General features: G+C 64.7%; 50 protein-coding genes (1 of these 50 only partly in view). 32 read left to right on the forward strand and 18 right to left on the reverse strand.

Going from position 1 to position 56,088, the window contains the following annotated elements; all coding sequences use genetic code 11:
• Nucleotides 1–257: 257 nt before the first annotated feature.
• The 16 genes from kdpF (at nucleotide 258) to cysW (ending at nucleotide 16,907) form a co-directional block, all read left to right on the forward strand.
• The gene (gene kdpF, locus ACODS1_RS18205) at nucleotides 258–347 is read left to right on the forward strand and encodes a K(+)-transporting ATPase subunit F (RefSeq protein WP_017676012.1); all 90 of its coding nucleotides are present in this window, start codon (nucleotides 258–260) and stop codon (nucleotides 345–347) included.
• 10 nt (nucleotides 348–357) lie between these two features.
• Nucleotides 358–2,046, forward strand: a complete 1,689-nt coding sequence (kdpA, locus tag ACODS1_RS18210) for a potassium-transporting ATPase subunit KdpA (RefSeq protein WP_489086772.1) — start codon at nucleotides 358–360, stop codon at nucleotides 2,044–2,046.
• Nucleotides 2,047–2,059: 13 nt separating this feature from the next.
• Nucleotides 2,060–4,117: a potassium-transporting ATPase subunit KdpB gene (kdpB, locus tag ACODS1_RS18215; RefSeq protein ID WP_489086773.1), complete on the forward strand. Its 2,058-nt coding sequence runs from the start codon at nucleotides 2,060–2,062 to the stop codon at nucleotides 4,115–4,117.
• A 156-nt stretch (nucleotides 4,118–4,273) separates the two neighbouring features.
• On the forward strand, nucleotides 4,274–4,831 hold the full coding sequence (gene kdpC, locus ACODS1_RS18220; protein WP_489086774.1) for a potassium-transporting ATPase subunit KdpC: 558 nt from the start codon (nucleotides 4,274–4,276) through the stop codon (nucleotides 4,829–4,831).
• A 10-nt stretch (nucleotides 4,832–4,841) separates the two neighbouring features.
• Entirely contained in the window at nucleotides 4,842–7,493 is a 2,652-nt protein-coding gene (locus ACODS1_RS18225; RefSeq protein WP_489086775.1) for a DUF4118 domain-containing protein, read from the forward strand.
• Nucleotides 7,493–8,188 carry a response regulator gene (locus ACODS1_RS18230; RefSeq protein ID WP_489086776.1) on the forward strand — a complete coding sequence of 232 codons (696 nt, stop codon included), beginning with the start codon at nucleotides 7,493–7,495 and terminating at the stop codon, nucleotides 8,186–8,188. The genes ACODS1_RS18225 and ACODS1_RS18230 overlap by 1 nt, the downstream gene beginning before the upstream one ends.
• 98 nt (nucleotides 8,189–8,286) lie before the next feature.
• Nucleotides 8,287–8,925, forward strand: coding sequence for a peroxiredoxin (locus ACODS1_RS18235; protein WP_489086777.1), 639 nt, complete (start codon nucleotides 8,287–8,289; stop codon nucleotides 8,923–8,925).
• Nucleotides 8,926–8,934: 9 nt separating this feature from the next.
• Complete coding sequence (gene ssuE, locus ACODS1_RS18240) at nucleotides 8,935–9,528, forward strand: NADPH-dependent FMN reductase (protein ID WP_489086778.1); 594 nt, start codon at nucleotides 8,935–8,937, stop codon at nucleotides 9,526–9,528.
• 84 nt (nucleotides 9,529–9,612) lie between these two features.
• The gene (locus tag ACODS1_RS18245; protein ID WP_489086779.1) at nucleotides 9,613–10,578 is read left to right on the forward strand and encodes a sulfonate ABC transporter substrate-binding protein; all 966 of its coding nucleotides are present in this window, start codon (nucleotides 9,613–9,615) and stop codon (nucleotides 10,576–10,578) included.
• 58 nt (nucleotides 10,579–10,636) lie between these two features.
• Nucleotides 10,637–11,785: an FMNH2-dependent alkanesulfonate monooxygenase gene (gene ssuD / locus ACODS1_RS18250; protein WP_489086780.1), complete on the forward strand. Its 1,149-nt coding sequence runs from the start codon at nucleotides 10,637–10,639 to the stop codon at nucleotides 11,783–11,785.
• Nucleotides 11,786–12,019: 234 nt separating this feature from the next.
• Nucleotides 12,020–12,814 (forward strand): aliphatic sulfonate ABC transporter permease SsuC, encoded by a 795-nt coding sequence (gene ssuC / locus ACODS1_RS18255; protein ID WP_489086781.1) that lies wholly within the window; start codon nucleotides 12,020–12,022, stop codon nucleotides 12,812–12,814.
• A complete protein-coding gene (gene ssuB, locus ACODS1_RS18260; protein ID WP_489086782.1) occupies nucleotides 12,811–13,626 on the forward strand; it encodes an aliphatic sulfonates ABC transporter ATP-binding protein in 816 nt (271 codons plus the stop codon). Before ssuC ends, ssuB begins: the two co-directional genes overlap by 4 nt.
• Before the next feature lie 90 nt (nucleotides 13,627–13,716).
• Complete coding sequence (locus ACODS1_RS18265) at nucleotides 13,717–13,932, forward strand: TOBE domain-containing protein (RefSeq protein WP_003242436.1); 216 nt, start codon at nucleotides 13,717–13,719, stop codon at nucleotides 13,930–13,932.
• A 179-nt stretch (nucleotides 13,933–14,111) separates the two neighbouring features.
• Nucleotides 14,112–15,128, forward strand: coding sequence for a thiosulfate ABC transporter substrate-binding protein CysP (gene cysP, locus ACODS1_RS18270; protein ID WP_489086783.1), 1,017 nt, complete (start codon nucleotides 14,112–14,114; stop codon nucleotides 15,126–15,128).
• Nucleotides 15,129–15,243: 115 nt separating this feature from the next.
• Nucleotides 15,244–16,083, forward strand: a complete 840-nt coding sequence (cysT, locus tag ACODS1_RS18275; protein WP_489086784.1) for a sulfate ABC transporter permease subunit CysT — start codon at nucleotides 15,244–15,246, stop codon at nucleotides 16,081–16,083.
• Complete coding sequence (gene cysW, locus ACODS1_RS18280; RefSeq protein WP_489086785.1) at nucleotides 16,080–16,907, forward strand: sulfate ABC transporter permease subunit CysW; 828 nt, start codon at nucleotides 16,080–16,082, stop codon at nucleotides 16,905–16,907. Before cysT ends, cysW begins: the two co-directional genes overlap by 4 nt.
• Before the next feature lie 7 nt (nucleotides 16,908–16,914).
• Here the strand turns inward: cysW and ACODS1_RS18285 are convergent, their stop codons facing one another.
• Nucleotides 16,915–19,203: a putative bifunctional diguanylate cyclase/phosphodiesterase gene (locus tag ACODS1_RS18285; protein WP_489086786.1), complete on the reverse strand. Its 2,289-nt coding sequence runs from the start codon at nucleotides 19,201–19,203 to the stop codon at nucleotides 16,915–16,917.
• Between the two features lie 171 nt (nucleotides 19,204–19,374).
• Between ACODS1_RS18285 and desA the strand changes: the two genes are divergently transcribed.
• The 3 genes from desA (at nucleotide 19,375) to ACODS1_RS18300 (ending at nucleotide 23,390) form a co-directional block, all read left to right on the forward strand.
• Nucleotides 19,375–20,565, forward strand: coding sequence for a delta-9 fatty acid desaturase DesA (gene desA, locus ACODS1_RS18290; protein WP_322979468.1), 1,191 nt, complete (start codon nucleotides 19,375–19,377; stop codon nucleotides 20,563–20,565).
• Between the two features lie 106 nt (nucleotides 20,566–20,671).
• Nucleotides 20,672–21,643: a GGDEF domain-containing protein gene (locus ACODS1_RS18295; protein WP_322979617.1), complete on the forward strand. Its 972-nt coding sequence runs from the start codon at nucleotides 20,672–20,674 to the stop codon at nucleotides 21,641–21,643.
• Between the two features lie 421 nt (nucleotides 21,644–22,064).
• Complete coding sequence (locus tag ACODS1_RS18300) at nucleotides 22,065–23,390, forward strand: OprD family porin (RefSeq protein ID WP_489086787.1); 1,326 nt, start codon at nucleotides 22,065–22,067, stop codon at nucleotides 23,388–23,390.
• 77 nt (nucleotides 23,391–23,467) lie between these two features.
• Here the strand turns inward: ACODS1_RS18300 and ACODS1_RS18305 are convergent, their stop codons facing one another.
• Nucleotides 23,468–23,803 (reverse strand): DUF2388 domain-containing protein, encoded by a 336-nt coding sequence (locus ACODS1_RS18305; RefSeq protein ID WP_489086788.1) that lies wholly within the window; start codon nucleotides 23,801–23,803, stop codon nucleotides 23,468–23,470.
• Nucleotides 23,804–23,895: 92 nt separating this feature from the next.
• Nucleotides 23,896–24,138 carry an NfeD family protein gene (locus ACODS1_RS18310; RefSeq protein WP_489086789.1) on the reverse strand — a complete coding sequence of 81 codons (243 nt, stop codon included), beginning with the start codon at nucleotides 24,136–24,138 and terminating at the stop codon, nucleotides 23,896–23,898.
• A gap of 166 nt (nucleotides 24,139–24,304) precedes the next feature.
• Here ACODS1_RS18310 and ACODS1_RS18315 point away from each other — a divergent pair, with 166 nt between their 5' ends.
• Nucleotides 24,305–24,976, forward strand: a complete 672-nt coding sequence (locus ACODS1_RS18315) for a murein L,D-transpeptidase catalytic domain family protein (protein ID WP_489086790.1) — start codon at nucleotides 24,305–24,307, stop codon at nucleotides 24,974–24,976.
• Here ACODS1_RS18315 and tfpB read toward each other — a convergent pair.
• Both tfpB and ACODS1_RS18325 read right to left on the reverse strand, forming a co-directional pair.
• Entirely contained in the window at nucleotides 24,951–26,735 is a 1,785-nt protein-coding gene (gene tfpB, locus ACODS1_RS18320) for a type IV pilus assembly ATPase TfpB (RefSeq protein ID WP_489086791.1), read from the reverse strand. The genes ACODS1_RS18315 and tfpB overlap by 26 nt on opposite strands.
• 96 nt (nucleotides 26,736–26,831) lie before the next feature.
• On the reverse strand, nucleotides 26,832–27,158 hold the full coding sequence (locus ACODS1_RS18325; protein WP_489086792.1) for a hypothetical protein: 327 nt from the start codon (nucleotides 27,156–27,158) through the stop codon (nucleotides 26,832–26,834).
• Between the two features lie 127 nt (nucleotides 27,159–27,285).
• On the opposite strand from ACODS1_RS18325, the gene ACODS1_RS18330 reads away from it, so the two are divergent.
• Entirely contained in the window at nucleotides 27,286–27,753 is a 468-nt protein-coding gene (locus ACODS1_RS18330) for an Lrp/AsnC family transcriptional regulator (RefSeq protein WP_489086793.1), read from the forward strand.
• Here the strand turns inward: ACODS1_RS18330 and ACODS1_RS18335 are convergent.
• Nucleotides 27,750–28,430, reverse strand: a complete 681-nt coding sequence (locus tag ACODS1_RS18335; RefSeq protein ID WP_489086794.1) for a DUF502 domain-containing protein — start codon at nucleotides 28,428–28,430, stop codon at nucleotides 27,750–27,752. The genes ACODS1_RS18330 and ACODS1_RS18335 overlap by 4 nt on opposite strands.
• 79 nt (nucleotides 28,431–28,509) lie before the next feature.
• Nucleotides 28,510–29,865 carry a CYTH domain-containing protein gene (locus ACODS1_RS18340; RefSeq protein WP_489086795.1) on the reverse strand — a complete coding sequence of 452 codons (1,356 nt, stop codon included), beginning with the start codon at nucleotides 29,863–29,865 and terminating at the stop codon, nucleotides 28,510–28,512.
• Between the two features lie 113 nt (nucleotides 29,866–29,978).
• On the opposite strand from ACODS1_RS18340, the gene ACODS1_RS18345 reads away from it, so the two are divergent.
• From ACODS1_RS18345 to argA, 4 genes are all read left to right on the forward strand, one after another.
• Nucleotides 29,979–30,656 (forward strand): TIGR00153 family protein, encoded by a 678-nt coding sequence (locus tag ACODS1_RS18345; protein WP_322979458.1) that lies wholly within the window; start codon nucleotides 29,979–29,981, stop codon nucleotides 30,654–30,656.
• A 39-nt stretch (nucleotides 30,657–30,695) separates the two neighbouring features.
• Nucleotides 30,696–31,967, forward strand: coding sequence for an inorganic phosphate transporter (locus tag ACODS1_RS18350; RefSeq protein ID WP_489086796.1), 1,272 nt, complete (start codon nucleotides 30,696–30,698; stop codon nucleotides 31,965–31,967).
• A gap of 69 nt (nucleotides 31,968–32,036) precedes the next feature.
• Complete coding sequence (gene argE / locus ACODS1_RS18355; protein WP_489086797.1) at nucleotides 32,037–33,203, forward strand: acetylornithine deacetylase; 1,167 nt, start codon at nucleotides 32,037–32,039, stop codon at nucleotides 33,201–33,203.
• A 79-nt stretch (nucleotides 33,204–33,282) separates the two neighbouring features.
• Nucleotides 33,283–34,581, forward strand: coding sequence for an amino-acid N-acetyltransferase (argA, locus tag ACODS1_RS18360; RefSeq protein ID WP_489086798.1), 1,299 nt, complete (start codon nucleotides 33,283–33,285; stop codon nucleotides 34,579–34,581).
• 151 nt (nucleotides 34,582–34,732) lie between these two features.
• On the opposite strand, the gene rmf is transcribed toward argA, so the two are convergent.
• The 4 genes from rmf to ACODS1_RS18380 form a co-directional block, all read right to left on the reverse strand.
• Complete coding sequence (gene rmf / locus ACODS1_RS18365) at nucleotides 34,733–34,933, reverse strand: ribosome modulation factor (protein ID WP_322979454.1); 201 nt, start codon at nucleotides 34,931–34,933, stop codon at nucleotides 34,733–34,735.
• A gap of 108 nt (nucleotides 34,934–35,041) precedes the next feature.
• Nucleotides 35,042–36,622, reverse strand: coding sequence for a glutamate--cysteine ligase (gene gshA, locus ACODS1_RS18370; RefSeq protein WP_489086799.1), 1,581 nt, complete (start codon nucleotides 36,620–36,622; stop codon nucleotides 35,042–35,044).
• Nucleotides 36,623–36,724: 102 nt separating this feature from the next.
• Entirely contained in the window at nucleotides 36,725–37,111 is a 387-nt protein-coding gene (locus ACODS1_RS18375) for a PaaI family thioesterase (protein WP_017678389.1), read from the reverse strand.
• Entirely contained in the window at nucleotides 37,108–39,435 is a 2,328-nt protein-coding gene (locus tag ACODS1_RS18380) for a Tex family protein (RefSeq protein WP_489086800.1), read from the reverse strand. Before ACODS1_RS18380 ends, ACODS1_RS18375 begins: the two co-directional genes overlap by 4 nt.
• A gap of 202 nt (nucleotides 39,436–39,637) precedes the next feature.
• Here ACODS1_RS18380 and ompR point away from each other — a divergent pair, with 202 nt between their 5' ends.
• From ompR to ACODS1_RS18395, 3 genes are all read left to right on the forward strand, one after another.
• Nucleotides 39,638–40,375: an osmolarity response regulator transcription factor OmpR gene (gene ompR, locus ACODS1_RS18385; protein ID WP_322979450.1), complete on the forward strand. Its 738-nt coding sequence runs from the start codon at nucleotides 39,638–39,640 to the stop codon at nucleotides 40,373–40,375.
• A gap of 37 nt (nucleotides 40,376–40,412) precedes the next feature.
• Nucleotides 40,413–41,729, forward strand: a complete 1,317-nt coding sequence (locus ACODS1_RS18390; protein ID WP_489086801.1) for an ATP-binding protein — start codon at nucleotides 40,413–40,415, stop codon at nucleotides 41,727–41,729.
• A 100-nt stretch (nucleotides 41,730–41,829) separates the two neighbouring features.
• Entirely contained in the window at nucleotides 41,830–45,594 is a 3,765-nt protein-coding gene (locus tag ACODS1_RS18395) for a bifunctional diguanylate cyclase/phosphodiesterase (protein WP_489086802.1), read from the forward strand.
• 6 nt (nucleotides 45,595–45,600) lie between these two features.
• Here ACODS1_RS18395 and ACODS1_RS18400 read toward each other — a convergent pair whose 3' ends face one another.
• The 3 genes from ACODS1_RS18400 to rimB are packed head-to-tail and all read right to left on the reverse strand — an operon-like array spanning nucleotide 45,601 to nucleotide 47,866.
• Nucleotides 45,601–46,497 carry a S66 peptidase family protein gene (locus ACODS1_RS18400; RefSeq protein ID WP_489086803.1) on the reverse strand — a complete coding sequence of 299 codons (897 nt, stop codon included), beginning with the start codon at nucleotides 46,495–46,497 and terminating at the stop codon, nucleotides 45,601–45,603.
• Nucleotides 46,494–47,399 carry a 30S ribosomal protein S6--L-glutamate ligase gene (rimK, locus tag ACODS1_RS18405; RefSeq protein ID WP_489086804.1) on the reverse strand — a complete coding sequence of 302 codons (906 nt, stop codon included), beginning with the start codon at nucleotides 47,397–47,399 and terminating at the stop codon, nucleotides 46,494–46,496. The genes ACODS1_RS18400 and rimK overlap by 4 nt, the downstream gene beginning before the upstream one ends.
• The gene (gene rimB / locus ACODS1_RS18410; protein ID WP_489086805.1) at nucleotides 47,396–47,866 is read right to left on the reverse strand and encodes a retropepsin-like aspartic endopeptidase RimB; all 471 of its coding nucleotides are present in this window, start codon (nucleotides 47,864–47,866) and stop codon (nucleotides 47,396–47,398) included. The genes rimK and rimB overlap by 4 nt, the downstream gene beginning before the upstream one ends.
• Before the next feature lie 103 nt (nucleotides 47,867–47,969).
• On the opposite strand from rimB, the gene ACODS1_RS18415 reads away from it, so the two are divergent.
• Nucleotides 47,970–48,398 carry an RNA-binding S4 domain-containing protein gene (locus ACODS1_RS18415; protein ID WP_489086806.1) on the forward strand — a complete coding sequence of 143 codons (429 nt, stop codon included), beginning with the start codon at nucleotides 47,970–47,972 and terminating at the stop codon, nucleotides 48,396–48,398.
• A 38-nt stretch (nucleotides 48,399–48,436) separates the two neighbouring features.
• On the opposite strand, the gene ACODS1_RS18420 is transcribed toward ACODS1_RS18415, so the two are convergent.
• Nucleotides 48,437–49,231, reverse strand: a complete 795-nt coding sequence (locus ACODS1_RS18420) for a phosphatase PAP2 family protein (RefSeq protein WP_489086807.1) — start codon at nucleotides 49,229–49,231, stop codon at nucleotides 48,437–48,439.
• A 216-nt stretch (nucleotides 49,232–49,447) separates the two neighbouring features.
• Here ACODS1_RS18420 and hslO point away from each other — a divergent pair, with 216 nt between their 5' ends.
• From hslO to ACODS1_RS18435, 3 genes are all read left to right on the forward strand, one after another.
• A complete protein-coding gene (gene hslO, locus ACODS1_RS18425) occupies nucleotides 49,448–50,335 on the forward strand; it encodes an Hsp33 family molecular chaperone HslO (RefSeq protein ID WP_322979443.1) in 888 nt (295 codons plus the stop codon).
• Between the two features lie 169 nt (nucleotides 50,336–50,504).
• A complete protein-coding gene (locus tag ACODS1_RS18430) occupies nucleotides 50,505–52,046 on the forward strand; it encodes a phosphoenolpyruvate carboxykinase (protein ID WP_322979442.1) in 1,542 nt (513 codons plus the stop codon).
• 228 nt (nucleotides 52,047–52,274) lie between these two features.
• On the forward strand, nucleotides 52,275–54,197 hold the full coding sequence (locus ACODS1_RS18435; protein ID WP_489086808.1) for a RecQ family ATP-dependent DNA helicase: 1,923 nt from the start codon (nucleotides 52,275–52,277) through the stop codon (nucleotides 54,195–54,197).
• A 55-nt stretch (nucleotides 54,198–54,252) separates the two neighbouring features.
• On the opposite strand, the gene ACODS1_RS18440 is transcribed toward ACODS1_RS18435, so the two are convergent.
• The 3 genes in view from ACODS1_RS18440 to ACODS1_RS18450 are tightly spaced (each overlapping or abutting the next) and all read right to left on the reverse strand, a layout consistent with a single transcriptional unit that may run on beyond the window.
• A complete protein-coding gene (locus ACODS1_RS18440) occupies nucleotides 54,253–54,849 on the reverse strand; it encodes an ABC-type transport auxiliary lipoprotein family protein (RefSeq protein ID WP_489086809.1) in 597 nt (198 codons plus the stop codon).
• A complete protein-coding gene (locus tag ACODS1_RS18445) occupies nucleotides 54,846–55,763 on the reverse strand; it encodes an MlaD family protein (protein ID WP_489086810.1) in 918 nt (305 codons plus the stop codon). The genes ACODS1_RS18440 and ACODS1_RS18445 overlap by 4 nt, the downstream gene beginning before the upstream one ends.
• Nucleotides 55,764–56,088, reverse strand: partial view of an ABC transporter ATP-binding protein gene (locus ACODS1_RS18450; RefSeq protein ID WP_489086811.1) — the end only. It continues 461 nt past the right edge of the window; 325 of the gene's 786 nt are visible here — the last part of the coding sequence; its start codon lies off the right edge, out of view — the gene reads right to left on this strand; its stop codon occupies nucleotides 55,764–55,766.

Genomic DNA, 56,088 nt, shown 5'->3' on the forward strand with positions numbered 1-56,088 from the left:
GCGAAAGTTCGACCCCGAACTCCATGTCGCTTGCGTCAAATAACAGTATCTACGGGTGCACGCTGCCGGGGCTTTTGTGGGAGGGGCTTTAGCCGCGACGCATGAATAAGTCGCCGCTGAAGCGCCTCCCACAGGGCTGATCCTGCTGCATCCATACGATTTCTTTACGCCCTGGCAGTGGGGCGCCAATCGAATTTTTACGGCCAGCCTTTCGACAATGCTCGCGAGCGGATTCCCCGCATCGTGGAGCTTTGCACATGAACGCAATCGATGGTGTGTCGCTGATCCTGGTGGTCGGCCTCTTCGCCTATCTGCTGGTGGCGCTGCTCACCGCAGGGCGTGGTTGAGGAGACGGCCATGCATGACTACGACTGGCTGCTGCTGGCGGCCTTTTCTCTGCTGGTGCTGGCACCGGCACCTTTTCTCGGGCGCTACTTCTACCGCGTGATGGAGGGCCAGCGCACCTGGCTTAGCCCGGTGCTGCTGCCGGTGGAGCGCCTGTGCTATCGCGTGGCCAGTGTCGACCCGGAGCGTGAGCAAAGCTGGCGCGGCTATGCCCTGGCGCTGTTGGCCTTCACCCTGGTCTGCCTGCTGGCGCTGATGAGCATTCTGCTGCTGCAGGGCGGCTTGCCGCTCAACCCGCAGCAGGTGGCGGGGATGAGCCTGCCGCTGGCGTTCAACACGGCGGTGAGCTTCGTCACCAACACCAACTGGCAGGCCTACAGCGGTGAGGCGCAGCTCAGTTATTTCAGCCAGATGCTCGGCCTCGGCGTGCAGAATTTCGTCAGCCCGGCGGTGGGCCTGGCGGTGCTGGTGGTGCTGTGCCGGGGTTTGGCGCGGCAGTCCAGCGACCGCCTGGGCAACTTCTGGGTGGATATCACCCGCGCCGTGCTCTACGGCCTGTTGCCGCTGTGCCTGGTGCTGGCCGTGCTGCTGGTATGGCAGGGCGTGCCGCAGAACTTCAGCGACTACGTCTCGGCCACCACTCTGCAGGGCAGCGAGCAGACCCTGCCGATGGGGCCGGCGGCCAGCCAGATCGCTATCAAGCAACTGGGTACCAATGGCGGCGGCTTTTTCGGCGTTAACTCGGCGCACCCGTTCGAGAACCCCACGGCGCTGAGCAACCTGCTGGAGCTGGTGTCGATCCTGCTGATCCCGGCGGCGCTGGTGTTCAGCTTCGGCCATTACGTGCGTGACCTGCGCCAGAGCCGGGCGATCCTGGCCAGCATGCTGGTGCTGTTCATCATCGGCCTGGGTGTGTGCGCCTGGGCGGAGCTGCAACCGAACCCGGTGCTGGCGGGGTTGCCCATCGAGCAGGTCGGCTCGCTGGAGGGCAAGGAGGCGCGCTTCGGCAGCTTCGGCTCGGCGCTCTGGGCGACTACCACCACGGCGGCGTCCAATGGTTCGGTCAACGCCATGCACGACAGCTTCAGCGCCCTCGGCGGGCTGGTGCCGCTGGTCAACATGCTGCTCGGCGAGATCGTCTTCGGCGGCGTCGGCGCGGGCCTCTACGGCATGCTGCTGTTCGTGCTGATCGCGGTGTTCCTAGCCGGCCTGATGATCGGCCGCACCCCGGCCTACCTGGGCAAGAAGCTGGAGGCGCGCGAGGTGCGCCTGATGGTCGCCACGCTGCTGGTGATGCCGGTCGGCGTGCTGATATTCGGCGCCCTGGCGGTGAGTTTCGCCGGGCCGGCAGCCTCCATCGGCAACCCCGGCCCGCACGGCTTCAGCCAGGCGCTGTATGCCTACGGCTCGGCCACCGGCAACAACGGCTCGGCTTTCGCCGGCTTCACCGCCGACACCCCCTACCACAACCTGATGCTCGGCCTGGCCATGCTGCTCGGACGCTTCGGCTACATCCTGCCGGTGCTGGCGATTGCCGGCAGCCTGGCGGCCAAGCGCGCTGCGCCGCAGGGGCAGAACAGCTTCCCCACCCATGGGCCGCTGTTCGTCGTGCTGCTGACCCTGACCATCCTCCTGGTGGGTGGCCTGACCTTCATGCCGGCGCTGGCCCTGGGCCCGCTGGCCGAACACCTGGCGTTCTGAAGGAGAAACCGTGATGAATGCCCCCGTAACGGCGCAACGTAGCGCCCAATCGTCCAGCAGCCAGCCGCAGACCGGCCTCGGCGCGCTGTGGCGCCCGGCCCTCAAGCAGGCCTTCGTCAAGCTCGACCCGCGCCAGCTGGTGCGTTCGCCGGTGATGCTGGTGGTGGAGCTGACGGCGCTGGTAACCAGCGTGCTGTGCTTTGTCCCCAACTCTGCAGTAAGCACTGCCTTAGGCGTGCAGATCGCCCTGTGGCTGTGGTTCACCGTGCTCTTCGCCAACTTCGCCGAAGCCTTGGCCGAGGGCCGTGGCAAGGCCCGCGCCGACAGCCTGAAGTCCGGCAGTCAGGGCCTGATGGCGCGCAAGCAGGTCGGCGCGCAGTTCCAGTCCGTGCCGGCCAGCAGCCTGCGCAAGGGCGATGTGGTACGAGTCGAGGCAGGTGAGCTGATCCCCGGCGACGGCGAGGTGATCGAAGGGGTGGCGGCGGTCAACGAGGCGGCGATTACCGGCGAGTCCGCGCCAGTGATCCGCGAGTCCGGCGGCGACCGCTCGGCGGTCACCGGCAACACCCGGCTGGTGTCGGACTGGCTGCTGGTGAGGATTAGCGCCAACCCCGGCGAGTCCACCCTCGACCGCATGATCGCCCTGGTCGAAGGCGCGCGCCGGCAGAAGACGCCCAACGAAGTGGCGCTGGATATCCTGCTGATCGGCCTGACCCTGATCTTCCTGCTGGTGGTGGCCACGCTGCAGCCGTTCGCCCGCTTCGCCGGTGGCGACCTGCCGCTGATCTACCTGGCGGCGCTGCTGGTGACGCTGATCCCCACCACCATCGGCGGCCTGCTCTCGGCCATCGGCATCGCCGGCATGGATCGCCTGGTGCGCCTCAACGTCATCGCCAAGTCCGGCCGTGCCGTGGAGGCGGCGGGTGACGTGCACACCCTGCTGCTGGACAAGACCGGCACCATCACCTTCGGCAACCGTCGCTGCAGCGCCATGGTCAAGGCGCCGGGCGTGTCCACGCCGGAGCTGGCCGAGGCGGCGCTGCTGGCCTCGCAGGGCGACGACACGCCGGAGGGCAAGTCCATCGTCGAATACCTGGCGGCGTTGCACCCGATGGAGGTGCCCGATCGCAGCGGCATGACGCTGATCGCCTTCAGCGCCGAGACACGCCTGTCCGGTGCCGATGTGAACGGCGTGGCCTATCGCAAGGGCGCGGTGGACGCCGTGCTGGCCTATCTCGGCCTGGGCCGTGACGAACTGCCGGCGCCGCTGGCGCGCGAGGTGGAGACGATCGCCCAGAGTGGCGGTACGCCGCTGCTGGTGGCCGGCAATGGACGCTTGCTCGGCGCCATCCACCTCAAGGACGTGGTCAAGCCGGGCATCCGCGAGCGCTTCGCCGAGCTGCGCGCCATGGGCATCCGCACCGTCATGGTGACCGGCGATAACCCGCTGACCGCCGCCGCCATCGCCGCCGAGGCGGGTGTGGACGACGTGATCGCCGAGGCCACGCCGGAGAAGAAGCTGTCGCGCATTCGCGCCGAGCAGGCCGAAGGCAAGCTGGTGGCGATGTGTGGCGACGGTGCCAATGATGCCCCGGCGCTGGCCCAGGCCGACGTCGGCCTGGCCATGAACGACGGCACCCAGGCCGCGCGCGAGGCCGCCAACCTGGTGGATCTGGACAGCGACCCGACCAAGCTGATCGACGTGGTGCAGGTGGGCAAGGAGTTGCTGGTGACGCGCGGCGCGCTGACCACCTTCTCGGTGGCCAACGACGTGGCCAAGTATTTCGCCATCCTCCCGGCGCTGTTCGCTGGCATCTACCCGCAGCTTGGCACGCTCAACCTGATGCAGTTGCACAGCCCGCAGAGCGCGATCCTCTCGGCCATCGTGTTCAACGCGCTGATCATCGTCGCGCTGATTCCGCTGGCGCTGCGCGGCGTGCGCGTTCAGGCGCTGGACGCCGGCCAACTGTTGCGGCGCAACCTGCTGATCTACGGCCTCGGCGGGCTGGTGGCGCCCTTCGTCGGCATCAAGCTGCTCGACCTGCTGCTGGTGGGGTTGGGCTGGGTGTAGTTCACGCACGGTCTGCTCCCTCTCCCATTCATGGGAGAGGGCTGGGGAGAGGGTAGGGCAGGCCACTCGGTATTACCGGATAGACCCTCTCCCCCGGCCCCTCTCCCGCAAGCGGGAGAGGGGAGACAAGCAAAGAATCGATATCGGAGACTCATCATGCTCAACTCAATTCGCCCCGCCATCGCCACCCTGGCGCTGATGACGTTGCTCACCGGCGTGGCTTACCCGCTGGCCGTCACCGGCGTGGCCCAGGTGGCCTTCCCTGATCAGGCCGCCGGCAGCCTGGTGCGTGACGACGCGGGCCAGGTGCGCGGCAGCCGCCTGATCGCCCAGGCTTTCGACGGCGATCAGTGGTTCCAGCCGCGCCCCTCGGCAGGCAGCTACGCCACCGTGGCCAGCGCCGCCAGCAATCTGGCGCCGAGCAATCCCAAACTGCGCGAGCGCATCGAGCAGGCCAGCGCTGGTCTAGCTGGCCAGGCGCCGGTGCCGATGCAACTGGTCACTACCTCGGGCAGCGGCCTCGACCCGCACCTCTCGCCTGAGGCCGCTGCCTGGCAGATCCCGCGCATCGCCCAGGCCCGTGGCCTGAACGAGGCCGAGTTGCTGCGCCTGGTCGAGGCGCATACCGAGCGCCCGTTGTTCGGCCCAGCGGTGGTCAATGTGCTGGCTCTGAACCTGGCGCTGGCCGACAATCCCTCCACTTCTTCCCAGTGACGAGTGCTCGATGAACGACAGCCTGCGCGCCGAAGCGTTGCTCGCCGACCTGCCCCGCGAAGGGCGTGGCCGGCTCAAGGTGTTTCTCGGCGCTGCACCGGGCGTGGGCAAGACCTACGCCATGCTCCAGGCGGCCCATGCGCAATTGCGCCAGGGCGTGGCGCTGCGCGCCGGGGTGGTGGAAAGCCATGGTCGCAGCGAGACCGAGGCGCTGCTGGTGGGGCTGCCGCAGCAACCGCCACTGCGCCTGCCGTACCGTGGTCTGGAACTGAGCGAGATGGATCTCGACGGCCTGCTCGCCGACCCGCCGAAGCTGGCGCTGGTGGACGAGCTGGCGCACAGCAACGCCCCCGGCAGCCGCCACGCCAAGCGCTGGCAGGACGTGCAGGAACTGCTCGCCGCCGGTATCGACGTCTACACCACGGTCAACGTCCAGCACCTGGAAAGCCTCAACGACCGCGTCCGCGATATCACCGGCGTGCAGGTGCGCGAAACCGTGCCCGATTGGGTGCTGCAGGAGGCCGACGAGATCCAGCTGGTCGACCTGCCGCCGCGCGAGCTGCTCGAACGCCTGCGCGACGGCAAGGTGTACATGCCCGAGCAGGCTCGCGCGGCCATCGACGCCTTCTTCTCGCCGACCAACCTGACTGCGCTGCGCGAACTGGCCATGCAGACTGCCGCCGCGCGGGTCGATGCCGACCTCGACCAGCGCTACCGCCAGCTCGGCCAGGCCGCGCCCAGCCTGCTCGGACGCCTGCTGGTGGGGGTGGACGGCGACGGCGAGGCCGAGCGCCTGGTGCGTCACGCCTGCGCGGTGGCCGAGCGGCGTCATTTGCCCTGGTCGGTGGTGCATGTGGACAGCCGCGCAGCCATGGACGAAGAGCAACGGGCGCGGCTACAAGCGGCGCAGCGCCTGGCCGAGCGCCTCGGTGGCGAAGTGGTGACGCTGCACGGCGACTCGGTGGCGCGCACGCTGCTCGACCACGCCCGCGAGCGCCGCGCCAGCCTGATCCTGGTCGGCAGCAGCACGCGCCGCCTGCGTCGGCGCTGGTTCGGGCGCGGCCTCGGCGAGCGCCTTCTGGCCGCCGGTGCCAGGCTGGAGGTGAGCGTGCTGGATGCGGCGGGTGATCAGCCGCGGGCTGGCCGGCGCACGCGCATTGCCCCGCGCTGGCGTGACTACCTGCTGGCTACCCTGGCTGCCGCCTGCGCCACGCTGATCTCCCTCGGCCTGGCGCAGGTGCTGGAGCTGCCGAACATCTCCCTGGTGTTCCTCGCCGCCGTGTTGCTGGTGGCGGTGCGCAGCAGCCTGGGCCCGGCGCTGGCCTGTTCGGGGTTGTCGTTCCTGGCCTACAACTTCCTGTTCATTCCCCCGACCCTGACCCTGCGCATTCAGCGTCAGGAAGACGTACTGACCCTGCTGTTCTTCCTGCTCATGGCCGGGCTGACCGGCAACCTGGCCAGCCGTCAGCGCCGCCAGGTGCAGGCGCTGCGTCAGGCGCAGGGCGAGACCACGGCGCTGCTGGAGCTGTCACGCAGGCTTACCGTCGCCGCCGACCGCCAGGCCGTGCTGGCGGTGGCCGAGCAGCAGCTGGGTAGCCGGGTCGATATGCAACTGACCCTGCTGTCGCGTGATGCAGATGGTCAGTGGCAGCACGAGGGCGGTCTGCACGCCGAATTGCTCGATGTCGAGCGCGCCGCCGCCGACTGGGCCTGGCAGCATGAGCAGTCCGCCGGGCGCGGTACCGATACGCTGCCCAACAGTCGCTGGTGGTGGTGGCCGCTGTGCGGGGAGGAGGGCGCGTTGCTGCTGATCGGCTTGCAGCATGTCGACGGCGCGCCATTGGCCGACGAGCGCCGGCGCCTGGTCGCCGCACTGGGCCAGCCGCTGGCGCAGGCCCTGGCCCGCGCGCAACTGGCCGAGGAGCTGGAGGCGGCGCGCCTGCACGGGCAGACCGAGGAGCTGCGCAGCGCGCTGCTGGCCTCGGTGTCGCACGATCTGCGCACGCCGCTGACCGCCATGCGCGGCGCCATCGACAGCTTGCTGGCGCTGGGTGAGGCGATTCCCGCAGCGGATCGCACCGAGCTGCTGGAGGGCACCCGCGACGAGGCCGAACGCCTCGACCGCTATATCCAGAACCTGCTCGACATGACCCGCCTCGGCCACGGCGGGCTCAAGCTGGCGCGCGACTGGGTAGCGCCCAGCGACATCGTCGCCAGCGCCCTGCAACGACTGCGCGCGGTGCTCGCGCCGCTGCAGGTTGAGTGTTTGCTGCCGCCGGAGCCACCGCTGCTGCGGGTGCATGCGGCGCTGATCGAGCAGGCGCTGGTCAATGTGCTGGAAAACGCCGCGCGCTTCTCGCCGCCAGCCGGGCGCCTGCGGGTGGCGCTGGAATACGACGAACAGGAACTGCGCTTCGTCGTCGCCGATCAGGGCCCTGGCATTCCCGAGGCGGAACGGGCGAAGATCTTCGACATGTTCTATACCGCAGCGCGCGGGGATCGCGGCGGCCAGGGCACCGGCCTGGGCCTGGCGATCTGCCAGGGCATGGTCGGCGCCCACGGCGGCCGCGTCACGGTTGGCGAGGGCCTCGATGGCCGTGGCGCCAGCCTGACCCTGCACCTGCCGCTGACCACGCAACCGCAAGCCGCCGAGGAAGACTGATGAGCCAGGGGCCGAGCATTCTGCTGATCGACGACGAAGCGCAGATCCGCAAGTTCCTGCGCATCGCCCTCAGCGCCCAGGGCTACCGGGTGCTGGAGGCGGCGAACGGCGAAGACGGCCTGGCTCAGGCGGCGTTGCACAACCCCGATCTCGTCGTGCTCGACCTCGGCCTGCCCGACCTCGACGGCCAGCAGGTGCTGCGCGGCCTGCGCGAGTGGAGCCAGGTGCCGGTGCTGGTGCTCTCGGTGCGTGCCAGCGAGGGCGAGAAGGTGCTGGCGTTGGATGGCGGCGCCAATGACTACGTGACCAAGCCCTTCGGCATTCAGGAGTTCCTCGCCCGGGTGCGCGTGCTGCTGCGTCAGGGCCAGGGTCGCGAGGCGCTGCCTGCGAGCATCGCCTGTGGCGCGCTGAGCATCGACCTGGCCTACCGCCGGGTCAGCCTCGATGGCGCCGAAATCGCCCTGACCCCCAAGGAATACGCCGTGCTGGCGCTACTCGCCCAGCATCTCGGGCGGGTGGTCACCCAGCAACAGTTGCTGCGTGATATCTGGGGGCCGAGCCATGTCGGCGATAGCCATTACCTGCGCGTAGTGGTTGGCCACCTGCGGCAGAAACTCGGCGACGACCCGGCTGCGCCGCGCTATCTGATCACCGAGGCGGGTGTCGGTTATCGCCTGCGTGCGGAATCCAGTTAGTTATTTTGGTTATAAATAAATCATTATTTATTCTTTTTGTTTCGTTTCGTTCCTGAGCATAGTGAGCACCACGCAAGCCACTGCCAAGGAGCACGATCATGACCATCCGCCTGGGCGACATCGCCCCTGACTTCGAACAGGATTCCAGCGAAGGCCGCATTCGTTTCCACGAGTGGCTGGGCGACAGCTGGGGCATCCTCTTCTCTCACCCGGCTGACTTCACGCCGGTGTGCACCACCGAACTGGGCTTCACTGCCAAGCTCAAGGATGAATTCGCCAAGCGCGGCGTCAAGGCCATCGCCCTGTCTGTCGACCCGGTGGATTCGCACATCAAGTGGATCGACGACATCAACGAGACGCAGAACACCTCGGTCAATTTCCCGATCATCGCCGATGCCGACCGCAAGGTGTCCGACCTCTACGATCTGATCCACCCGAACGCCAACGATACCCTGACCGTGCGTTCGCTGTTCGTCATCGACCCGAACAAGAAGGTGCGCCTGACCATCACCTATCCGGCCAGTACCGGGCGCAACTTCAACGAAATCCTGCGCGTCATCGACTCGCTGCAATTGACCGACAACTACAAGGTGGCCACGCCGGCCAACTGGCAGGACGGTGAAGAGGTGGTGATCGTGCCGTCGCTCAAGGACGAAGCCGAAATCGCCCAGCGCTTCCCGAAAGGTTATCGCGCGGTCAAACCCTATCTGCGTCTGACTCCGCAACCGAATAAATAAGGAACCAGCATGCACGTCGTGTTGCTCTCCGGCAGCCCCGCAGCGCGTTCGCGCACCGAGCTGCTGCTGGATTACGTACGCCAACGCCTGGAGGCGCAGCAGGTGGAGGTGAGCCTGCTGCGGGTTCGGGATTTCCCCGCCGAGGATCTGCTGCATGCGCGCTTCGACAGCCCGGCTGTCCAGCAACTGCAGGCGGTGGTGGCCAGCGCTGATGGCCTGGTGGTGGGTACGCCGGTTTACAAGGCGTCGTTCACCGGCGCGCTGAAGGTGCTGCTGGATCTGCTGCCCGAGCGCGCTCTGGCGCACAAGGTGGTACTGCCCCTGGCCAGTGGCGGCAGCCCGGCGCATCTGCTGGCGGTGGACTACGCGCTCAAGCCGGTGCTGGCCGCGCTGAAGGCGCAGGAGATGCTCTCCGGTGTGTTCGCCGTGGACAAACAGATTGCCTACCCGGAAGGGGACAGGCCTGCGAAGATCGACGACGAGTTGCGCGAACGCCTCGACGAGGCACTGGAACAACTGGGCGCAGCCCTGGCGCGACGGCCGAAGCCGATCGATCCGAACGTACTGAACGACCGGCTGGTAAACGCCCGCTGGAGTATTTGATTCACCCCGTAATACCCCGCCTTACTCGCCCGCCAACGGGCAAGCAGGTAGCCAACCAAGACATCACCGCAAAGGGAGAGCGCCATGCGCACCATTACTTTGCGTCGAAGCCTGGTCGCCCTGTTTGCCGCGGCCATTTCCTTCGGCGCCATCACACACGCACAAGCCGAGACACTGCGTATCGGCTATCAGAAGTACGGCACCCTGGTGCTGCTCAAGGCCAAGGGCACCCTGGAAAAGCGCCTGGCCGAGCAGGGCGTTGAGGTCAAGTGGACGGAGTTCCCCGGCGGCCCGCAACTGCTCGAAGGCCTCAACGTCGGCTCCGTGGACTTCGGCGTTACCGGGGAAACCCCGCCGGTATTCGCTCAGGCGGCTGGCGCCGACCTGCTCTACGTCGCCCATGAGCCGCCGGCTCCGACGGGCGAGGCGATCCTCGTGCCGAAAGATTCGTCGATCAAATCGGTAGCCGAGCTCAAGGGCAAGAAAGTCGCCCTGAACAAGGGTTCCAACGTGCATTACCTGTTGGTGCGTGCGCTGGAAGACGCCGGCCTCAAATACGGCGACATCACTCCGGTTTACCTGCCGCCGGCCGATGCTCGCGCCGCCTTCGAGCGTGGCAGCGTCGATGCCTGGGTGATCTGGGACCCGTTCCAGTCCGCCGCCGAGAAGCAACTGCAAGCGCGCACCCTGCGTGACGGAAGCGGTCTGGTCGACAACCACCAGTTCTACCTGGCGACCCGCACCTATGCCGAGAAGAACCCGCAGGTGATCGGCACGCTGGTCGAGGAAATTCGCGGCGTTGGCGAGTGGGTCAAGGGCAACCTCGACGAAGCCACCCGCCAGGTCGCGCCGCTGATCGGCCTGTCCCCGGAGATCACTCGCCAGGCCGTGGAACGTCAGGGTTACGGCGCGCAGTTCATCACCCCGGAGGTGGTCGAGGCGCAGCAGAAGATCGCCGACACCTTCACCGAGCTGAAGCTGATCCCCAAGCAACTGACCATCAAGGATGTGATCTGGAATCCGCCGGCCAAGGTCGCGCAGGACCAGTAATTCCCCGGCCCGGATGCGTCCGGGCCATACCGACGATTTCCTGAAAGGAGACAACTCCATGAGCCTCAATATCTTCTGGTTCCTACCTACCCATGGTGATGGCAAGTACCTCGGCACAGCCGAAGGCGCGCGCGCCGTCGACCACGGTTATCTGGCGCAGATTGCCCAGGCGGCTGATCGCCTCGGTTTCGGCGGCGTGCTGATTCCCACCGGGCGTTCCTGCGAGGACTCCTGGCTGGTGGCAGCCTCGCTGATCCCGCTTACGCAGAACCTGAAGTTCCTCGTCGCCCTGCGTCCGGGGATCATTTCGCCGACCGTGGCCGCGCGCCAGGCGGCGACCCTGGATCGCCTGTCGAACGGCCGTGCGCTGTTCAACCTGGTGACCGGTGGCGACCCGGACGAACTGGCCGGTGATGGCCTGCACCTGTCGCATGCCGAGCGTTATGAGGCATCCGTCGAATTCACCCGCATCTGGCGCCGCGTGCTGGAAGGCGAAACCGTCGACTACGACGGCAAGCACATCCAGGTGAAGGGCGCCAAGCTGCTCTACCCGCCGATCCAGCAGCCGCGTCCGCCACTGTATTTCGGTGGTTCCTCCGACGCCGCGCAAGACTTGGCCGCCGAGCAGGTCGAGCTGTACCTGACCTGGGGCGAGCCGCCGGCCGCTGTTGCCGAGAAGATCGCTCAGGTGCGCGAGAAGGCTGCAGTGCAGGGCCGTGAGGTGCGCTTCGGTATTCGCCTGCACGTGATCGTGCGCGAGACCAATGAGGAAGCCTGGGCGGCGGCAGATCGCCTGATCAGCCACCTGGATCAGGACACCATCGACCGCGCCCAGGCGTCGCTGGCGCGCTTCGACTCGGTGGGTCAGCAGCGCATGGCTGCACTGCACGGCGGCAAGACCGACAACCTGGAAGTGTCGCCGAACCTCTGGGCCGGTGTCGGTCTGGTGCGCGGCGGCGCCGGTACTGCGCTGGTCGGCGATGGCCCGACCGTGGCAGCGCGGGTCAAGGAATACGCCGACCTCGGCATCGATACCTTCATCTTCTCCGGCTACCCGCACCTGGAGGAGTCGTACCGGGTCGCCGAACTGCTGTTCCCGCACCTGGACGTGGCCCAGCCGCAGCGCCCGGAGAGCCGGGGGTATGTCAGTCCGTTTGGCGAAATGATCTCCAGCGACATCCTGCCGAAGGCGGCTTCGGCGAGTTGAGGGTAGCGCGGGTACGGGTTTTCCCGGATTGCATCCTGGCTACGGACTGAAGCGTAGGGCGCGCTGCGCGCACCGCGATTGCTTGCGGCACCCATTGGTGCGCATGGCGCACCCTACGAATCAATGTTCCTGCGGCTCTCCCATTGATGAGGAAGGTGCTGGGGCCGAGGGCTTTCTCAGCCAGTAGCCCGGATGCAATCCGGGGACAGAGATACAGAATTTTTCGAGGCAACCATGAGCAACACGACCCTTCACAAACTGGCCCTGCGCGCTGCGCCCTGGGCCTTGCCGCTGGGGCTGCTGGCCGCCTGGCAACTGGCGGTGGCGAGTGGCTGGCTGTCCAGCCGCATCCTGCCGGCGCCCAGCGCCGTGCTCGCCGCTGGCTGGGAGCTGCTGGCCTCCGGCGAAATCTGGCAGCACCTGGCGATCAGTGGCCAGCGCGCCGGGATCGGCTTCGCCATCGGCGGTGGTATCGGCCTGCTGCTGGGCTTTATTACCGGCCTGTCGAAATGGGGCGAGCGCTTTCTCGACAGTTCGGTGCAGATGATCCGCAACGTGCCGCACCTGGCGTTGATCCCGCTGGTGATCCTGTGGTTCGGCATCGACGAGGCAGCCAAGGTGTTCCTGGTCGCGCTCGGCACGCTGTTCCCGATCTACCTCAACACCTACCACGGCATCCGCAACGTCGATCCGGCGCTGGTGGAGATGGCGCGCAGTTATGGCCTGTCCGGCTTCGCCCTGTTCCGTCAGGTCATCCTGCCGGGTGCGTTGCCGTCGATCCTGGTCGGCGTGCGTTTCGCCCTCGGCTTCATGTGGCTGACGCTGATCGTCGCGGAAACCATCTCGGCCAGCAGCGGCATCGGCTACCTGGCGATGAACGCCCGCGAGTTTCTGCAGACCGACGTGGTGGTGCTGGCGATCCTGCTTTACGCGGTGCTCGGCAAGCTGGCCGACGTCGCCGCCCGTGGTCTTGAGCGCGTGTGGCTACGCTGGCACCCGGCCTATCAGGCCAAGGCAGGTGAGCAATGACCGCACTGCACAGCATTCGACAGGACGTCCCTGCGGGCGGCGTTCCGTTGGCCATCGAGAACATCGAGAAATCCTTCGGTGAGCGTCAGGTGCTCAAGGGTATCGACCTGCATATCCCGGCCGGGCAGTTCGTGGCCGTGGTCGGTCGCAGTGGCTGCGGCAAGAGCACCTTGCTGCGTCTGCTGGCCGGGTTGGATCAACCCAGCGGCGGCCAGTTGCTGGCCGGCAGCGGCTCGCTCAACGCGGTGCGTGAAGACATTCGCCTGATGTTTCAGGACTCGCGTCTGCTGCCCTGGAAGCGGGTGATCGACAACGTTGGCCTGGGGCTGACCGGTAACTGGCGAGCGCAGGCCGAGGAAGCATTGGCGGCAGTTGGCCTGGCGGATCGCGCCCATGAGTGGCCGGCAGCACTGTCCGGCGGGCAGAAGCAGCGCGTGGCTCTGGCCCGTGCATTGATCCATCGTCCGCGCCTGCTGCTGCTCGACGAGCCGCTGGGCGCGCTGGATGCACTGACACGCATCGAGATGCAGCGCCTGATCGAACGCCTGTGGCAGCAGCATGGCTTCACCGTACTGCTGGTCACCCACGACGTGGCCGAAGCGGTCGCCGTGGCGGATCGGGTGATCCTGATCGAGGACGGCCAGATCGGCCTCGATCTCGACGTGCAACTGGTACGCCCGCGTCCGCATGGCTCGCCGCTGCTGGCGGCACTGGAAGCGCGCGTGCTCGACCGGGTACTGGCGCAGCCGGAATTACCGACACCGCCGGAGCCCGTATCACCCCTGCCCACGCAATTGCGCTGGGCGCTTTGACGCCGTAGCCCGGAGGCAATCCGGGAGCGGTTATGCAATTTCCCCGGACTGCATCCGGGCTACCTGTAAAACGACCCGAGGAGAAACACCATGACCATCAAAGCCATCAACGTACGTAACCAGTTCAAGGGCAGCATCAAGGAAATCGTCATCGGCGACGTACTGTCGGAAATCGACGTACAAACCGCCGCCGGCATCGTCACCTCGGTGATCACCACCCGTTCCGTGCGCGAGCTGGAACTGCAGGTGGGCAGCGAAGTGATCGCCTTCGTCAAATCCACTGAAGTGTCCATCGCCAAGCTGTAAGAAGTGAGTGCCTGAGCAGCCCTCGGCGACGAGGGTTGCAGGGCGTTTTCGCAGGGAAAAAGACACTGGTTATAAAGCGAAAAGAAAAAGATATTTTTCAGCTATATGATTTTTCTGCAGAATCGCGCCATCAAATAGCCTGCCTGCAGGCTCCTCTCTCGATAAGAAGGACGCCCTAGATGCTGAAGAAGATCGTTCTGGCCACCGTGGCCAGCGCCACCCTGCTCACTGGCTCGCTGAGCCATGCCGCGGCCGATACGCCATTCCACAACGCCTCCTACGACATCGCTCGCGAACTGTTCGGCGAGATCAACCCGCTGTTCGTCGAGCACTGGAAACAGCAAAGCGGCAAGGAAGTGAAGATCATCCAGTCGTTCGCCGGTACCTCGCGTCAGGCGCAGGACATCATCCAGGGCAAGAAGGTCGACGTGGTCACCTTCAACCAGGTAACCGACGTGGACATCCTGGCCAAGCGTGGCCTGCTGAACAAGGATTGGGCCAAGCAGTTCCCCAACAACGCCTCGCCTTACTACAGCACCACTGCCTTCCTGGTACGCGAAGGCAACCCGAAGAACATCAAGGGCTGGGACGACCTGATTCGCGATGACGTGAAGCTGGTATTCCCCAACCCGAAAACCTCCGGCAACGCCCGCTACAGCTACCTGGGCGCCTGGCTGTTCGCCAACGAGAAATTCAATGGCGACCAGGAGAAGGTGAAAGCCTTCGTCGGCAAGCTGCTGAAGAACGTCGAGAACTTCCCCACCGGCGGCCGTGGCGCCACCGTGGCCTTCGCGCAGAACGGCCAGGGCGACGTGCTGCTGACCTTCGAGTCGGAAGTGATCAACATCGCCAAGGGTGACGAGTTCAAGTCGGCCAACCTGCAAGTCGTGGTGCCGGAAGTCAGTGTGCTGGCCGAATTCCCGGTGGCCATCGTTGACAAGGTGGCTGACGAGCGCGGCACCCGCGAGCAGGCCAAGGCTTTCCTCGACTTCCAGTACAGCAAGGACATCCAGCAACTGCTGACCCGCTACAACTACCGCGTGCACAACCCCGAAGTGGTCGAGGCGACCAAGGCCCAGTTCGCCCCGGTACGCCTGATCAACCCGACCGAGGTGCTGGGCAGCTGGGACGAGATCACCGCCAAGCATTTCGACAACGGTGGTATCCTCGACCAGCTTCTCGCAGAGGGTCGCTGACAGCGACGGTCTGGCGTAGGGCGGGTGCAACCCGCCAGCCCTGAATGCGAGCATCGTAATGGTCAATTGGCCGCCTTATTGGCGGCCAACTGCATTTGTAGAGCCGAGCTTTTTCGTGAGTAAACCGACGCTGTTCTTCCGACAGACCCCGCTGCTGCCCGGCTTCGGCCTGAGCTTTGGCGTGAGCGTGCTGTACCTGTCGCTGGTGATCTTGCTGCCGTTGTCGGCGCTGCTGCTGTACGTCAGCGACATGACCTGGGCGCAGTACTGGTTCGCCATCAGCGATCCGCGCGTGGTGCAGACCTACAGGGTGACGATCTCGGCGGCGTTCTACTCGACGATAGCGGTACTGCTGATCGGCCTGTTACTGGCCTGGATCATCACCCGCTACGACTTCCCTGGTCGGCGCATCGTCGATGCGCTGATCGACCTGCCTTTTGCCCTGCCGACCTCGGTGGCTGGTCTGACCCTGGCTGCGCTGCTGGTGCCCAACGGCTGGATCGGCCAGTGGTTGGGCTTCAAGGTGGCCTACGCCTATGCCGGTATCGTGGTGGCGATGGTGTTCACCAGCATTCCCTTCGTGGTGCGTACCGTGCAGCCGGTGCTGCAGGATCTCGGCTCGGAATACGAGGAAGCCGCGCGCACCCTCGGCGCAAGTCGCGTACAGACCTTCCGCAAGGTGATCCTGCCGACCCTGGCGCCGGCACTGGTCACCGGTGGCTCGCAGGCGTTCATCCGCAGCCTCGGTGAGTTCGGTGCGGTGATCATGATCGCCGGCAACATTCCCTACCAGACGGAAGTCAGCTCGCTGATGATTTTCGTCCGTCTGCAGGAATTCAATTACCCGGCGGCAGCGGCCATCGCTTCGGTGATTCTGCTCGCGTCGCTGACGCTTCTATTCCTCCTGCAGGTCGTGCAGGGACGTCTGTTCGCATGGCAACGGCAAGGTCGATGAAAAAGCCCCAAGATTGGCGCCAGTGGGCGCTGGTAATCCTCGGTCTCCTGTTCGTGGCGCTGATTCTATTGGTGCCGCTGGCGCTGATCTTCACCAAGGCGCTGGCCGGCGGGCTCGACCTGCTGTGGAGTAACCTCGGCGAGGACTACATGCTCCATGCCATTGGGCTGACCCTGCTGGTGGCGGCGATCACCGTGCCGCTGAACCTGTGCTTCGGCATCTGCCTGGCCTGGTGCGTGACCCACTACGATTTCCGTGGGCGCAAGCTGCTGACCACCCTGATCGACATCCCTTACGCGGTGTCGCCAGTGGTCGCCGGTCTCTGCTACCTGGTGGTCTACGGCCTGGAAAGCTTTATCGGGCGCTGGTTCTACGATAACGGCATGCAGCTGATGTTCGCCTGGCCGGGCATCGTCATGGTCACGGTGTTCGTCACCGCGCCTTACGTGGCGCGCATTCTGATTCCGGTGATGCAGGCCCAGGGGCAGGACGAGGAAACCGCCGCCATGTGCCTGGGCGCCAGCGGCTGGCAGATTTTCCGCCGCATCAGCCTGCCGAAGATCAAATGGGCGCTGCTGTATGGCGTGGTGGTGACCAACGCCCGTGCGGTTGGTGAGTTCGGTGCGGTGTCGGTGGTGTCCGGCACCATCATCAACCAGACCCTGACCCTGCCGTTGCTGGTCGATCAGCTCAATAACGACTACAAGCCGGCAGCGGCCTTCACTGCCGCCGGCCTGCTGGCCTGCATGGCGCTGCTCACGCTGTTCCTCAAGACCTTCATGGAGTGGCGCCAGCGCCGCCTGATGCAGCGCGCCGAGGCCTGACCCACGTTCAATCTTCGGGCGAGAGAGGCAACTGCTGTGCTTCCGGCTTCGGCGATACCGGTGAGGTTGCCGGTTGCGGGCGGCCAAAGTGGTAGCCCTGGCCGTAGTCGCAATCGAGATTACGCAGGAAGTCCCCTTGCTCGGCGGTCTCGATCCCTTCCGCCAGCACCTTGAGCCCCAGGTTGTGGCCGAGGGCGATGACGGCGCGGGCAATGGCGGCGTCTTCCGCGTCGTTGGGCAGGCCTCGTACGAAGCTCTGGTCGAGCTTGAGCTTGTGTACCGGCAGGCGCTTGAGGCGCGCCAGCGAGCTGTAGCCGGTGCCGAAATCGTCGATGGCCAGGCGCACTCCCAGCGCGCGCAGGCGCTTGAGCAGTGAAAGAGCAGCCGCCGGATCCTCCATCACCGCGCTTTCCGTGACTTCGAGTTCCAGCTGAGAGGGATCGAGGCCGGTTTCAGCCAGCACCTGGGCTACCCGCAGATCCAGTTCGCCACGGCCAAACAGGCGGCTGGAAACGTTCACCGCAACGAAACCGGGCTCATCCTGCTCCTGATTCCAGCGCACCATCTGGCGGCAGGCCTGCTCCAGCACCCAGAGATCGATGGCGGCGATCATGCCGTTATCTTCGGCGATCGGGATGAACTCCGCCGGCGGCAGCAGGCCTCGTTCGGGGTGCTGCCAGCGCACCAGCGCTTCCTGGCCGACTTTCTTACCATCGCGCAGGTCATGCAGCGGTTGGTAGAAGACGCGCAGCTCCTCGTTCTCGAAGGCATGCCGCAGGCTGCTGGCCAGCTCCACGCGCTGGCGGGCGTAGTCGGTCAGTTCCTGTTCGTAGAAGGCGAAACTCTCGCGGCCGCTGCTCTTGGCCTTGAACAACGCGGAGTCGGCGTTGCGCAGCACCTGCTCGACGCTGTCGGCATCGTGCGGGAACAGGCTGATGCCGATGCTGGCGCTGATGTACAGCTCGTGGCCATCGAGGCGGAAGGGCGCTTCCAGGCTGTGCAGCAGTTGTTGGGCCAGCTCGGCAGCCAGCGCTGCTTCGCCACATTGATCATGGAGCAGGCCGAACTCGTCACCGCCCAGGCGGGCCAGGGTGCAGCCGCTGGGTATCACCTGTTGCAGGCGCTCGCCGATGGCCTTGAGCAGCAGGTCGCCGACGTTGTGGCCGAGACTTTCGTTGATGTGCTTGAAGTGATCCAGGTCGATCAGCAGCACGGCCCCCGGTTGTTCTTCGCTGCTGCGTTCCAGGGCATGGGCGACGCGCTCGGTGAACAACAGGCGATTGGGCAGATTGCTCAGCGGGTCATGGTGGGCCAGGTAGTCCAGCTCGCGTTGCGAGCGCTTGAGCGCGGTGATGTCGGAGAACACCGCGACGTAATGGCTGACGCGTCCCTGCGTGTCATGGATGACACGGATGCACTGCCACTGCGGGTAGATTTCGCCGCCCTTGCGCCGGTTCCACACCTCGCCGGCCCAGGCGCCGCGTTGCTGCAGGGCCTGCCACATGTTGTGGTAGAAGACCTCGTCATGCCGGCCTGATTTGAGCAGGGTAGGCATCTGCCCGAGGATTTCTTCGCTGGCATAGCCGGTGATGCGCGAGAAGGCCGGGTTGACGTGCACGATGCGTTGCTCGGCGTCGGTCACCAGCACGCCTTCCTGGGTGGCATCGAATACCGCTGCGGCCTGACGCAGGCTGTCTTCGTCGGCGCGACGCTGGGTGATATCACTGGCGATGCCGATGAAGCGCATGGGTTTGCCGGCGGCGTTGTACAGCAGAGAGCCGCGCGAGTGGATCCAGCGATAACTGCCGTCGGCATGACGCATGCGGTAGGTGTTCTGGTAGTCCGCGCGTTGCAGGTTGACTTCGATCTTCTGCAGCACGCGCTCGCGATCCTCGGGATGCACGTACTCGATCCATTGTTCGCGGGTGTCGCCGAGGGCCGCTCTGTCGATGCCTAGCAGCGCGGCATAGCTGTCCGAGAAGAAGACGCGCTGGCTGGCCATGTCCAGATCCCACAGGCCGTTGTGGGTGGCTTCCAGTGCCAGGCGCAGGCGCTCTTCACTGGTGGTTATTACCCGTTGCTTCTCACGGTAACGGACGGCATGTCGGTAGAGGATGGCGTAGAGCAAGGTTGCCGTCAGCGTGACGAACAGCAGGCCCTTGAGCGATTGCAGGCGTGTGTGCAGGTCTTCGGGCAGGCCCAGGGCGATCAGAGCCTGATCGCTGAGCAGCACCCACAGCGCAGCCGCCAGCAGGTAAGCCAGAGTTAAACGCAAGGCAGTGGTATCGATACGCATGGCTGAGCGGTAACGCTCCTTATAGTAATGCTGGCCATTATATGGGCGGGCCAGGCTGAAACATTCTTATCTAAAAGACCAACTGGTTTTCTGAGTTGCGTCAGGGATAATGCAGTGAGGTTCGTCCTTGTAGGACAAACCGCGTTCCCCCTTCAAGAGGCAACAGCGCCCATGTGGTACAACGGTTTACTCGACCTGTCGGTCTGGCAGTTGGTGGTGGCGACTCTGGTGATGACCCACGTGACCATCGTCAGTGTCACGGTCTATCTGCACCGCTACTCCGCGCACCGTGCACTGGAACTGCACCCCGCGCTCAAACATTTCTTCCGTTTCTGGCTGTGGCTGACCACGGGCCAGAACACCCGCGAATGGACCGCGATCCATCGCAAGCACCACGCCAAGTGCGAGACCGAGGACGATCCGCACAGCCCGGTGATCAAGGGGCTCGGCACGGTCATGCGCAAGGGCGCCGAACTCTACCAGGCCGAAGCCAAGAACCAGGAAACGCTGCGCATCTACGGCAAGAATTGCCCGGATGACTGGATCGAGCGCAACCTCTATAGCCGTTTTCCGATAGGCGGTGTCACGCTCATGGCGATCATCGACCTGGCGCTGTTTGGCGTACTCGGCATGACCGTCTGGGCCATCCAGATGATCTGGATTCCATTCTGGGCTGCCGGGGTGATCAACGGTCTGGGCCATGCCGTCGGCTATCGCAACTTCGAGTGCCGCGACGCCGCGACCAACCTGGTGCCTTGGGGCATCATCATCGGTGGCGAGGAGTTGCACAACAACCATCACACTTATCCCAACAGCGCCAAACTGTCGGTGAAGAAGTGGGAGTTCGATATGGGCTGGGCCTGGATCAAGCTGTTCAGCTTCCTGGGCCTGGCGCAGGTGCAGCGCGTCGCGCCCATCGCTCATCGCGTCGAAGGCAAGCGCAGCCTGGACATGGACACCGCCATGGCCATCCTCAATAACCGCTTCCAGATCATGGCGCAGTACCGCAAGCTGGTCATCGCGCCGCTGGTCAAGCAGGAAGTGGCGAAGGCCGACGAGTCCGTTCGTCACCTTTTCCGCCGCGCCAAGCGCCTGCTGTCGCGTGAGCCGAGCCTGCTGCAGGATCAGCATCATGCGCACATCGCCGACATGCTCGCGCAAAGCCAGGCACTCAAGGTGATTTACGAGAAGCGTCTGGCCCTGCAGCAGATCTGGGTGAAAACCAGCAGCAACGGCCATGACATGCTCGAAGCGATGAAGCAGTGGGTGCATGACGCCGAAGCCAGTGGCATCCAGTCGCTGCGCGAATTCGCCGAGCAACTCAAGACCTATTCGCTACGCCCAGCCGCCGCCACCGCCTAAGGGCGTAAAAGCTGGCAAAAGGCCTGCCGAACGGCAGGCCTTTGTGTTTGTCCAAGCCCTCAACGATGTCTATCTCGAGTGCTAGAGGGGCTGTATGGCCGCGGTAATGGACGAACACGACAATGCGGTAACCCAAAGGGAAGAACTGACGCTGGCGCTGCTGCACAGCCGTGGTGAAGTAGAGCGCCTGCGCGAGCGCGAACAACTGTTCAGCAGCCTGCTGGGTAGCGTCAATGCGGTACTCTGGGCCTTCGATTGGGACGAGCAGCGGATCATCTATGTCAGCCCCGCTTACGAGCGAGTTTTCGGTCGCTCAGCGGCGCTGCTGATGGCCAGCTATGACGAATGGCGCAATAGCATCTATCCCGATGATCTCGATTACGCCGCCGAAAGTCTGGCCCAGGTGCTGGAAACCGGTGCGGTCGAGCAGCGCGAGTACCGCATCATCCGCAGCGATGGGCAGTTGCGTTGGCTCAGCGACAAATGCTTCATCAGCTCCCGGCAGGCGTCAGGGCGCGGCACGGTAATCGTCGGTATCGCCGAGGACATCACCGACAAGAAGCGCCTGGAGGGGGAATTACACCGCCTGGCGACCACCGACGTGCTGACCGAAAGCAGCAACCGTCGACACTTTTTCGACTGCGCGCGACGCGAATTCGACCAGGCGCGCCAGTACGGCGGCTCGATGGCCCTGCTGCTGCTGGATCTAGACGACTTCAAGAAGATCAACGACCGCTATGGCCACCAGATGGGTGACCAAGTGCTGCAGCGTCTGGCTCATTGCGGCGCCACGGCGTTGCGTCGTGACGATCTGTTCGGGCGTATCGGCGGCGAAGAGTTCGCGGCCCTGTTCCCCGGTTGCGAGCCGGACGTCGCGCTGCAGGTGGCCGAGCGGCTGCAGCGCGAAGTGCAGCGCCTGAGCTTCCAGTACGAGGGCGAGACCTTCGGCATCACTGTCAGCCAGGGCCTGACGGTGCTGCGTACGGGGGATGCCAATCTTGAGGCGTTGTATGCCCGCGCCGATGCGGCGATGTATCAGGCCAAGCGCCAGGGCAAGAATCAAATCGTGATTGGTTGATGTGGCGGTTTCCCGCCAAAAAACGATCCTTGCTGGGCGGAAACTTGCCGGTCACGGTGCTTTCACCGAAGCGTCATTACAACGCAAAAGAAGTGTAACCTTGCGTGCTAGAGGGGTTTCCTCTCTATGAGAGGGAGCTGGCACGCTATCTGCCTTGGCCCAATGTTATAGGGCCGGCTTCATGGACGCTGGCACACAATAAAAACGATGTGAGTGCCGACTATGAACCCAACAAGCTGCCTGTCCCTGCCTTTGGGCCTCCCACTGCGTTCCCCTTCCTGATTTCAAGCGTACCGCCAGCCATGCGTATCCGTAGCGATCGCCCGCGTGTGTGCGCACCTTATTCGTCCCAGGCCTGCCTCTTCGTGCCGAAGTCTGCGCCGGGCGATGCGTCACCTTAAACACACTGGAGAGAAACATAATGAGAAAGACCTCCCTGGCACTGGCCGTAGCCGCCAGCACCCTGGGCCTGAGCCAAGTAGCCTTCGCCGATTTCATTGGTGACAGCAAGTCCAGCTTGACTCTGCGCAACTACTACTTCGACCAGAACACGAAGAACACCACCAACAATGCTGGTGAGGCCAGTGAGTGGGGCCAGGGCTTTATCTTCAACTACAGCTCCGGTTTCACCGATGGTACCGTGGGTTTCGGCGTTGATGCCGTTGGCATGCTGGGCGTGCGCTTGGATGGCGGTGGTCGTCGTGGGAAAGACGGTGTGGATCGCACCCCCGGTCAGCTCTTTCCACTGGAAAGCGATAACAGCGCTGTCGATGACTTCAGCAAGGGCGGCCTGACCGGCAAGGTTCGTTTCTCCAAGACTGAGGCACGCATCGGTACCCTGATGCCGAAACTGCCGATCCTGACCTCCAACGATGGGCGCCTGCTGCCGCAGATGTTCGAAGGCGGCATGATCACCTCCAACGAAATCGACAACCTGACCTTGACTGCGGGTCAGATCGAGCACGCCACCAGCCGCGCATCGAGCAACAGTACCGGTCTGTCGGTCGATGGCGGTAGCCAGGCATCCAACAAGTTTTACTTTGCTGGCGGTGACTGGAAAGTCACCAAGGATCTTACTGCGCAGTACTACTTCGCCAATCTGGAAGACTACTATGACCAGCATTTTGTTGGTCTGGGGCACAACCTGGCACTGGGTGCTGGAAGTCTGAAAACTGATCTGCGTTACTTCCGTACCACTTCTGATGGCAAGAACGGCAATGCTGTAGACCGCAATGCAGGTTATCGCGTGAATCGTGATTTCGGCGATGGCACTGGTGAAATCGACAACAATACCTGGAGTGCCGCATTCACCTATAGCCTGGGTAGCCATGCGTTGATGCTGGGTCACCAGCGTGTTTCTGATGACAGCAACTTCGTACAGCTGAATCAGGGCGGCATTGAAGGTTCGAGTGGGGCGAGCGTTTACCTGCTGACCGACCGCCTGAACAATAGCTTCACCCGCGCCGGCGAGCGCACTACCTTCGGTCAGTACACCTATGACTTTGCGAGCCTGGGTGTGCCGGGTCTGAAGGCATCGCTTGCTTACCTGAAGGGCACCAATATCCAGCGTGCCGACGGTTCTCAGAACAAGGAGTGGGAGCGTGACCTCGCGCTGGACTACGTCTTCCAGGAAGGCACTCTGAAAGGCTTGGGCCTGGCTTGGCGTAACGGCATGCTGCGCGGTGACGCTGCAACCGACACCGACCAGAACCGTCTGATCGTCAGCTACACCATACCGCTGCTCTAAGCAGATATCGGCAGGGGTTTACCACTCCTGCCAGTGCTGTAACGAAAAAGCCCGCATCGCTTCGATGCGGGCTTTTTTCATTCTGCTGCCAGACGCTGTGGCTCGCTTGCCGAGGAGGCCAATATGGCGCTGGCCAGCTCCATATCATCGGCCTGCTGCAGTTGCGGGTTGCCTGCGCGCAGTTTCTGCAGGGCGGCCTCCAGATGTGGGCCGCGGATCTCGCCTGCGCTGGCGACGAAGCTGCTGGCATCTTCCTCGGCCGCTGCGATCAGCTTGCGATCCTTGAAGGTGAGGTAGGTGGACGCTGTGGTAGCGCCCGACGAGAGGATGTCACGCAGCATCCCGTCGGCTGACGCTGCTTGAACGATCATGCAACCGCCCAGCACGAGGGCGGCTCGGCTCAGTACTCGCATGGTGGCACTCCTGTGCGTTGATAGGTATTGCTAGGAGTGGCAAATGAACGTCTGGGTTCCCGCGAGGCGATGGCCGGTTGCCAGGCCGGATGTCAGCGTACGCGCTGCTGATGGCGCCACCAGCTCAGCATGGTGAGCAGGCCCAGAGTCACAAACAGCAGGAACTGCCAACGCCAGGGTAGATTGGGGATGAGGAACGTCAATGTGCCTACCGTGACTGCGCTTAAGCCGGCCCAGAGCAGGTAGCCGCCCGTACCGAACACTTCGAGAACCAGAAGGGCTGTGGCCAGGCCTAGCCAGTCCCAGAAAGCCAGTTGTTGCAGATAGGCAATCATGCAGGCGTTCGTCCATCGGTCATGGCACGGCCGGCTTCGTGATTCCCTCTGCTGAACATCGTTGCACTCCCTGTTTAAGATCGTTGTATCTAAGCATAGACGTGTCTGGTATGCCGCCGACCTCTTCGCAGGGTGGGCAGGTTCGTCAGTTCTTTTGGAGGTGGGCATGTTCTCCGCTCACAGGTTTCGCCGTTCGCTCATGCTGCTGGCGCTGTTGGCCTCCACAGCCCATGCAGACAGGTTCGATAAGCTGCAAGAGCAGGCGCCGCAGCTCGCGCCACAGGCATTGCGGGCTGCACTGGCAGCGCTGGACTGTGCCGGCTCTGGCGGTGCGCACCCCGCGCGCAGGCTGGCGCTGATCGACTATTCGCTGCCTTCGGCGCAGCAGCGGTTATGGCTGTTCGATTTGCAGGCGGGGCGTCTGTTGCTGCGGGATTTCGTCGCCCACGGTCGAGCTTCCGGCGAGTTCGTCGCTGAGCGTTTTTCCAATCTGGCGGGTAGTCATCAGTCCAGCCTCGGCCTGTTTATCGGTGCCGAGAGCTATGTCGGCCGGCACGGCTATGCACTGCGTCTGGACGGCCTGGAACCAGGGCTCAACGACCAGGCGCGCAGTCGCGCACTGGTGCTGCACGGCGCCGATTATGTGGCGCCTGAGCTGGTCGCCAGTCAGGGGCGCATGGGGCGCAGCCAGGGTTGCCCGGCCGTGCGGACAGAGATCAGCCGCTGGCTGGTGAATCAGCTCAAGGATGGCCAGTATCTGTTCGCCTGGCATCCACAGCTTGGAACCACGCGTTATCAGCGTTGTGAGCCGTTCAGCGTTGCTCGCTCTGCGGAGTGACGCGCAGCACTTCCTCGATGGTGGTCAGGCCGGCGGCGACCTTCTGCGCCCCTGACAGGCGCAGGCTGCGCATGCCGTCCTTGAAGGCGGCGCGGCGTAGCGCCGTCAGGTCTGTATCGGCAGTGATCAGCGGCTTGATCGAATCGTTGAGCAGCATGATCTCGTACACGCCTGCACGGCCCCGATAACCGGTTTCGCGGCATTCCAGGCAGCCGACGGCATGATGCGCCTGGGTTGGCAGGGGGGAACTCCAGGGGCGGGTCAGGCCGCTCCAGGTGTCTTCGTCCAGTTGCACCGGCGCCTTGCAGTGTGGGCACAGGGTGCGCACCAGGCGTTGCGCCATGACGCCGAGGATGGTGGCCTTGAGCAGGTAGTGCGGCACGCCCAGTTCGAGCAGGCGGGTGATGGCGCTGGGGGCGTCGTTGGTGTGTAGGGTGGAGAGCACCAGGTGGCCGGTCAGCGCCGCCTGGATGGCCATTTCTGCGGTTTCCAGGTCGCGGATCTCGCCGACCATGATGATGTCCGGGTCCTGGCGCATCAGCGCGCGCACGCCACTGGCGAAGGTCAGGTCGATGTTGTGCTGCACCTGCATCTGGTTGAAGGCTCCCTCGATCATCTCGATGGGGTCTTCGATGGTGCAGACGTTCACTTCCGGCGTGGCCAGCTGCTTGAGCGTGGTGTAGAGCGTGGTGGTCTTGCCCGAACCGGTGGGGCCGGTGACCAGGATGATGCCGTTGGGCTGGCTGGTCATGCTCGCCCAGCGGCGCAGATCTTCGGGAGAGAAGCCCAGCTGATCCGGGCTTTTCAGCAGCACTTCCGGGTCGAAGATACGCATCACCATCTTCTCGCCGAAGGCGGTGGGCAGGGTCGACAGGCGCAGTTCCACCTCGTTGCCATCGGGCGTCTTGGTCTTGACCCGGCCGTCCTGCGGTTTGCGCTTCTCGGCGATGTTCATGCGCCCGAGGTTCTTCAGGCGGCTGACCACCGCCATAGTGACCTGCGCCGGGAACTGATAGACGGTGTGCAGCACGCCGTCGATGCGAAAGCGCACCGTACCCTGTTCGCGGCGTGGCTCGATGTGGATATCACTGGCGCGCTGCTGGAAGGCGTACTGGAACAGCCAATCGACGATGTTGACGATGTGCGCGTCGTTGGCGTCCGGCTCCTGATCCTGCGCGCCGAGGCTCAGCAGTTGCTCGAAGTTGCCGACCCCGCTGATCTTCTGGTCAGTGGCATTGGCACCGCTGACCGAGCGGGCCAGGCGGTAGAACTCGGTGGTGAAGCGCTGGATGTCCGCCGGGTTGGCTACCACGCGCTTGATCGGGCGCTTGAGCACGTGGATCAGGTTGGCTTCCCAGCTGTGTACCAGCGGCTGGCCGCTGGCGATGGTGACGCTCTCGCTGTCCACCGCGACGGCAAGGATCTTGTGGCGTTGAGCGAAGGCGTAGGACATCAGCGGGGTGATGGCCGGCACGTCGATTTTCAGCGGGTCGATGCGCAGGTAGGGCTGGCCGACGTACTTGGCCAGCCAGACGGTGAGGGTTTCCAGGTCGAGCTTCTTGCCGGGCCGGGTCAGATCGTCCAACTGCTGCGCGGCGAGAAACTCCAGCGGGTGCTGCTGGTTGTTCACCGCGCTACGGCGGATCGCCAGGCACTGTTCAGCGACGTCCTGTTCCACACGCCCTTCGCTGACCAACTCACGCAGCAGATCGCCGAGATCCAGTACGCGGTCCGGGGTGGTGGTGTGGATAGCAGACATGCGGGCTCCTCGGGGTCGGCCTGAACAAGGGTAGCCGAACTAGGATGCCCGAAAAGCATGCGCAGGGCGAAGGGCGGGCGTGAGTCAGTGCCCGCTTCAGGCCACTTCGCTGCTCAGGCTGTGATCCAGGTGGCGCCAGTCCACCTCCCAGACGCACACCAGGCCACGCAGCTTCTGCGCCAGGACGCCGGCGCGGTGCGACGAAAGGCCCTGGATCTGCAGATTGATGTGTAGGTCGTCTTGCCGGCGGGCGACCTGCAGAGCTTCGGGCAGCAGGTGCAACTGGGCGAAAAGTCCGAGCAGGCGGCACAGCACGTCCGCTTCGGCATCGGTGCGCAGGCGATAGTGCACGCAGGCGTCCGGGCGTTCCTGCCAGGGATCGCGATGCTGCTGGAGGGTGGCAAGGGGAGTGGTAGCGGGCATGGCGGTGACTCAGGTCGGTTTTGCTCAAGTTTCTGCCTTGTTGCGGCAAAAGTTCTGCCTCGTTTTCTGGGTTTTGCCGTTATTGTTGGATAGCTGTTCCGGCTATCGTCTTTTTCAAGGAGTTTTTATGTCCGTCACCCTGGATGCCTACGATCAACGCATTCTCGCCCTGCTGCAGGAAGATGCCGGCCTGTCCACCGCCGAGATCGCCGAGCGTGTCGGGCTGTCGCAGTCACCCTGCTGGCGGCGCATCCAGCGCCTCAAGGATGAGGGGGTGATTCGCAAGCAGGTGACCCTGCTCGATCGCAAGCGCGTGGGTCTGCACACCCAGGTGTTCGCTCAGGTAAAGCTCAACGCTCATGGCCGCTCCAATCTCACCGAATTCGCCGAGGCCATGCGCGAGTTTCCCGAGGTGCTGGAATGCCATGTGCTGATGGGCGCGGTGGATTTCATGTTGCGCATCGTCACCCGCGATATCGAGGCTTACGAACGTTTCTTCTTCGAGAAGCTGTCGCTGGTGCCGGGCATCCAGGAGGTGAACTCCATCGTTGCCCTGTCGGAGATCAAGTCGACCACCAGCCTGCCGCTGGGCTAATCGTTCTGCGCCCGCTCCTGGCTGGGTGATGGACTGCCTTGGGCTGGCTTGCCGGGAGGTGTCAGGCCCATGGAGACGTAGATGCTGGTCAGTTGTTCGACGCCCATATCGGCCGGGCGTACCCAGTCCACCGGCACGTAGAGCAGGCCACCGCCGATGGGAATGGGCGCGGTGGGCACCAGAATGGCGCAGTAGGCGCGGCCTTCCAGTTCGATGTTTTCCGAGCTAGGGCGCAGCGCCAGTACGGCTGCACCGTCGCCGCCGAAGAAGCACCAGACCGGCGCCATGGTGGCGATGTCCGGGTTCTTGCTCTTGTCCAGCAGGCCGACGAAACGGTCGGCCAGGTCGTACAGGTTGCCCAGTATCGGCGTGCGCCGCAGAGTGCGGTCGAGCAGCCAGGTCAGCGGTTTGCGCAGGCCCAGTTGCACGGCCAGGCCCAGGGGATAAAGGCTGGCGACCAGCACCAGACTCCCCAGTAGCCAGGCGGTGTAGCCGTTGCTGGAAAAGGGTTGGCCGAGGGCGGCAAAGAATTGGCCGGCCAGGGTGGCCGGGCCGATCAGGCGATTGAGCAGGCTGACGATCCAGCCCAGCAAGGCCAGGGTTAAGGCCAGTGGCAGCAGAGCCAGCAGGCCGGTCAGCCAGGTGGTAAGGAGCGATTTCAGGCTACGTCGCAACATGGCAGGTGATTCCATGAGGGCGGCGTCCTGCCGCCTGACTCAGGCCGGACGACAGCGTCGCCGGCCAGGTTTTGCCGGATCAACGCAGCAAGGCCTTCCAGGCGCGCAACTGCTGCACCTTGATGCACTGCTCGGTGATGGCCTCGGCCTCGGCGTTCTGCAGCGTGAGGTCACTCAGTTTGCTCAGCTCGCCATACAGACGATCGACTTCGGCCACCTCGAGCACCTGGCGCGCCAGGCGCAGCCAGACCAGCATGCGCTCCAGGCGCGGCTGTTGCTCGACCAGGCGCAGCGGCAGCGCCTGATAGCCACGCAGGTTGAGCTGCGCGGCTTCGTCGGTGAGCTGTGTGCTCAGCCAGTTGACCAATGCTGCCTCGCCCTGGCGCTGGCCGCGGGTGTTACGGCCTTCGCGCCAGCCGCCGGCCAGTAGCCAGCGTGCCAGTTGCAGCGACAGCAGGCCCCAGCGCGGCGAATCCAGTTCGCTGGCGAACAGGGCGGGCGCCGCCTGGCGCATCGACTCGTCATCCTGGCCGGCCAGCAGACGCGGACGCCAGTCGTCGAGCAGAGCGTCCAGGCCCTGGCGCAGCTCGCGGCTGCTGGCGCGCGGCACGGCCTGGCCGAGGCTGCCGAGCAGAGCGCGCAATTCGCCCAGGCGCTCGACCCATTCGGCCAGCAGGCGCCAATGGCCATTCCAGCGATATTGCTCGGCCAGGCGTTGGCTGGCGCCGAGCAGGTGCCAGGCCAGTGCGGCGAAGCCATCGTCCAGGCTCATTTCGCCGCTCAGCGTGGGTGTCGGCAGGCTCAGGCTGTAGCTGCCGGCATCGAACAGGCGATAGCCGCGTTCGGCTTTGCTGATGTCGCAGGGCATCAGTGGCAGGCCTTCGGCCAGTTCGCAGGCCAGTTCCAGCAGGGCCGCCGGTTCACCCTGGCGCAGCTCCAGTTCCAGCTCGCAGATTTCTTCCTCGCCTTCGCCGGCAATCACCTTGCCCAAGTCCAGGGCGGCTTCGATCACTACCTTGGCCTTGCCGCGACCCCAGGCAATCTCGGCCTTCTCGCGCACGAAATCGGTGGTGAACAGCGGCATCAGGCTGGTTTTGTCGCGATCGGCGAGGCTGGCCGGCCAGCACTGGTCGTCGAGTTTGCCGAGGTCGAGTTCAGGCGTGTCCAGGTACCAGTCCCATTCGTTGCGCTCGGACAGCCCGGCCACGCTCTGACCGCGGCTTTTCAGGGTCTGGATGAACTGCTCGCCGTCGCGGCGCAGGCGCAGGGCGACCTTGGCCCCGGCCAGGTCACGCGCGGGCGTGTCGTAGTACTGGTTGAACAGCGGTGTGTGCTGCCAGCCGCTCTTGTTGCGCTTCTTCAGCAGTGGGTGTTCGCGCAGCGCGGCCAGTGTGGCGCGGCTGGCGCGCAGTTTGATTTCGGTTTCTTTGACCATGGTCAGCAGGTATGACGCCTAGATATGAAATTGTGACAGTCCGATGACGCGCGCTGGCGGCCGGCGAAGTCGATCCCTATACTTGCGCCCTTCTCAAAACAGGGGTTTACCCTATGCCTATCAATCCTTTTGTCAGCCTGTTCGGCCGTTCTCCCATCGGCCCCATGCAGCAGCACATCGCCAAGGCGCATGAGTGCGCAGCGAACCTGGTGCCCTTCTTCGAAGCCGTGATGGTCGAGGATTGGGCCAGGGTCGAACAGGTACAACAGGACATGTCCCGGCTGGAGCATGAAGCGGACAAACTGAAGAAAAGCGTCCGTCTGCACCTGCCCAAGAGCCTGTTCCTGCCAGTTCCGCGCTCGGATCTGCTCGAGCTGCTCAGTGTACAGGACAAAGTCGCCAACCGTGCCAAGGACATCGCCGGCCTGATGCTCGGCCGTCAGATGGCCATTCCGCAGGCACTGCAACCGCTGATGCGCACCTACGTGCAGCGCAGTGTGGATGCCAGCGCGCAGGCGCTGAAGGCGATGAACGAACTCGACGAGCTGCTCGAGACCGGTTTTGCCGGCCGCGAGGCCGTGCTGGTGGAGACGCTGATCGAAGAGCTCGGTGTGATCGAGCACGATACCGACCGCCTGCAGATCGAAGTGCGTCGGACGCTGTTCAAGCTGGAGAAGGATCTTCCCCCGGTCGATGTGATGTTCCTCTATCAGATCATCGACTGGATCGGCGACGTCGCCGACCGTGCCCAACGAGTGGGCAACCGACTGGAACAACTGCTGGCGCGCTAAGCGCCAGTGTCCTTTCTGGGATCTACGGAAACTTACTTTATGTCTCTGATTGCGGACTACGGGCTGGTTCTGCTCGTGCTTGCCTGCCTTTTCGGTTTTTTCATGGCCTGGGGTGTCGGGGCCAACGATGTAGCCAACGCCATGGGTACATCCGTTGGCTCGCGTGCATTGACCATCCGGCAGGCGATCATCATTGCCATGGTCTTCGAATTCTGCGGTGCCTACCTGGCCGGCGGTGAGGTGACCGAAACCATCAAGAACGGCATCGTCGATGCCAATCTGATCAGTCCCAACCTCATGGTGCTGGGCATGATGTCGGCCTTGCTGGCCGCCGGTTCCTGGCTGTTGGTCGCGTCGATGCGTGGCTGGCCGGTGTCCACCACTCACACCATCGTCGGTGCGGTGATCGGCTTCGCGGCTGTCGGCGTGTCGGTCGATGCGGTGCACTGGAGTGGCGTCGGTCCCATCGTCGCCAGTTGGGTGGTCACGCCGATGCTCGCCGGGATCATTTCCTTCTGCCTGTTCGTCAGCGTGCAGAAGCTGATCATCGACACCGACGAGCCGTTCAAGAACGCCAAGCGCTTCGTGCCGCTGTACATGTTCATCACCGGTTTCATGATCTCGCTGATGACCCTGAGCAAGGGCCTCAAGCACGTTGGCCTGGATCTCACCAGCACCGAGGGTTTCATGCTCTCGCTGGGCATCGGCGTGCTGGTCATGTTGATCGGTATCGCCCTGCTCAGCCGCATCCAAGTCGATGCCGAAGCGGACAAGGCCTTCCACTTCTCCAGCGTGGAGAAGGTGTTCGCCATCCTGATGATCTTCACCGCCTGCTCCATGGCCTTCGCCCACGGTTCCAACGACGTGGCCAATGCCGTCGGCCCGTTGGCTGCCATCGTCGGCGTGATCCAGAGTGGTGGTGACCTGGCCGCTGGGGAGAAATCCATCGTGCCGGGCTGGATCCTGCTGCTGGGCGCACTGGGCATCGTCGTGGGTCTGGCCACCTATGGCTACAAGGTGATCGCCACCATCGGCAAGGAAATCACCGAGCTGACCCCCAGCCGTGGTTTTGCCGCCGAACTGGCTGCTGCCACCACCGTGGTCAGCGCGTCGGGTCTGGGCCTGCCGGTATCCACCACCCACACCCTGGTCGGCGCCATTCTCGGTGTCGGCCTGGCGCGCGGCATCGGTGCGCTGAACCTGGGCATGATCGGCAAGATCTTCCTGTCCTGGATCATCACTCTGCCGGCTGGTGCGGTGCTGTCGATCATCTTCTTCTTCATCCTGCGCGGGCTGTTCGGCGGCGTCTGATTCCGCTCTGGCGGTTTCACCGACAAGACGATGTCCCTATGATGGGGACATCGTCTCAGGAGAGCGCCCATGCCCCTGCCGTCCTTTCAAGAGCAGTTCGCCGCGCTGATCGCCGCGCCCTCGGTGAGCTGTACCCAGCCCAACTGGGATCAGAGCAACGCGCCCGTCATCGACCTGCTCGCCGCCTGGCTCGGTGATCTGGGTTTTACCTGCGAAACCCAGCAGATTTCCCCCGGCAAGTTCAACCTGCTCGCCAGTTATGGCTCGGGCCCCGGTGGCCTGGTGCTGGCTGGACACAGCGATACCGTGCCCTTCGACGCCGCCCTGTGGCAGACCGACCCGCTCAAGCTGACCGAGGTGGGCGACCGCTGGGTGGGCCTGGGCAGTTGCGATATGAAGGGCTTCTTCGCCCTGGTCATCGAAGCGGTGCGGCCGCTGCTCGATCAGCCCTTTCAGCAGCCGCTGCTGATTCTCGCCACCTGCGATGAGGAAAGCTCGATGGCCGGCGCGCGTGCGCTGGCCGATGCCGGCCGGCCGCTGGGACGTGCGGCGGTGATCGGCGAGCCGACCGGCCTCAAGCCCATCCGCCTGCACAAGGGCGTGATGATGGAACGCATCGACATTCTCGGCCGCAGCGGTCATTCCTCGAATCCGGCGCTTGGTCATAGCGCGCTCGAAGCCATGCAGGATGTGATGGGCGAGCTGCGCGGGCTGCGTGCGCAGTGGCAGCGCCAGTTCAATAACCCGCAGTTCAGCGTGCCGCAACCGACACTCAACCTCGGCTGCATACATGGCGGTGACAACCCCAACCGTATTTGCGGCCAGTGCGCCCTGGAGTTCGACCTGCGGCCTTTGCCGGGTATGGATCCGGAGCAATTGCGTGCGGCCATTCGCAGCAAGTTGCAGCCGCTGGCACTCAAGCACGAGGTGCGCATCGACTATGGCCCGCTGTTCCCGGCCGTACCGCCCTTCGAACAAAGCGCCGATGCCGAGCTGGTACGCCTGGCTGAACGCCTGACCGGGCACAGCGCGCAAGCGGTGGCGTTCGGCACCGAAGCGCCTTATCTTCAGCGCCTTGGCTGCGAGACGCTGGTGCTCGGCCCTGGCGACATCGATTGCGCGCATCAGCCTGGGGAACACCTGGAGTTGGCCCGTATCGAACCTACGGTGACGCTACTGCGCGAACTGATCCAACACTATTGCCTGACCCGGAGTGAAGACGTGCTGCGACGATGAGAGGTAGGGCGGGTGTAACCCGCCAAATGGCCATGGCGGGTTGCACCCGCCCTACGTTTCGACGCTCACGGATCTTTACATGCACGACTACGTCAACTGGCTACGCCACGCTTCGCCCTACATCAATGCCCACCGCGACTGCACCTTCGTGGTCATGTTGCCGGGGGAGGGCGTCGCCCACCCCAATTTCGCCAATATCGTCCATGACCTGGTGCTGCTGCACAGCCTCGGCGTGCGTCTGGTGCTGGTGCATGGCTCGCGCCCGCAGATCGAGGCGCGTCTGGCGACGCGCGGTCTGACCCCGCACTACCATCGCGGCCTGCGCATCACCGACGCGCAGACCCTGGAGTGCGTGATCGATGCGGTGGGGCAACTGCGTATCGCCATCGAAGCGCGTTTGTCGATGGACATGGCTGCGTCGCCGATGCAGGGCTCGCGTCTGCGTCTGACCAGCGGCAACTTCGTCACCGCGCGGCCGATTGGTGTGGTCGACGGCGTCGATTATCACCATACCGGCGAAGTGCGGCGCATCGACCGCAAGGGCATCAATCGCCAGCTCGACGAGCGCAGCATCGTGCTGCTGTCGCCACTGGGCTATTCGCCCACCGGGGAAATCTTCAACCTGGCTTGCGAGGATGTCGCCACGCGTGCGGCCATCGACCTGGCGGCGGACAAGCTGCTGCTGTTCGGCGCCGAAGACGGCCTGCTCGACGAGAGTGGCAAGCTGGTGCGCGAGCTTCGTCCGCAGCAGGTGCCCGCGCACCTGGCGCGCCTGGGCAGCAACTACCAGGGCGAATTGCTCGACGCTGCTGCTCAGGCTTGCCGGGGCGGGGTCAAGCGCAGCCATATCGTCAGCTATGCCGAGGATGGCGCACTGCTCAGCGAGTTGTTCACCCGCGCCGGTAACGGCACTCTGGTGGCTCAGGAGCAATTCGAGTCGCTGCGTGAAGCGACCATCGAGGATGTTGGCGGCCTGATCGAGTTGATCCGCCCGCTGGAAGAACAGGGCATTCTGGTGCGCCGTTCGCGCGAGGTGCTGGAGCGCGAAATCGAGCAGTTCAGTATCGTCGAGCGCGAGGGGCTGATCATCGCCTGTGCCGCGCTTTACCCGATTGCCGAATCGGACTGTGGTGAACTGGCCTGCCTGGCGGTCAATCCTGACTACCGGCATGGCGGCCGTGGTGATGAATTGCTCGAACGTATCGAAGCCAGGGCGCGGGCGCAGGGCATCAAGACCCTGTTCGTACTCACCACCCGCACGGCTCACTGGTTCCGTGAGCGCGGTTTCGAGCCTAGCAGCGTCGAGCGCATGCCTGCGGCGCGTGCTTCGCTGTACAACTATCAGCGTAATTCCAAGGTGTTCGAGAAGGCTCTGTAGGGGGGACGGATCCTTTGCCTGTTGGGTGTCGGTGAAGGGGTCATGGCATGCTGAATCGGTGGGCTAAAGCCCACCCTACAGAGCTATGGAGCGAGCTGTAGGAGCGGATTTATCCGCGAGCTTCGTGGTTTAAGCCGCTCCTACGCCGAGGTCAGGCGCTGCGCTGATGCAGGCGCCACTGCTCGCGACCGTCGTCCCAGCCGGCTTCCCAGGCTGCTGCCGGTACTTCGGCGGGGTAGGGTTGGCGCGTACGGGGCAGGCCGGTGAGCCCGGCCATGTAACCTTGCTGGTACGCTTTGGTGAGGCCTTCCAGGCTCCATTGGGGCGAGGCATCGTGTCGCTCGGGCGCCATCTGGCGTGCTCCCATTCAGTCCGTTGAACTCATGCTAGCTGCCCGTTCGAGCGGCCGTATGGCCGCTCGTCCGTCCTTTGGCTCCGCTGGCTGGCTTTGTGACGAGTCTCACACCGCCACGGCGAGGATGCTGGCCTGGTAAGCCGCGACAAAGGCGTCGAAATCACCTTCCGGCTGGGCTTCCAGTTCGGCCTGCTCGGCCAGCGATTGGCCCGCAACCTGTTCCAGAACCGCCTGCTGCTCGGCATCCAGCGGCTGGCCCTGGAAGTACTCGGCGTGCTGGCGGCTCTGCTGCAGGGCGAACTCGGTGAAGCTCATACCCTGGCGCAGTGTGGCCAACACCTGAGCGGAAGGCGTGCGCTCGACATCGGCTACCTTGGCCTGCTGCTGTGCCAGCGCTTCGACATGGGCATTACCGCCCTGGGCGCGGTCGAGCAACTCGGCCAGTGGCAGGATGCGCGTGAGTAGGTCGCCAGCCCAGGCCTTGAGTTCCACCTGTTGCGCGCCCTTCTGCAGATGCAGGCCAGGGCGACGGCCTTCCTTGACCACCTTGAGGAAGTTGCTGGTGCAGTTGCTGCACTCGCCGTTTTCCAGCAACGGGCTGTCATCCAGGGCGCAGAACAGCAGGAAGGCGTCGATGAAGCGCGCCTGCGCCAGGTCGATGCCCAGCGGCAGGAAGGGATTGATGTCCAGGCAGCGTACTTCCACGTACTGCACGCCACGGCTCATCAGTGCCTGGATCGGCCGCTCGCCGCTGCGGGTGACGCGCTTCGGGCGGATGCTCGAGTAGTACTCGTTCTCGATCTGCAGGATGTTGGTGTTCAGTTGCAGCCACTCGTCGCCACGTTTGGTGCCGGCTTCGACATAGGCCGGGTAGGGCGTGCCGACGGCCAGGCGCAGGCTGTCGGTGTAGCTGGCCAGGTCGTTGTAGCAGGGGGTCAGGCCGGATTGCGCGCTGCTCTGGTAGCCCAGGTCGCTCATGCGCAGGCTGGTGGCGTACGGCAGGTACAAGGTGCTGGCATCCAGCTCCTGCAACTGGTGCGGGCGGCCGCGCATGAAGCCCTTGTCCAGCGCCGGCGAGGCGCCGAACAGGTACATCAGCAGCCAGCTGTAGCGGCGGAAATTGCGGATCAGCGAGATATAGCGCGCCGACTGGTAGTCGCGTGCACTCTGCTCGCTGCCTTCGCTCTGCTGCTGCAGTTGCCAGAGTTTTTCCGGCAGGGAGAAGTTGTAGTGGATGCCGGCGATGCACTGCATGGTCTTGCCGTAACGCAGCGCCAGCCCCTTGCGGTACACGTACTTGAGGCGACCGATGTTGGAGCTGCCGTAGCGGGCGATGGGAATGGTCTCTTCGTCCGGCAACTGGCAGGGCATCGACGGGCTCCACAGCAGTTCGCCGTCGAGCTTGGTGTAGGTGAAGCGGTGGATGCGCTCGAGTTCATCCAGGGTGGCCGCGGCGTCGGTGGCCGTACCGGTGATGAATTCCAGCAGCGATTCGGAGTAGTCGGTGGTGATCTGCGCGTGCGTCAGTGCCGAGCCCAGTCCTTGCGGATGCGGGGTCAGGGCCAGTTGGCCGTCGCGATCGACACGCAGGCATTCGCGCTCGATGCCGTGCAGGCATTCACCCAGCAGGGACAGGTTGGCCGGCTCGCCGAGCTGGGCCAGGCGGCGTGAGAGAAGGTCGCTCAAGATGCAATTCCTAACTGGGCAGTCGCCACAATATGGGGATCGCCCCCGCACTCTGCAAGGGGCGACGATGCAGCCACATTAGACGACTTCGCGCCCGGTCGATTACACGCAGGCGAAGGTGCCTTGTGCCTTGGCGACCAGCTTGTCGCCCTGCAGCACTTCGGCTTCCACCACCTGGGTGCGGCGACCAGCGTGCAGCACCTTGGCGTGGCACAGCACGCTGCCCTCGGATACCGGGCGTATGTAGTTGATCTTGCACTCCAGGGTCACGCTGCTCGGGCCGCCATCGCCCAGGCTGTGGCTGGCCTGACCCATGGCGGTATCGATCAGCGAGAACAGCGCGCCGCCGTGCAGTTTGCCGTGCAGGTTGCGCAGCTCGTCGGTGAGGGTCAGGCGCACGCGCGCCTCGCCACCACCGACCTGGAGGATCTCCAGGCCGAGCAGGCGGGAAAAGGCGCTGCTGGCGCCGACGTTGTCAGTCGTACTCATTTCTTCAACTGCTTGGCGTTGGCGAACAGGGCGGCCATGCCGCCCGTGGCGGGTGCCGGCTTGTCCTGGCTGGAGTGGCGCTCGCTGCGCGGCGTGTTGCCGCCACGGTTGCCGTTGCCGCGCTGAGCACCGCGCGCGCCCTCGACTTTCTCGCCGGGGGTATCGCCCATGCGCATGGACAGGGCGATGCGGTTACGCGGGATGTCCACTTCCATCACCTTGACCTTCACCACGTCGCCGGCCTTGACCGCCTCGTGCGGATCCTTGATGAACTTCTCCGACAGCGCACTGATGTGCACCAGGCCGTCCTGGTGCACGCCGATGTCGACGAAGGCACCGAAGTTGGTGACGTTGGTCACCACACCTTCGAGCACCATGCCCAGTTTGAGGTCGTTCAGCGTTTCCACACCTTCCTGGAACTCGGCGGTCTTGAACTCCGGGCGCGGGTCGCGGCCGGGCTTGTCCAGTTCCTTGAGGATGTCGCCGACGGTGACCAGGCCGAAGCGCTCGTCAGTGAACTTGGCCGGATCGAGACGCTTGAGGAAGGCCGAATCGCCGATCAGCGAGCGGATGTCGCGGCCGGTGTCCTGGGCGATGCGCTCGACCAGCGGGTAGGTTTCCGGGTGCACGGCGGAGGCGTCCAGCGGGTTGTCGCCGCTCATCACGCGGAGGAAGCCGGCGGCCTGCTCGAAGGTCTTCTCGCCCAGGCGCGGCACCTTCTTCAGCTCGGCGCGCGAGGCGAAGGCGCCGTTGGCGTCGCGGTACTGCACGATGTTCTGCGCCAGGGTCGCATTGAGGCCGGAGATGCGCGCCAGCAGGGCGGCGGAGGCGGTGTTCACGTCCACGCCAACGGCGTTCACGCAGTCCTCGACCACGGCATCCAGGCTGCGCGCCAGTTTGAGCTGCGACACATCGTGCTGGTACTGGCCGACGCCGATGGATTTCGGGTCGATCTTCACCAGCTCGGCCAGCGGATCCTGCAGGCGGCGGGCGATGGAGACGGCGCCGCGCAGCGATACATCGAGATCGGGGAATTCGCGGGCAGCCAGCTCCGAGGCCGAGTACACCGAGGCGCCGGCCTCGGAGACCATCACCTTGGTCAGCTTCAGGCCCGGCACCTTCTTGATCAGCTCGGCGGCCAGCTTGTCGGTCTCGCGGCTGGCGGTGCCGTTGCCGATGGAGATCAGGTCGACGCCATGCTTGGCGCACAGCTTGGCGAGGATGGCCAGGGTGCCGTCCCAGTCGTTGCGCGGGGCGTGCGGGTAGACAGTGGCGGTTTCCAGCACCTTGCCGGTGGCATCGACCACGGCCACCTTGCAGCCGGTGCGCAAGCCCGGGTCGAGCGCCAGGGTAGCGCGCGGACCGGCCGGCGCGGCCAGCAGCAGGTCATGCAGGTTGCGGGCGAAGACGCTGATCGCTTCGTCCTCGGCCTTCTCGCGCAGCTCGCCGAGCAGGTCGGTTTCCAGGTGGTTGTACAGCTTGACCTTCCAGGTCCAGCGCACCACCTCGGCCAGCCATTTGTCGGCGGCACGGCCTTGCGCGCTGATGCCGAAGCGCTCGCCGATCATCACCTCGCAGGGATGCATGCTGCCCGGCAGTTCTTCGCCGACCTTGAGGCTGGCACTGAGGATGCCTTCGTTACGCCCGCGGAAGATCGCCAGCGCACGGTGCGACGGCACACCCTTGAGCGCTTCGTCATGCTCGAAGTAGTCGCTGAACTTGGCGCCTTCGTTTTCCTTGCCCGGCACCAGGCGGGCGCTGAGGGTGGCGTTGTCCTTGAGGAAGCTGCGCAGCGTGTCGAGCAGCGCGGCGTCTTCGGCGAAGCGTTCCATGAGGATGTATTTGGCGCCTTCGAGCACGGCTTTCACGTCGGCGAAGCCCTTTTCGGCGTCGATGAAGCGCTCGGCTTCCTGCTCGGGTGTCAGGCTCGGGTCGTTGAACAGCGCATCGGCCAGTTCGCCGAGGCCGGCTTCCAGGGCGATCTGGCCCTTGGTGCGGCGCTTTTGCTTGTACGGCAGATACAGGTCTTCGAGGCGCGTCTTGGTGTCGGCCAGGTCGATCTCGCGCTTGAGTTCCGGGGTGAGCTTGCCTTGCTCCTCGATGCTGGCGAGGATCGCCACGCGGCGCTCGTCCAGTTCGCGCAGGTAGCGCAGGCGCTCTTCCAGGTGGCGCAGCTGGGTGTCGTCGAGGCTGCCGGTCACTTCTTTACGGTAACGGGCGATGAAGGGCACGGTAGAGCCTTCGTCGAGCAGGGCCACGGCGGCGGCGACTTGCTGCGGGCGCACGCCCAGTTCTTCGGCGATGCGGTTGTTGATGCTGTCCATATAAAAACTACCCACTGAAGCGACAGGGTGGCCGTAAACATGCCGGCCAGACACGAAAGCGGCGCATTATAAACACCGCATCTGCCCGTGCTGGGAACCGTTCGGGGAAAAATCTGCTAACAATGGCTAAAGCGCCCACTCATGCGCCTGAGCGATAATGCCGCCACTTGCCGTCCATCGTACGGCTGTCCAAGGAGACACCATGACCCAGTCCGCTATCCCTGCTGCCGAAGGCGAGAAGATTCTCATCGTCGACGACGACGCCCGCCTGCGTCGCCTGCTCGAGCGTTTCTTCGATGAGCAGGGCTATCGGGTACGCGCGGTGGAGAACGTCGAACAGATGGATCGTCTGCTGGCGCGCGAGCTGTTCAATCTGGTGGTGCTCGACCTGATGCTGCCTGGCGAGGATGGCCTTTCCGCCTGCCGCCGCCTGCGTGAGTCGAACAACCAGATCCCGATCATCATGCTCACCGCCAAGGGTGACGAAGGCAGCCGCATCCAGGGCCTGGAGCTGGGCGCCGACGATTACCTGGCCAAACCCTTCAACCCGCGCGAGCTGCTGGCGCGGATCAAGGCTGTGCTACGTCGCCAGGCGCCGGTGGTGCCAGGGGCGCCGGGTACCGAGGACGAGAGCGTCACCTTCGGCGAATACGAGCTGTCGCTGGCCACCCGCGAGCTGAAGAAGGGCGAGGAAGTGCACATGCTCACCACCGGCGAGTTCGCCGTGCTCAAGGCACTGGTGCAGCACGCGCGCGAGCCGCTGACCCGCGACAAGCTGATGAACCTGGCCCGTGGCCGCGAATGGGATGCGCTGGAGCGCTCCATCGACGTGCAAATCAGCCGTCTGCGTCGCCTGATCGAGCCGGATCCGTCCAAGCCGCGCTATATCCAGACCGTCTGGGGTGTGGGTTACGTCTTCGTTCCGGACGGCAATAAATGAAGCTGCCGCCTGCGGCCTGCCGCCTGAAGCCGCTTCCATGAAAACTCCCGTCTGGTTCCCGCAGAGTTTTTTCGCCCGCACCCTCTGGCTGGTGCTCGTCGTCGTGCTGTTCTCCAAGGCGCTGACCCTGGTGTACCTGATGATGAACGAGGACGTGCTGGTCGACCGTCAGTACAGTCATGGCGCGGCACTGACCCTGCGCGCCTACTGGGCGACCGACCCGAGTGACCGCGAGCGTGTCGCGCAGGCCGCCGGGCTCAAGCGCACGCCCAGCGATCAGGTGCCGCCCAACGAGCAGCACTGGCCTTACAGCGAGATCTTCCAGCGGCAGATGCAGACCGAACTTGGCCCCGACACCGAAACGCGGGTGCGCGCGACTACGCCGCCGGCGCTTTGGGTGCGCGCGCCGAGCCTCGGCGATGGTTGGGTGCGGGTGCCGATGTACCCGCATCCGCTGCGTGGGCAACGGATCTGGAGCGTGCTGGGCTGGTTCCTCGGGATCGGCCTGATTTCCACCGCCGCGGCCTGGATCTTCGTGCGTCAGCTCAACGCGCCACTCAAACGCCTGGTCTATGCCGCTCGCCAGCTCGGTCAGGGGCGCAGCGTGCGCCTGCCGATCAGCGATACACCGAGCGAGATGACCGAGGTGTACCGTGCCTTCAACCAGATGGCCGAGGACGTGGAGCAGGCCGCGCGTGAGCGCGAGCTGATGCTCGCCGGGGTTTCCCACGACCTGCGCACGCCGCTCACGCGTTTGCGCCTGGCCCTGGAGTTCATGGACAGCGACACCGAGCTGACCGACGACATGGTGCGTGATATCGAGGACATGGACGCCATCCTCGATCAGTTCCTCGCCTTCATCCGCGATGGTCGCGGTGAGCCGGTGGAGGAAGCCGACTTCCCCGAGCTGGTGCGGGAAACCCTGGCGCCCTACAACCAGGGCAGCGAGCGTGTGCGCCTGTGCCTGGAGAGCATTCCGCCCTTCCCGCTGCGCCGCGTGTCGATCAAGCGCCTGCTCACCAATCTGGTGGAGAACGCTCTCAACCACGGCGGTGGCGATGCGGTGGAGGTGGTCGCCAGTCTGGCTGGGGATCAGAGCGCGCCTTATGTGGTGCTGAGCGTGCTGGATCGCGGAGCCGGTATCGATCCGGCCGAACTCGACAGCATCTTCAACCCCTTCATCCGCGGGGATCGTGCGCGCGGCGGTCGTGGTACCGGCCTGGGTCTGGCCATCGTCAAGCGCATCGCGGCCCTGCATGGCGGCAGTGTCGAGCTGCGCAACCGCAGCGGCGGTGGGCTGGAGGCGCGGGTGCGTTTGCCGCTGGGGCTGCTCCTGCCGCGCGACGCGGTGTAACCGCCCTCGGTCAGCCGCGCCATTATCGGCGTGTGCTGGCCAATGGCTGCCCGGGATCGCCCTGGGCTATGCTGTGCCGGCGTTCCGCTGAGAGGCCAGCATGTCCACCTCCCCGTTCCCCCGTCTACCCCTGTGGACCTGGTGGCTGCCGCTGCCGCTCTTCCATCTGGGCACCTGGCTGTCGCTGATCACTCGCATGGATGATGGCGTGGCGTTGTGCTACCTGCCGCTGGTCATGGGGTTGGCATTCTTCATCTGGTGGGGGCCGCGGGTGCTGCCGGCTATCTACCTGAATGCGGTCGTCACCGGCCCACTCTGGGGGCTGCCGTGGGAATGGGGGCTGCTCTACGGCCTTCCCGAAGTCATCGGTGTGGCGCTGGGCGGCTGGTTGCTCAGGCGCCAGACCTTCGACCCAGCCCTGGTATCGCTGAGTGACCTGCTGCGCTTCATGGCGTTCGGTGTGTTGCTGCCAGCGAGCGTTCTGGCGCTCGGCCTGCACGCCAATCTGTGGCTGACGGGTTTGCTGCAGCGCGAGCTGTGGGCGTTTTCCAGCCTCAATGCCTGGTTGGTGTGCATCGGCAGCCTGTTGGCTCTGGCCACGCCGCTGCTGGCCTTCGCCAGCGCGCCGCTGCGTGCGCGGGGCTGGCTGTTGGCTGGTACCACGCAGCGGGACGCCCCTGCTCTGGAGGTGAGCCATTCGCCCAGAGGTTGGCTGTTCACCCTGGCTGGTTTCAGCCTGCTGACGGGGGTGATCACCAGCCTGCCGACCCTGATCGCCGTACCGCTGCTGGGGGCTACTCTGCTGGTGCTGGCGCTGCGTCATGCCTTCGCCGGCGCGCTGTTCGGCGCGCTACTGGGGCTGGTGACGATGCAGCTCTGGCCCATGCTGCGTGACGGCACGCGCTTCGACACGCCGGCAGGCGGCTACCCGTTGCAGTTGAACTTGCTCCTGCTGATGGGGGCTGCCCTGCTGGTCGGGCGGGTCTTGAGCGATTTGCGCCAATCGTTGGCACACAGCACGCAGATGCAGCGCCAACTGACGCGCAGCAAGCTGGCGATGGAGGCCTGCCCGTTGGGTATTACCATCGCCGATGCGCGCCATGCGGACATGCCGTTGGTCTACAGCAACCCGGCATTCAGCCGGATTACCGGTTACCGCGCCGAGGAGGTGCTGGGGCGCAACTGCCGTTTTCTTTCCGGCGCGGCACGCAATCAGCGTGGCCTGGAGATCCTGCGCGCCGCCATGCGTGAAGGGCGTACCGGCCGTGCGGTGTTGCGCAACTTTCGCAAGGACGGCACAGCGTTCTGGAACGAGGTGGTGCTGGCGCCGATGCGTGACGAGCAGGGCATCAGTCACTTCGTTGGCCTGCAGCACGATGTCACCGAGCGCGAGGAACTGTCCGCCCGGGTGGAGCAGCAACGTGCCGCCATGCTGCGGCAGAGCCACCTGTTCAGCCAGACCGAGGACATCGCCAACCTCGGTGGCTGGGTGCTGGAAGTCAGCGACTCCAGCATGTTCTGGAGCGACGGCTGTTACCGCATCGTCGACCGCGACATCCAGCTCGGCTCGCCCGATCTGGAGCAGACGCTCGATTACTACGACACCCCGAGCCAGGTGTTGATCCGGCAGACGCTGCAGGCAGTCCATGCCGGTCTGGATGACGTTGATCTCGAGGTGCGTCTGTGCGCCCGTCTGGGTGGCCGTCTGGTGCGCCTGCGCGGCATGGCCGAGCGCGACGACGATGGCAGCCTGCTGCGTATCTACGGCGTGGTGCAGGACATCAACGAGCGCCGCCGTACCGAGTCGCAACTGCGTGACCGTGACGAGCGCCTGCGCCTGTTCTTCGAGGCGCCGCTGATCGGCATGGCGCTGACCTCGCAGAGCTTCGCTTGGGAGGAGGTCAACCCCAAGCTGTGCAGCATGCTCGGCCGCAGTCGCGAGCAACTGCTGGCCAGCAGTTGGCGCGAGCTATCGCACCCCGACGACCTGCTCGCCGAGCGGAGTCGATTGGAACCGGTGCTGTTGGGTGAAAGCGATGGCTTCGAAATGGACAAGCGCTTTCTGCGTGCCGACGGGCAGATCGTCTTCACCCGCGTCAGCTTGCGTGTGGTGCGGCCGGGGGCGACGCATCCGCTGATGTTCATGCTGCTGGTGGAGGACATCAGCGCTCGCCGCCAGGCCGAGGCGCGTTATCACACCCTGGTCGAACATGCGCCCGAGGCGATCCTGCTGTTCAACCCGGACGGCGGCATCGTCGAACTCAACGAAAACGCCTTGCGCCTGTTCCGTTACCGCCGCGAAGCCCTGCTGGGCCGCAGCATCCAGAGCATCAGTCCGGCTCGTCAGGCCGACGGCCAACTCTCGACCAAGGCGGGCAAGCAGCACTTGCAGCGTGCCATCGCGGGCGAAACGCCGGTCTTCGAATGGCTGCACCGTGACAGCGCCGGGCGCCAGTTGCCGTGCGAGGTGCGCCTGCTGCGCATGCCGGGCGAGGACATCCTGATTCGTGCCAGCATCATCGACATTTCCGAGCGTCAGCGTTACCAGCGCGAGATCGAGCGCCTGGCCTACAGCGACGAACTGACCGGCCTGCCAAACCGCCGCCTGCTGCTTGATCGCCTGCAGCACGCCATGGATCGCGAGAGCCGCGAAGGCAGCCTGGGCGCCCTGCTGTTCATCGATCTGGATCACTTCAAGACGGTCAACGACAGCCTCGGGCACCCGGTCGGCGACGCCTTGCTGTGCGAGGTCACCCAGCGCCTGGCGGCGGAACTGCGCACCGAAGATACCCTGGCCCGGCTGGGCGGTGACGAGTTCGTGGTGCTGCTCGAAGCCCTCGATCACGAACCGAGCCTGGCCGCCGAGCAGGCCGCAGCGGTTGGTGAGAAGCTGCTGCGTGGCCTGCAGGGCAGTTGCCTGATCGAGGGCCATGAGCTGTCGATCAGCGCCAGCATCGGCATCGCCTTGCACCCGATGGGCTTGCAGCAGGCGGCCGACGTGCTCAAGCAGGCCGACACCGCCATGTACCGCGCCAAGCACGCCGGGCGGAACGCGCTGCATTTCTTCGCCCCGGAAATGCAGGCGGCCATCGACCAGCGCCTGCTGCTGCAGGGTGAGCTGCGCCAGGCCATTGCGCGCGGGCAATTACAGCTGATGTTCCAGCCGCAACTCTTGCTGGCCGATGACTCGGTGGCCGGTGCCGAGGTGCTGCTGCGCTGGCAGCATCCGGAGCGCGGCGAGATTGCGCCCGATCAGTTCGTGCCCTTGGCCGAGGAGACCGGCCTGATCCAGGACATCGGCCAATGGGTGCTGGAACAGGCCTGTGCGGCCCTGGCGCGCTGGCAGACGCAGTGGCCGCAGTTGGTACTGGCAGTCAATCTGAGCCCGCGCGAGTTGCGCCAGGCCGGTTGCGTCAGCCGCGTCGAGCAGTGCCTGCAGCACCATGGCGTGCCGGCGCAGTCGCTGGAGCTGGAGATCACTGAAGGCGTGCTGCTCGAAGACGTCGACCGCTGCATCGACCATATGCACCAGCTCAAGGCACAGGGCGTGCGCTTCGCCATCGACGACTTCGGCACGGGTTATTCCTCGCTCACCTACCTCAAGCGCCTGCCGCTGGATCGCCTGAAGATCGATCGCAGCTTCGTCGCCGATCTGGATGGCGACAGCAGCGGCCGCATGCTGGTGCAGACCATCCTGATGATTGCGCGCAACCTGGGGCTGGAGTGCGTGGCCGAGGGCATCGAGCGTGACAGCCAGTTGGCGCTGCTGCGCGAGCAGGACTGCACCCTCGGCCAGGGTTATCTGATCAGCAGGCCCATGGCCGAGGCCGAATTCCTTGCCTGGATGCAGGCCCGCTCGCGTTGAGCGGGCTTACCAGTTCAGGCTGTCGCCGCCGAGCCGGGCTGATTGGCCGTAGGGCCAGGGATAGTTGGCGTCGCCATGGCCACTGGGCAGTTCGCTGTACAGCGGGATACCTAGCGGCGCCAGGTATTCGGCGAAGATTTCCTCGAGGCTGTGATGCACGCCGCGCCGTGGGCAGTCGGTGAAGCTGCCCAGGCAGACGGCGCGCGGGCGCCGGCCGGCAAAGCTGTGCAGCAGTTGCCAGAGGCTGCGCTCGAGGCGGTAGTAGGGTTCGCCGACATCTTCGAGGATAAGGATCGAGTCCTCGCCCAGTTGCATCTGCGCAGGGGTGCCGCAGGCGCTGGCCAGCGCCGTCAGGTTGCCGCCCTGCAAGATGCCGCTGATGCTGTGTTGCGGCCCGCTGATGTGGCGCACCGGCAATTGTCGATGCTGCGTCGCGAGCAGGTTCCACAGGGCCTGTACCGAGGCCAGTCGTTCGCGCTGGCCGCCTGGTGCTGCCAGTGCCTGCTGGCCGAGCACGGTCGCCACCGGGCCATGAATGGCAGGCAGGCCATGACACTGGAAGGCTTCGAGCAGGATCGACAGATCGGAAAACCCAATCAGTGGGCGTGTGCTGGCCTGTTGCAGCAGGGCCCAGTCGATATCCGCGATGAGTTGCGCGCTGCCATAACCACCGCGCAGGCACCAGACCGCATCGATGCCAGGCAGGCTGAAGGCCTGGTGCAGGTCGTCCAGGCGTTGTTCGGGCGTACCAGCCAGGTAACGGTGACGAGCGCGTACGTGCTGGCCCAGGTGGTAGCGAATGCCCTGCACTTCAAGTTGCGCCAGGGTTGCTTCGAGCACGTCTTCTGCGATGGCGGCGGCCGGCGCGATCAGCGCCAGGCGCCCGTTGAACGCTGGATTCATCCGCGCCCCTTGGTGCGCGTTTGCCCGGGTTCGGCGTGCTTTTCCAGATGCTCGATGATCATCCCGGCGACGTCCTTGCCGGTGGTGGTCTCGATACCTTCCAGGCCGGGCGAGGAGTTCACTTCCATCACCAGCGGGCCGTGGTTGGAACGCAGGATGTCCACCCCAGCAACGTTCAGGCCCATGACCTTGGCTGCGCGCACGGCGGTCATGCGTTCTTCCGGGGTGATCTTGATCAGGCTGGCGCTGCCGCCACGGTGCAGGTTGGAGCGAAATTCGCCGGCTTTAGCCTGGCGCTTCATCGCCGCGATCACCTTGTCGCCGACCACGAAGCAGCGGATGTCGGCGCCGCCGGCTTCCTGAATGTATTCCTGCACCATGATGTCCTGCTTGAGACCGAGGAAGGCCTCGATCACCGACTCGGCGGCCTTGTGCGTTTCCGCCAGCACCACGCCCATGCCCTGGGTGCCTTCCAGCACCTTGATCACCAGTGGCGCGCCGCCCACCATCTGGATCAGGTCGGGAATGTCGTCCGGCGAGTGGGCGAAGCCGGTCACTGGCAGGCCGATACCTTTGCGCGACAGCAGTTGCAGGGCGCGCAGCTTGTCGCGCGAACGGCTGATGGCCACCGATTCGTTGAGCGGGTAGACGCCCATCATCTCGAACTGGCGCAATACCGCGCAGCCGTAGAAGGTCACCGAGGCGCCGATACGCGGGATCACTGCATCGAAGCCCTCCATGGCCTGGCCACGGTAGTGGATCTGCGGCTTGTGGCTGGCGATGTTCATGTACGCACGCAGAGTGTCGATCACCTGCATGTCGTGGCCCCGCTGCTGACCGGCCTCCACCAGGCGGCGGGTGGAATACAGACGCGGGTTGCGCGACAGCACGGCGATCTTCATGGGGCACCTGAAAGGGATGAGGGCAGGGCGGGTTTGTCTTGGACGTAGCTCAGCGCCGGATTGACCAGCAGGTGGCCGGTGACCAGCGCCTTGGAGCCGAGCAGCACGCGGTAACGCATGGTCTTGCGGCAGGCCAGGGTGAATTCCACCGGCCACAGGCGATCACCGAGCGCCAGTTCTGTACGGATCACGTAGCGATTCTGCGCCTGGCCGTTGGAGCTCTTGATACGCCGCACCGACACCAGCGGCGCTTCGCAGCGGTGGCGACGTTGAACCTGGGTGCCGAGGTAGGCGGTGAAGCGCACCCAGTCCTCGCCATCACGCTGGAACGGCTGGATATCGCTGGCGTGCAGGCTCGAGGTGCTGGCGCCGGTATCGATCTTGGCGCGCAAACCAACGATGCCCAGTTGCGGCAGGTTGATCCATTCGCGCAGGCCGATCACGCTGAGAGAGTCGATGCTTTTCAAAACGACGGTGTTCCCCCGTGACTGACGGGCCTATAGTTCCGCGCATTCTAGATGCGCCATGTGACAACTGCATCAGGCAGCGTAGAACCAACAAGAGTAAGAGATGAGCGAGAAAGACGACGACAAGGTACGCCTGGACAAGTGGCTATGGGCGGCACGCTTCTACAAGACCCGCGCCCTGGCCAAGGCGGCGATAGAAGGAGGCAAGGTGCATCACCGAGGCGATCGCTGCAAGCCCGGCAAGGAGCCGAAAGTGGGCGATGAGTATGTGCTGCGCACCGGCTTCGATGAGCGCACGGTCGTCGTGCTGGCCCTGTCTGCGGTGCGCCGTGGTGCGCCCGAGGCGCAGTTGCTCTATCGCGAGACTGACGAAAGTATCGCCCGCCGCGAGCAGGCAGCGGCGATGCGCAAGGCCGGCGCTCTCGGTATGCAGACCGATGGCCGGCCGAGCAAGAAGCAGCGCCGGCAGATCCATCAGTTCAACGAGCAACAGCAAGGTGGCATGCGCCACCCATGGGCCGACGAAGATTAGGCGCCAGCTTAGTCGGAGCGAGCTCCTGGGCGCGTACCTCAGCGCCCGCTGACCACGCTTATGCGGCCCAGCAGCGGCAGTTTGGCCAGGCGCGAGGTGATCGGCAGGGTGACTTTCTCCAGCCATTCACTGGCGCGGTAGCCCAGCGGCGTGTAGCAACCCCAGGCCATGCCGGTCAGGCTCAGCAGCACGCCGCCGACGAAGGCGTCCGAACCCCAGTGCGCGCCCGCTACCAGGCGCGGCAGGATACCGATCACGGCAATCGCCCAGACCAACGCCAGGCGCCAGCCGCGAGCGAAGAAACTGAGGAAGTAGGCCCAGATCATCAGTACCGAGGCATGATCCCCCGGGAAGCTGCGGCTGGCGCTGTCCTTGAGATCCCAGCGCTCTTCCCAGGCCGGGAACATTTCGGTCAGGCGGGCGCTGCCCTCGACCGCCAAGGAGGCGCTCTGGTGCTGCCAGCCCATGTAGTCGACCAGATCGGAAAACAACACGCGGATCAGCAGCATCACCACCAGCATGGTCAGGAAGGCGTAAAGCGCGCGGCGTACCTGCGGCCCCTCGAACACCAGGCCGGCCTTGAGCATCACTGCCAGCATCACCACGCCGACGCCCGCATCCACCGGGCGCATGCTGCCGATGGCCCAGATATGCGCCCACAGCCCGCCGGCGTGCACCGGGTCGTTGAGCAGATGGAACAGCCACAGATCGAAGGCGTCCCAGAACTGGCGCGTGGGTTGCCACAGCCAACTGGCGAGCAACAGCAGGCTGACCACATGGCAGATCAGCAGCGGCCGCAGGCGCCACTGTGTATTGAGAAAGACGGTCGACATGAAAAGTCCCTTTGCAGAAATATGACGGCTCTACCCTAAGCGCGCGCATCTTAGACGCTTGCCTTGGGCATGCAATGTGACCTGATGCTCGGTTCAGGTCTTGTTCAGACGTGCCGGCGCATGGCCATTAGCGTTCGTTCGGCGCCTGGCGCTTGGTTGAACCTGCGTTTGTGCATAAAATCGCCAGCCTTTTTGGTAGACCCTGGGCATATCGCTATGAACGACTTCAGCCAACGCTTCCTGTTCGATGACACCGATGTACGCGGTGAGCTGGTCGCCCTGCGTGAGAGCTATGCCCACGTATTGGCCAAGCACGCCTACCCGCAGCCGGTGGCCCAGTTGCTCGGCGAGATGATGGCCGCTGCTGCGTTGTTGGTCGGCACCCTCAAGTTCGACGGCCTGCTGGTGCTGCAGGCGCGCGCCGAAGGCCCGTTGTCACTGCTGATGGTCGAATGCTCCAGCGCCCGTGAGCTGCGTGGCATTGCCCGCTACGACGCCGAGCAGATCGGCGCCGATGCCGACCTGCAAAGCCTGATGCCCAGCGGCGTACTGGCCATCACCATCGACCCGACCCGCGGCCAGCGCTACCAGGGCATCGTCGACCTGGATGGCGCTGACCTGGCCGAGTGCCTGTCCAACTACTTCGCCAGCTCCGAGCAGTTGCCGACCCGTTTCTGGCTCAAGGCCGATGGCCAGCGTGCCCGTGGCCTGCTGTTGCAGCAACTGCCACCGCACCACCAGACCGAGCCGGAAGAGCGCGCCGAGAGCTGGAACCACGTGCTGACCCTGGCTGACACCCTGACCGCCGAAGAGCTGCTGGGTTTGGACAACCCGACTCTGCTGCATCGCCTCTACCACGAAGAGAACGTGCGCCTGTTCGACGAACAGCCGCTGCAGTTCCGCTGCAGTTGCTCGCGCGAGCGCTCGGCCAGTGCCCTGGCCAGCCTCGGTCAGGCCGATGCCGAGCTGCTGCTGGCCGAGCAGGGCGGCAGCGTGGTGATCGATTGCCAGTTCTGCAACGAGCGCTATGCCTTCGACGCGGCCGACATCGCCCAGCTGTTTGCCGGGGCCGGCAGCGAAGCGCCGTCGCAGACCCGGCACTGATGAACCTCTCGCGCCAATAGACTGTCACTATTGGCGTTGTATCGGATTGGAGGCTGCCAAGCAGTTCGCTTTTCTGGCATACTCCCGCGACTTTTTTACCGTGTAGCGCAGTTGCCCCTGTAACTACACAACGTTCGGAAGACTCGGCCAGCGGCCGACGGGGATCCTCATGACGCAAGCCAACAACGCCGTGTACACCGACATCAGCGCCGCGCAACTGGTCGAAGAAGCCATTCGCCGTGGTGAAGGGGAACTGGCCGCCAACGGCGCGCTGGTCGTTCGTACCGGTCATCGCACTGGCCGCTCGCCGGCTGATCGCTTCATCGTTCAGGAGCCGAGCACCGAGGCGCAAATCGCCTGGGGCAACATCAACCGTCCGTTCCCGGCCGACAAGTTCGACGCCCTGTGGGATCGCGTCGAGGCGTTCAACGCCGCTCAGGATCACTTCGTTTCCCATGTGCACGTCGGCTCGGCCGAAGAGCACTATCTGCCGGTCAAGATGACCACCGCGACCGCCTGGCAAAACCTGTTCGGCCGTCAGCTGTTCATCAACCCGCACGCCTACAACCCGGCTGGCCGTGGCGAGTGGCAAGTGCTCAACGTCGCCAACTTCGAGTGCGTGCCCGAGCGTGACGGCACCAACTCCGATGGCTGCGTGATCATCAACTTCGCGGCCAAGAAAGTGCTGATCGCCGGCATGCGTTACGCCGGTGAAATGAAGAAGGCCATGTTCTCCGTGCAGAACTTCCTGCTGCCGGAAAAAGACGTGCTGCCGATGCACTGCGCCGCCAACATCGGCGAAGAGGGCGACGTGACCCTGTTCTTCGGCCTGTCCGGCACCGGCAAGACCACCCTGTCCGCCGACGAGTCGCGTTACCTGATCGGTGACGACGAGCACGGCTGGGGCGAAGGCGTGGTGTTCAACGTCGAAGGCGGTTGCTACGCCAAGTGCATCGACCTGTCCGAGAAGAACGAGCCGGTGATCTGGAAAGCCATCCAGTTCGGCACCGTGCTGGAAAACGTCGTGCTCGACGACAGCCGCACCCCGGATTACGCCGACGACAGCCTGACCCAGAACAGCCGCGCGGCCTACCCGCTGGAGTACGTCGAGAAGCGCAGCGAGAAGAACCTGGGCGGCGAGCCGAATGCTGTCATCTTCCTGACCTGCGACCTGACCGGCGTACTGCCGCCGGTGTCGATCCTCAACAACGAGCAGGCGGCCTACCACTTCCTGTCCGGCTACACCGCGCTGGTCGGCTCCACCGAAATGGGTTCGGGCGGCGGCATCAAGTCGACCTTCTCCACCTGCTTCGGCGCGCCGTTCTTCCCGCGTCCGGCTGGCGTCTACGCCGAGCTGCTGATCAAGCGCATCAATGCCTTCGGTTCCAAGGTCTACCTGGTCAACACCGGCTGGACCGGCGGCGGCTACGGCGTTGGCAAGCGTTTCAACATCCCCACCACCCGTGGTGTGATCGCGGCCATCCAGAGCGGTGCGCTGATCGGTGCCGAGACCGAGCACCTGCCGATCATCAACCTGGATGTGCCGAAGTCGGTTCCGGGCGTCGAAACCAACCTGCTCAACCCGCGCAACACCTGGGCAGACAAGAACGCCTACGACGAAGCCGCCAAGGGCCTGGCCAAGCTGTTCATCGACAACTTCCAGAAGTTCGACGTCAGCGACGCCATCAAGAACGCCGGCCCGCAGCTGTAAGCGCTGGGCAGAGCAAAAGAAACCGCCTTCGGGCGGTTTCTTTTTTGGGGCGACAGGTTAGAGCCGCCGTCGTAGGGCGGGTGAAACCCGCCGTGGTCAGAAGTGGCGGGTTTCACCCGCCCTGCAATCTTCGCTAGGCTTGTGGCTCTTCAACGGAGAGCCTTAGGGCGGCTGCAACCGCCATGGCCTTACGCTCTGACCTTCAAGCGGTCAAAGGAGTGACAGCGCATGTCCACCCTCAAACGCGTCTTCGGTTTCGACAAGCTGCGCCCCGGCCAGGAAACGGTGATCAGCGCCGTGCTCGCCGGTCGTTCGGCGGCGGCAATCTTTCCCACCGGTTCCGGCAAGTCGCTGTGCTACCAGTTGCCGGCCCTGCACCTGCCGCATCTGACATTGGTGATCTCGCCCCTGCTGGCACTGATGCAGGACCAGTTGGCGTTCCTGCATGCCCACGGTATCGCCGCGGCCAGCATCGATTCGGCGCAGAGCCGCGAGCAGACGATGGATGTGATGAACCAGGCGCGTAGCGGCGAACTGAAGATCCTGATGATCTCGGTGGAGCGGCTGAAGAACGAGCGCTTTCGCAACTTCATCGCCCAGGTGCCAATCTCCCTGCTGGTGGTCGACGAAGCGCACTGTATCTCCGAGTGGGGCCACAATTTCCGCCCGGACTACCTCAAGCTGCCCGATTACCAGCGCCAGTTCGGCATCAATCAGGTGCTGCTGCTCACCGCCACGGCAACGCCCAAGGTCATCGCCGATATGCGCGAGAAATTCGCCATCGCCGAGGCGGATGTGGTCACCACCGGCTTCTACCGGCCCAACCTCAACCTGCTGGTCGAGCCCGTGCCTGGCGGCGCCAAGCAGCAACGCCTGCAGCAATGGCTGGCACCGCGACGCGGCCAGGCGAGCATCGTCTACGTCACCCAGCAGAAGACCGCCGAGCAGGTGGCCGAGCGTCTGCAGGGCCAGGGCCTGGCGGTCAGCGCGTACCACGCCGGTATGGCGCACGAGGTACGCGAGTCGATCCAGCGCCGCTTCATGGCTGGTGAGCTGGAATGTATCGTCGCCACCATCGCCTTCGGTATGGGCATCGACAAGCGCGACATCCGCAACGTGGTGCACTTCGACCTGCCCAAGTCAGTGGAAAACTACAGCCAGGAAATCGGCCGCGCCGGGCGTGACGGCCAGGCTTCGGACTGCCTGGTGCTGGCCAGCCGCGACGGTCTCAGCGTCCTGGAAAACTTCGTCTACGGCGACACGCCAGAGCTCTCTGGCATTCGCGCGGTGCTCGGCGATCTGCGCGCGGTCGGCACGGGCGGGCAGTGGGAGCTGATGCTCAATCAGCTATCGGAGCTGAGCAATATCCGTGCGCTGCCCCTGAAGACACTGCTGGTGCAGCTGGAGCTGCGCGGCATCATCGCGCCGCGTTATGCCTATTTCGCCGAGTATCGCTTCAAACTGCTGCTGGAAGACGATGTACTGCTGGCCAAGTTTGAGGGCGAGCGCCGTCAGTTCGTCGAGGCCATCCTGGCCTGCTCGAAGCGGGCACGTACCTGGGCGACGCTGGACTTCGACGCGTTGTATCAACAGTACGGCGCCGAGCGCGCGCGGGTGGTCAAGGCGCTGGATTACTTCCAGGAACGGGGTTGGCTGGAGCTGGAAAGCAAGCAGATGACCGAGGTCTATGCCGTGCTCGATGGCGACTTCGATGTCGATGCCCTGGGCAATGATCTGCACGCACACTTTCGCGCCCACGACACCAGCGAGATCGCCCGCATCCAGGCCATGCTCGGGTTGTTCGAGAGCCGCGAGTGCCTGAGTCGGCACCTGGCTTTGTACTTTGGTGACGAACAGGCGCCCGAGCGGTGCGGGCATTGTTCGGTGTGCCGGGGTCAGGTCGCGACCTTGCCGCAGCCGCCGGAATTACCGCCCCTTAGCGGCCGTGATGGCGAAGCGCTGTGCGCCGCCTTCATCGAGAAGCACCAGCAGCACGCTGGCTGCAGGCCGAGTCACGAATGCCTGACGCGTTTTCTCTGTGGCGTGACCACGCCCCTGCTCACCAAGCTCAAGGCGCGACAGTTGGCCGGTTTCGCCGCGCTGGAGGATTACCCCTACGCCGCGGTGCGCGACTGGTTGCAGGGCGCCTAACCAGGACGCTTCACCGAGGCGCCCGTCGCCGCTAAAGCGCCTCCCACGGCGTCAATCAGCGGCTGCGTTGCCCTTCGTGCAGCGTCCAATCCACCAGCTCACGCGAGAGCTGGTCACCCGCCTGGCCGAACGCGGCGACCACGGCCGCAACCGAGGTATCACCAGCCGCCTGGCTGACGCTGAAGCGACGGCTGGCAAGGATGCGCTGAGCGCGTACGTCCACTAGCCGCACGTCGAGCTGGATCAGCGCCTCGGGGCGGCCGTCGCGGTACTGGCTCTGGAAGCTGCGCAGTTCGCTGACCAGTTCCAGATCAGCCTGCAGGTGTTGATCCTCAGTACTCAACGCCTTGACCCTGGCGTCATCCTGGAAGGCATCGAGCAGGCGCTGGCGCATGAGCTGCGGTGTGCGCTCGCTCCAGCGTGCGCCCTGGTAGGTATTGATGCGGCCGGGTTCGGGCAGCACGACGATGCGCGTACCGTCGAGCAGCTCGCCGCTGCTCGGTGTGCTGATGCGCAGCGACCAGTCGACCGCCTGCGTCTTAGCCGGCAGTGCGGCGGCGGGCAGCAGGTAGATGTCCAGCGGTTCGCTCTGCGGCAGGATCGAGCATGCGCCGAGCAGGCCGGCAGCCAGCAGCAGGGACAGGCGCTTCATGGTTGGAACTCCTTGATGCTGTCGTTGCGCAGCAGATAGCCGGCGGGATCGCGCTCCAGGCGTTGCGAGAAGCTGCGCAGCGAACCGAGTGTTTCGCGCAGTTCGCCGATGGCCGGGCCGAGTTCGCCCAATCCCTGCATGCCGCTATCGAGAGCCTGGCGGTTGCTGTCCAGCAACTGTTCGAGGGTGCGGCTGCTGCGTTCCAGTGAGGCGGTGAGGCGTGCGGTGTTTTCCAGCGTCTGGCTACCCTGGCCGTCGAGCAGGCGGTTGGCGGTGCGCAGCAGTTCGCCGGCTTCATGGGTGGCGTCGGCGACCTGCTGCAGGGCTTTGCCGAGATCCTGGCGTTGCTCGCTCAGGCCGCTCGTGGCCTGCTCCAGATTGGCCAGGGTACGGCTGATATGCCGGGTGTTGTCGTCCGAAAGCAGACGGTTGGCCTGGTCGAGCAGGCGGGTGATGCTCAGCACCAGATCCTCGCCGTTGGACATCAGTCGCGACAGGGGTGAGGGATCGGCGATGATCACCCCCGGCTGGCCATCCTTGCCTTCCAGCAGCGGGCTGTTCGGCGTACCGCTGTACAACTGGATCACCGCAAGGCCGGTGACCCCGGTGATGGCCAGGCGCGCACGGGTGTCGGCCTTGATCGGCGTATTGCCGCTGACGCGGATGCGCGCCCGCACGGTTCGCGGATCCTTGGGATCGAGGCCTAGGGCAACGACATCGCCGATGCGGATGCCGCTGTATTGCACGGCGCTGCCCTGCGACAGGCCGGTGACGGCTTCGTGGAAGATCACTTCGTAGTCGGTAAAGGCCTTGTCCGCGCCGACCTTGCCCAGCCACAGGGCGAACAGCAAGGCGGCACCGACCGTAACCACGGTGAACAGGCCGATCAGGACGTGATGGGCTCTGGGTTCCATTCAATCGCTCCCGGCTGCATTGGCAGCCTGTGCAGCCGCGCGTCCACGCGGGCCGTGAAAATACGCCTGAATCCAGGCATCGTCGGTGGCCGACACCACCTCCAGGCGGTCGGCCACCAGCACCTTCTTCTGTGCCAGCACCGCGACCCGGTCGCAGATGCTGTAGAGCGTATCCAGATCGTGGGTCACCAGAAAAACACTCAGACCCAGGCTGTCGCAGAGGGTGCGAATCAACTGATCGAAGGCCGCCGCGCCGATGGGATCGAGGCCGGCGGTGGGCTCGTCGAGGAACAGGATATCCGGGTCGAGCGCCAGGGCCCGCGCC

Source organism: Pseudomonas sp. FG29 (genome assembly GCF_057809355.1).

Excerpts from the sequence above, each read along its gene's own strand:
- argE (WP_489086797.1), top strand. The coding sequence starts at position 32,037 with ATGCCCCTGCCGTCCTTTCAAGAGCAGTTCGCCGCGCTGATCGCCGCG.
- ACODS1_RS18340 (WP_489086795.1), bottom strand. The coding sequence starts at position 29,865 with ATGGTCAAAGAAACCGAAATCAAACTGCGCGCCAGCCGCGCCACACTG.
- ACODS1_RS18295 (WP_322979617.1), top strand. The coding sequence starts at position 20,672 with ATGGACGAACACGACAATGCGGTAACCCAAAGGGAAGAACTGACGCTG.
- ACODS1_RS18285 (WP_489086786.1), bottom strand. The coding sequence starts at position 19,203 with ATGCGTATCGATACCACTGCCTTGCGTTTAACTCTGGCTTACCTGCTG.
- ACODS1_RS18375 (WP_017678389.1), bottom strand. The coding sequence starts at position 37,111 with ATGAGTACGACTGACAACGTCGGCGCCAGCAGCGCCTTTTCCCGCCTG.
- ACODS1_RS18440 (WP_489086809.1), bottom strand. The coding sequence starts at position 54,849 with ATGAAGCGCCTGTCCCTGCTGCTGGCTGCCGGCCTGCTCGGCGCATGC.
- ssuD (WP_489086780.1), top strand. The coding sequence starts at position 10,637 with ATGAGCCTCAATATCTTCTGGTTCCTACCTACCCATGGTGATGGCAAG.
- ACODS1_RS18235 (WP_489086777.1), top strand. The coding sequence starts at position 8,287 with ATGACCATCCGCCTGGGCGACATCGCCCCTGACTTCGAACAGGATTCC.
- argA (WP_489086798.1), top strand. The coding sequence starts at position 33,283 with ATGCACGACTACGTCAACTGGCTACGCCACGCTTCGCCCTACATCAAT.
- ACODS1_RS18300 (WP_489086787.1), top strand. The coding sequence starts at position 22,065 with ATGAGAAAGACCTCCCTGGCACTGGCCGTAGCCGCCAGCACCCTGGGC.
- ACODS1_RS18435 (WP_489086808.1), top strand. The coding sequence starts at position 52,275 with ATGTCCACCCTCAAACGCGTCTTCGGTTTCGACAAGCTGCGCCCCGGC.
- ompR (WP_322979450.1), top strand. The coding sequence starts at position 39,638 with ATGACCCAGTCCGCTATCCCTGCTGCCGAAGGCGAGAAGATTCTCATC.
- ACODS1_RS18310 (WP_489086789.1), bottom strand. The coding sequence starts at position 24,138 with ATGATTGCCTATCTGCAACAACTGGCTTTCTGGGACTGGCTAGGCCTG.
- ACODS1_RS18345 (WP_322979458.1), top strand. The coding sequence starts at position 29,979 with ATGCCTATCAATCCTTTTGTCAGCCTGTTCGGCCGTTCTCCCATCGGC.
- kdpB (WP_489086773.1), top strand. The coding sequence starts at position 2,060 with ATGAATGCCCCCGTAACGGCGCAACGTAGCGCCCAATCGTCCAGCAGC.
- cysP (WP_489086783.1), top strand. The coding sequence starts at position 14,112 with ATGCTGAAGAAGATCGTTCTGGCCACCGTGGCCAGCGCCACCCTGCTC.
- ACODS1_RS18395 (WP_489086802.1), top strand. The coding sequence starts at position 41,830 with ATGTCCACCTCCCCGTTCCCCCGTCTACCCCTGTGGACCTGGTGGCTG.
- ACODS1_RS18245 (WP_489086779.1), top strand. The coding sequence starts at position 9,613 with ATGCGCACCATTACTTTGCGTCGAAGCCTGGTCGCCCTGTTTGCCGCG.
- kdpF (WP_017676012.1), top strand. The coding sequence starts at position 258 with ATGAACGCAATCGATGGTGTGTCGCTGATCCTGGTGGTCGGCCTCTTC.
- ACODS1_RS18265 (WP_003242436.1), top strand. The coding sequence starts at position 13,717 with ATGACCATCAAAGCCATCAACGTACGTAACCAGTTCAAGGGCAGCATC.
- ACODS1_RS18230 (WP_489086776.1), top strand. The coding sequence starts at position 7,493 with ATGAGCCAGGGGCCGAGCATTCTGCTGATCGACGACGAAGCGCAGATC.
- ACODS1_RS18390 (WP_489086801.1), top strand. The coding sequence starts at position 40,413 with ATGAAAACTCCCGTCTGGTTCCCGCAGAGTTTTTTCGCCCGCACCCTC.
- ssuB (WP_489086782.1), top strand. The coding sequence starts at position 12,811 with ATGACCGCACTGCACAGCATTCGACAGGACGTCCCTGCGGGCGGCGTT.
- cysW (WP_489086785.1), top strand. The coding sequence starts at position 16,080 with ATGAAAAAGCCCCAAGATTGGCGCCAGTGGGCGCTGGTAATCCTCGGT.
- ACODS1_RS18430 (WP_322979442.1), top strand. The coding sequence starts at position 50,505 with ATGACGCAAGCCAACAACGCCGTGTACACCGACATCAGCGCCGCGCAA.
- tfpB (WP_489086791.1), bottom strand. The coding sequence starts at position 26,735 with ATGTCTGCTATCCACACCACCACCCCGGACCGCGTACTGGATCTCGGC.
- ssuE (WP_489086778.1), top strand. The coding sequence starts at position 8,935 with ATGCACGTCGTGTTGCTCTCCGGCAGCCCCGCAGCGCGTTCGCGCACC.
- ACODS1_RS18415 (WP_489086806.1), top strand. The coding sequence starts at position 47,970 with ATGAGCGAGAAAGACGACGACAAGGTACGCCTGGACAAGTGGCTATGG.
- desA (WP_322979468.1), top strand. The coding sequence starts at position 19,375 with ATGTGGTACAACGGTTTACTCGACCTGTCGGTCTGGCAGTTGGTGGTG.
- ACODS1_RS18420 (WP_489086807.1), bottom strand. The coding sequence starts at position 49,231 with ATGTCGACCGTCTTTCTCAATACACAGTGGCGCCTGCGGCCGCTGCTG.
- kdpA (WP_489086772.1), top strand. The coding sequence starts at position 358 with ATGCATGACTACGACTGGCTGCTGCTGGCGGCCTTTTCTCTGCTGGTG.
- ACODS1_RS18330 (WP_489086793.1), top strand. The coding sequence starts at position 27,286 with ATGTCCGTCACCCTGGATGCCTACGATCAACGCATTCTCGCCCTGCTG.
- ACODS1_RS18315 (WP_489086790.1), top strand. The coding sequence starts at position 24,305 with ATGTTCTCCGCTCACAGGTTTCGCCGTTCGCTCATGCTGCTGGCGCTG.
- ACODS1_RS18335 (WP_489086794.1), bottom strand. The coding sequence starts at position 28,430 with ATGTTGCGACGTAGCCTGAAATCGCTCCTTACCACCTGGCTGACCGGC.
- hslO (WP_322979443.1), top strand. The coding sequence starts at position 49,448 with ATGAACGACTTCAGCCAACGCTTCCTGTTCGATGACACCGATGTACGC.
- ACODS1_RS18350 (WP_489086796.1), top strand. The coding sequence starts at position 30,696 with ATGTCTCTGATTGCGGACTACGGGCTGGTTCTGCTCGTGCTTGCCTGC.
- ACODS1_RS18325 (WP_489086792.1), bottom strand. The coding sequence starts at position 27,158 with ATGCCCGCTACCACTCCCCTTGCCACCCTCCAGCAGCATCGCGATCCC.
- ACODS1_RS18225 (WP_489086775.1), top strand. The coding sequence starts at position 4,842 with ATGAACGACAGCCTGCGCGCCGAAGCGTTGCTCGCCGACCTGCCCCGC.
- ACODS1_RS18400 (WP_489086803.1), bottom strand. The coding sequence starts at position 46,497 with ATGAATCCAGCGTTCAACGGGCGCCTGGCGCTGATCGCGCCGGCCGCC.
- ACODS1_RS18445 (WP_489086810.1), bottom strand. The coding sequence starts at position 55,763 with ATGGAACCCAGAGCCCATCACGTCCTGATCGGCCTGTTCACCGTGGTT.
- rmf (WP_322979454.1), bottom strand. The coding sequence starts at position 34,933 with ATGGCGCCCGAGCGACACGATGCCTCGCCCCAATGGAGCCTGGAAGGC.
- ACODS1_RS18305 (WP_489086788.1), bottom strand. The coding sequence starts at position 23,803 with ATGCGAGTACTGAGCCGAGCCGCCCTCGTGCTGGGCGGTTGCATGATC.
- rimK (WP_489086804.1), bottom strand. The coding sequence starts at position 47,399 with ATGAAGATCGCCGTGCTGTCGCGCAACCCGCGTCTGTATTCCACCCGC.
- ACODS1_RS18380 (WP_489086800.1), bottom strand. The coding sequence starts at position 39,435 with ATGGACAGCATCAACAACCGCATCGCCGAAGAACTGGGCGTGCGCCCG.
- ssuC (WP_489086781.1), top strand. The coding sequence starts at position 12,020 with ATGAGCAACACGACCCTTCACAAACTGGCCCTGCGCGCTGCGCCCTGG.
- kdpC (WP_489086774.1), top strand. The coding sequence starts at position 4,274 with ATGCTCAACTCAATTCGCCCCGCCATCGCCACCCTGGCGCTGATGACG.